The organism is Roseiarcus fermentans (assembly GCF_003315135.1).
Taxonomy (GTDB): Bacteria; Pseudomonadota; Alphaproteobacteria; order Rhizobiales; family Beijerinckiaceae; genus Roseiarcus; species Roseiarcus fermentans.
Map to the genome: position 1 here is coordinate 1 of NZ_QNRK01000050.1, position 46,448 is coordinate 46,448.

Here is a 46,448-nt window from a genome sequence, read left to right on the forward strand (position 1 = left end):
ATGCCCGCCTCCCGCGAATCATGGCCCTTCTATCTATCACGCTGTTTCCGCTTCAGGAATCCCCAACCATCGAGTCAATCACGCGGAAACCGTATGAGGCGCCAGAAGGCCGGCGAGCGGCGACGACCATGTCGCCGTCCTAGAGCTTGCGAAGCGCCACTTCCTCGATCCGGTGGCTCGCCCCTTTGGTGAGCTGAAGGTCGGCGCGGGGCCGGGTCGGCAGGATGTTCTCGTGCAGGTTGACGAGGTTGATCCGCATCCAGATCGAGCGCGCCGTCGCTTCCGCCTCCTCGTCGTCGAGATCGGCGTATTGGCGAAAGTAGCTGCGCGGGTCGCGGAAAGCCGTGTCGCGCAGCCTCATGAACCGATCGATGTACCATTGCTCGAGAAGCGCGTCGTCGGCATGGAGGAAGATGGAGAAATCGAAGAAGTCGGAAACGAACGGAATTTCCTTGCCGTCGCGCACGAGGCGGTTCGGCGCGAGCACGTTGATGCCCTCGACGACCAGAATGTCGGGCCGGTCGACGAGAATCGTTTCCCCCGGAACGATGTCGTAGGTGAGATGCGAGTAGACCGGCGCGGCGACGTTGTGCTGACCGGCCTTCACCCCGGACAGGAAGCGGATCAGCGCGCTGCCGTCGTAGCTTTCCGGGAAGCCCTTGCGGTCCATGATGCCCTGGCGAATCAACTCGGCGTTCGGCTGGAGGAAGCCGTCGGTGGTGACGAGGTCCACCTTGGGCGTATTCGGCCAGCGGGTCAGCAGCGCCTGCAGGACGCGGGCGGTGGTCGACTTGCCGGCGGCGACCGACCCGGCGATGCCGATGATGTAGGGCACCTTTCCGTCGGTCGCGCCGAGAAACCGCTGCGTCGCCTTGAACAGGCCCTGCGTCGCCGCGACGTAGAGCGCGAGCAGGCGCGAGAGCGGCAGGTAGATGGCCACGACCTCGTCGAGCGAGATCGGATCGTGGGTCGACTGGAGTTTTCGCAGGTCGTCGATGGTGAGGGTCAGCTGGGTGTCGGCGCGCAACTGCGCCCACTCCTCGCGGGTGAAGCGCCGGTAAGGGGATTCGACCTTCGCGCGACTGACGATCTGATCCATGCTTTCCACCCCTTGGTCGGCCTTCCGATTCCGGATCAGGCCTTGCGTGCCGCCTTTTCCTCGTGGCCGCTTTGCCGCGTCCGGCTCTCGAGCTCCCGGACGACGGAATCGAAGGCGACGCCGCGCGAGCGCAGCAGCACCAGGAGATGATAGAGTACGTCGGCCGCCTCCGCGCGGACGGAGTCTTCGCCGCCCGCCGCGCCGGCGATCGTCAATTCGATCGCCTCCTCGCCGAACTTCCGGGCGCAGTGGGTCGGTCCCTTCTCCAAGAGACTTCGCGTGTAGGATTTTTCGGCCGACGCGTCGGCGCGACGGTCGACAATCTCGGCGAGGTCGTCAAGGGTGAACATGACTTCGGCCTACCCCGAATTCGCGGCGGCGGATAGCAGGAACAAAGGAGGGAGGTCAAAACTCGGCACGGAACCGCGTCACTATGACACGCTTCGCCAACGCGGCGACGTCGCCGGATTGAACACGACACGGGGGGCCGGCGGCCAGCGGAGGCGTCCTCGCGTCGTCGACCCGCCCCGTGCGAGGCCTTCCCAGGGCGCGATCGCTGCGTCCTTCGCAACGAGCGGAACCGTCATTCCCCGCTCGCTGCGAAAACCGAGGATCGCCTGGGGCTTCACGCAGACCGCGCCACAGGGAAGGCGCCCGGCCGCGCCGGCGCCGGCGCTCACGAGCGGTAGCCGACGACGGCCTTCAGCTCGAGAAAGTCGTCGATGCCGAACTCGGCGTATTCGCGTCCGTTGCCCGACTGCTTGAAGCCGCCGAAGGGGGCATGGATATCCCAGGCCGGATAGTTGACGTTGACCGTGCCGGCGCGGAGCCGGGACGCGACGGCGCGGGCATGCTCCAGATTGCTCGACGACACATAGGCGGCGAGACCGTAGGGGGTGTCGTTGGCGATGCGAACCGCCTCGTCCTCGTCGCCGTAGCCGAGGATCGACAGCACGGGGCCGAATATCTCCTCGCGCGCGATCGTCATGTCCGGAGTGACGTCGCCGAACACCGTGGGCCTGACGTAGTAGCCGCGATTGAGGCCGGCCGGACGGCCGGGACCGCCGGCCCCGAGACGCGCGCCCTCGCGGACGCCGGCCTCGATCAGCCGCTGGATTTTTTCGAACTGGACCGCGCTCACCACAGGGCCGAGATCGACGTTGGCTCCGCGCGGATCGCCGACCACGAGGCCTTCCGCGACCGCGGCGGCGATTTCGAGCGCCTCGTCGCGCCGTCCGTCGGGCACGAGCATCCGGGTCGGCGCGTCGCAGGACTGGCCGCTGTTGGCGAAGCAGGCCTTCGTTCCCTCGGCGACGGCGGACGCGAAGTCTGCGTCGGGCAGGATGATGTTCGGCGACTTCCCTCCCAGCTCCTGCGCGACCCGCTTGACGGTATCCGCCGCCGCCTTGGCGACGAGGATTCCAGCGCGAGTCGAGCCGGTGAACGAGACCATGTCGACGCCCGGATGGGACGCCATGACCTGACCGACGTCCGGCCCCGTCCCGTTCAGGAGGTTGAAGACCCCGGGCGGCGCGCCGGCCGCCTCGACGATCTCGGCGAAGACGACGCCGCTGATCGGCGCGATCTCGCTCGGCTTGAGAACGACCGCGCAGCCTGCGGCGAGCGCCGGGGCGACCTTGCAGACGATCTGGTTCAAGGGCCAGTTCCACGGCGTGATCAACGCCGCGACCCCGATCGGCTCCTTGACGATCAGGCTCGTTCCCTTGACGCGGCTGAACTCGTAAGCCTCGAGCGCCGCGATGGTTGCCTCGAGATGGACCCGCCCCGCCCACACCTGCGCGTCGCGCGCGAACGACAGGGGCGCTCCCATCTCGCGCGACACCACCTCGGCGAGGTCGTCGGCGCGCCGGTTGTAGGCGTCGAGGATGCGCCGGAGCAGCGTGATCCGCTCCTCCCGAGACGATTTCGAGAAGGTCTCGAAGGCCGCGCGCGCGGCGGCGACCGCGCGGTCGACGTCGGCGGCGGCGCCGATGGCGATGCGGGTGTACGTCTGTTCGGTCGAGGGATCGACGACGTCGAGCGTCGCCGCCCTGACCGGCTCGACCCAATGGCCGCCGATATGGAAATATGCGTGATGGTCCATCGCGTGGGCGTCCTCTCCCGATCGACGATGAAACTCTATCCCCGAAGCCCGGGGGATGCGCAACCGGAGTCGCGGCAATGCGCCGCACCGTTTGCTAGCGAGAGGCTCGCAAACGCGCCCGACTTTTTGATACAAGGCAACGAGAACAAAAGGGTTCCGCATGACCGCAACGACTGACGCTCCGGTCGCCGCCGCTCTCGACGTCGAAAGACTCATCGCCCGCTATGACGGCCGTGTGCCGCGCTACACGAGCTATCCGACGGCGCCCCATTTCACGCCGGCCGTGGGTCCGAGCGTGTACGCGCGCTGGCTCAAGGACTTGCCGGAGGAGACACCGCTCTCGATCTACCTGCACGTGCCGTTCTGCGACCGGCTGTGCCTCTACTGCGGCTGCAACACCTCGGTCGTCCGGCTGGAATCCTCCCACCGGCACTACGCGGACATGCTGCTCAGCGAGATTGACGCGGTCGCGGACCTGATCGGACGGCGGGCCGCGGTCTCGCACGTCCACTGGGGCGGCGGCACGGCCACGTCCCTTCCCGGCGACTGCCTGGTCGCGGTCATGGACCGGCTGAAGCGCCGCTTCGCCTTCCGGGACGACGCGGAGATCGCGATCGAACTCGACCCGACCTCGCTTCCCGACGACCGCCGGGACGCGCTGGGCCCGATGGGGGTGACCCGCATCAGCCTCGGCGTGCAGGATCTCGAACCGGCAGTGCAGCGCGCCATCGGCCGCATGCAGTCCTATGAGGAGACGGAGGCCTGCGCCGAAACCGCACGCTCGCTCGGCGTCGGCTCGCTCAACCTCGATCTCATCTACGGCCTGCCGTTGCAGACCGAGGCGGGGGTCGCGGAGACCGCCCGCCGCGCGCTCGACCTCAAGGCGGACCGCGTCGCCGTGTTCGGCTACGCCCACGTCCCCTGGATGAAGAAGCACCAGGCGCTGATCCCCGACGAGCAATTGCCGGGGCCGGCGGAGCGCTACGCGCAGCTGAACGCGATCCACCGCGTCCTGGTCGAGGAAGGCGGTTATGTGGCGATCGGCCTCGACCATTACGCGCTGCCGAGCGACGAGATGGCGAAATCGGCCGCGGCGCGGCGGCTCAAGCGGTCCTTCCAGGGCTACACCACCGACGCGGCGCCGGCGCTGATCGGCTTCGGCGCGAGCTCCATCGGCTCCTTGCCGCAGGGCTACGTGCAGAACGCGCCGACCGCGGCGGCCTACATCAAGGAGATCGAGGCAGGGCGGCTCGCGACCGTGCGCGGCGTGGCGGTGAACCCGGACGACCGGCTGCGGCGCGACCTGATTGAGCGGGTGATGTGCGATCTGGAAGTCGACGTCGAGGCGGTCGCTGCCGAGCATGGCGCCGATCCGGCGCCCCTGACGCAGGTCGCGGCGGAGGGCCTAGAGAAATTCATCGAGGACGGCCTCGCGTCGTGGGACGGGCGGCGGATCGTGGTCAGCGAGAGTGGGCGCCCGTTCGTGCGCTCAGTCGCGGCCCTGTTCGACGTCTATCTCGCCCAGACGACTGACAAGCCGCGCCACTCGCGAGCGGTGTGACAAGACGACCCCCCGCCCTCCGATTGGCAGGGGCGGGCCTCAATCAATCGTCGGCGTCGGCCTTGGTCGGGCGCGCCACGGCGCGGATGATCGCCCATGGTCCGGCGACTGTGACGGCGAGCCCCACGATCATGACCCATAGCATCCACGGGTTGTCGCCGAAGACCTTCCACAGCACGTCCAAGCCGCCCGCTCCTGCATCCGCTGATCGCCGTGTCTACAACGTCACCTTCGCGCGCGCCGCCAGTTCCCCCACGATGCCCCGGCGAAAAGCCAGCACGCAGGCGACGAACACGACGCCCTGGATCACCGTGACCCACTCGCCGAACTGGGCGAGATAGTTCTGCATCGACACGACAATGACCGCCCCGACCACGGGTCCATAAAATGTGCCCATGCCGCCGACCAGCGTCATCAGCACCACCTCTCCCGACATGGCGAAGGCGACGTCGGTCAGCGAGGCGTTCTGCGCCACGATCGCCTTGGTCGCCCCAGCGAGGCCAGCGAAGGCGGCCGAGAGGGTGAAGGCTGCGAGCTTATAGAGCGTCGCGCGGTAACCGAGCGAGATCACCCGCGGCTCGTTTTCGCGAATGGCTTTCAGTATTTCGCCGAACGGCGAGTTGACGATGCGCTGGATCGCGAGAAAGCCGAACAGGAATACGATCGCCACGAAGACGTAGAGGATCCAGGGGTTCGACAGGCTGAAGAGGCCTAGCGCAAGACCCTGCGGCACCCCCTGGATGCCGTCCTCGCCGTGAGTGAACGGCGCTTCGACGCAGAAGAAATAGACCATCTGCGAGAAGGCCACCGTGATCATCGCGAAATAGATGCCGCTCGAGCGGATCGCGAGCGCGCCGACGATCAGCCCGAGCGCGGCTGAAGCGACCGTGCCGACGAGGATCGCCGACACCGGTTCGAGCCCCCACACCTTTGCGGCGTGGGCGCAGACGTAGCTCGCGAGTCCCAGAAACATCGCGTGGCCGAGCGACAGCAGGTTGACGTAGCCGATCAGGAGGTTGAACGCGCAGGCGAACAGAGCGAAGCACAGGGCCTGCATGACGAAGAACGGATAGGCGACGAACGGCGCGATCGCGACGAGCAGCGCCATGACAGCGAAGGCGATCAGATTCGCCTTGCGGTTGCGCCCGGTCGAGTCTGTGGCGGCGGAAGCGTCGACGGTCGCGGTCACTCACGCCCTCCCGAACAGGCCAGCCGGCCGGACCAGCAGGACGATCGCCATAATGACGAAGACGACGGTGTTCGAAGCCTCCGGATAAAACACTTTCGTCAGGCCCTCGACCACCCCGAGCACGAAGCCGGTGACGATCGAGCCGAGAATCGACCCCATGCCGCCGATCACCACCACGGCGAACACGACGGCGATGATGTCGGCGCCCATGCCCGGGCGGACCTGGGCGATCGGCGCCGCGAGCACGCCGGCGAAGGCCGCCAGCGCCACACCGAAGCCGTAGGTCAGCGTCACCATGCGCGGCACGTTGACGCCGAAGGCGCGCACCATGGTCGGGTTTTCGGTCGCGGCGCGCAGGTAGGCGCCGAGCTTCGTCTTTTCGATCACGAGCCACGTGCCCAAGCAGACCACGACAGAGGCGACGATCACCCAGCCGCGATAGACCGGCAGGAACATGAAGCCGAGATTCCAGGCGCCGGCGAGCTGTTTCGGGATGGAATAGGGCATGCCGGAAGCGCCGAAATAGTTCTGGAACAGGCCCTGGAAGACAAGCGCCAGGCCGAAGGTGAGCAGGAGGCTGTAGAGCGGATCGAAGCCGGCGAGCCGCTTAAGAAACAGCCGCTCGACCACGGCCCCGATCGCGCCGATGATCAGCGGCGACAGGATCAGCGCGAACCAGTAGTCGAGGCCAGTCAGCGTCAGCAGGAAATAGGCGGCGAACGCGCCCATCATGTAGAAGGCGCCGTGGGCGAAATTGACGATCTGCAGCATGCCGAAGATGACGGCAAGGCCCAGGCTGAGCAGCGCATAGAACGAGCCGTTGATCAGCCCGATCAGCAACTGTCCGTAGAGTGCGGGCATACTGATGGCGTGGCCGAAGAGCGTCATGGGCGCGCCCTTCCCCGGCCGCGTTTCACGGCCGGGAGACAGGCTCTTCCCGGCCCGGCCCATCGAAGAGCGGGCGTCTTTCGAAGCCCTTCGCGCGCGCGGGGCGGGACGAGGGCGAGCGGTTCTGCGATCCCGGTCATCACACCCCCAGCGTCTCGTGCAGAAAACCCATGCGTCCTTCGAGTTCGACGCTCGCGAAGGCGTCGACGATCCTGCCGTGCTCCATGACGAAGAAGCGGTCGGCGAGTGTCGAGGCGAAGCGAAAATTCTGCTCGACGAGCAGGATCGTGAAGCCCTCGCGCTTGAGTTCGGCGATCGTGCGGCCAATCTGCTGGATGATGACCGGGGCGAGCCCCTCGGTGGGCTCATCGAGCATCAGGAAGCGCGCGCCGGTGCGCAGGATGCGCGCGATCGCCAGCATCTGCTGCTCGCCGCCGCTGAGCTTGCCGCCGCCGCTCGATAACCGCTCGCGCAGGTTCGGAAACAGCGCGTAGATGCGATCGACGCTCATCGCCCCCGTCTTGGCCACGGCGGGCGGCAGGAAAAGGTTCTCCTTGACGGTGAGGCTCGCGAAAATTGCGCGCTCCTCCGGACAGAGGGCGACGCCGAGGCGGGCGATCCGCTCGATCGGCAGGTTGATGAGCTCGCGGCCGTTGAAGGCGACCGAACCGCTTCGCTTGCCGACGATGCCCATGATCGCCTTGAGCGTCGTCGTCTTGCCGGCGCCGTTGCGCCCGAGAAGCGTCACGACCTCGCCCTCGCGCACATCGAGATCCACGCCATGCAAAATGTGCGATTCGTTGTACCAGGCCTGAAGGCCCCTGATCTCGAGCGCCAGTCTCGCCGCGCCGTCCCCGGAGCGCTGGAGCGCCGCCTCAGCCATGTCCGGCTCCCATGTAAGCTTCCCGCACCGCATGGTTCTCGGACACCGTGCGATAGTCCCCCTCCGCCAGCACCCGACCGCGGGTGAGCACCGTGATCCGGTGCGACAGGTTGGCGACGACCTGGAGATTGTGCTCGACCATCAATATCGTACGGTTCGCCGACACCCGCAGGATCAGCGCGGCGATACGGTCGATGTCCTCGTGCCCCATGCCCGCCATGGGCTCGTCGAGCAGCATCAGCTCCGGTTCAATGGCGAGCGTCGTGGCGATTTCCAGCGCGCGCTTGCGTCCGTAGGAAATCTCGCCGGCCCTGGAATAAGCGAACGAGGTCAGCCCGACGCTGTCGAGCAGTTCGAGCGCACGCCCGTTCAGAGGATCGAGCGCCGTCTTCGACCGCCAGAAGTCGAACGAATCGCCGCGGGATCGCTGCAGCGCGATCCGGACGTTTTCGAGCGCGGTGAGATGGGGAAAGACCGCCGAAATCTGGAAGGAGCGCACGAGCCCGAGGCGGGCGACGTCGGCGGGCCTGAGGCGCGTAATGTCCCGGCCGTTGAACCGGATCGTCCCGGCGGTCGGGGCGATAAATTTTGTCAGCATGTTGAAGCAGGTCGTCTTGCCGGCCCCATTGGGGCCGATCAGAGCGTGGATTGCGCCGCGCTTGACGCGAATCGACACGTCGCTGACGGCCTGGAAATCGCCAAAGCTCTTGGTGAGACCCTCGGTGACGAGAATGTCGTCTTCGCTCATCCCCGTCGGCCGTTCCCGAGCATGCGATTTCCCCCGTCAGGGCCGCAATCAATCCGGTCGGCGGACTGTTGTAAAGCCCCAAGAAGGTACGGGAGCCGGAACTCGGATTCGATGCGGCGCGGCGGCGAAGGGCCGCGTTCGCAACGGGCCGTAACGCGGCTCGGCGGTCCCGAGAGAGCCCCGAAGGGCGAGCCGGCGCTCGAAGATCGACTCAATACTCCCGCACGCGATCCACCACGTTCTGAAGGCCGTCGCCGCGCTCGAACGCCTCGATCTGCCGCACGACGCCAGCCACGATCGCGCCGGGCTCGGAGATCGCGGCGTTGTGCGGGCTCACGTAGACGCAAGGGTGCGACCAGAGCGGCGATAGCGCCGGCAGCGGTTCGCGCTCGAACACATCGAGCGAGGCGCCCCTGAGGACACCTCGGTCGAGCGCCGCGACAATGTCCGCCTCGACCTGCAGCCCGCCCCGCCCGGCGTTGATGAGCACCGGGCCGCCGAGCGGGCCGCCCTGTTTCAGGCGCCTGATGAGCGCAGCGTTCAGCATCCCGCGCGTGGTCGCCGTCAGTGGCAGGAGCGCGACGAGGATATCCGCTTCGGACAGCATTGTCCTCAGTCCCTCCTCGCCATGGAAGGACCTGACGCCATCCAGCAATTTCGGGGTCGTGCTCCAGCCGGAGACGGAGAAGCCGACCGCGCGCAGCTTCTTAGCCGCGTCCGCTCCGAGCACGCCGAGCCCGAGCACGCCGACCTGAACGTCGCTGGCCTTCGGCTGGGTCTCGTCGTCGCTCCACTGCCGCTCGCGCTGCTGGCGCTCGTAGCGGCGCAGCTGGCGCAGATGGATCAGCGCATGCATGACGACCCATTCGCTCATGCGATCGCGAAGCTCGGGGCCGACCACGCGAACGACTGGGACGTCGGGCAGGCCCGGATCGGCGATCAGGTGATCGACGCCCGCGCCGAGCGAGAAGACGACCCGCAGATTCGGCAGCTCTTTCAGCGCGCCGTCAGGATGCCGCCAGGAGAGGACATAGCGGACGACGGACGGATCGAAGGGCTCGCCCAGCAGGGCGACGGCATGGTCGGGCGCCTGATCCGCGAGCCGCGCGCGCCAAGCCCCGGCGTCCATGTCCGGGGCGGCGAAGAGGATCGACATGGGACGCGTTGCAGATGAATGTCCGCCCCTACTTTCCCGCCTTCACCGAGGCGAGCGCCGCGGCGGTTTCCTCGCCCATCTTCTTGCGCAGGCGATTGTCGGAGAAGTCGACGTTCGCGCGGGCGAGGTCGTCCCTGAGCGCAGCGGCGACGTCGTCGTCGCTCTTGCCGATCTGCGCCCCGACGAAGTCTGCGGCGTATTTTTCCGCGGCCTCGCCGGCGAGACCTTTCATGTCGGCGATCCAGAGCGCGAGCGCCTTGTTGCGCCGGGCGATGGCCTTGAAGCGCAAGGTCTCGTCGTTGGCGAACATCTGCTCGAAGGTGTTCTCGCGGTCCTGGAATGCGTCGGACATTTCGATCTCCCTCGCGCGGGACGACCTCCGCCGTCTGCGCCCCTCCGGCCTCGGCCCGGATAGATACGGCTGTTATGACCGTTTCGCGCGGACGGCGCAATCGGCGGGCGACGCTCGGACCACGGCCCCGGCGGCAGGCCGGATCGGTCCCTCGCATGCAGCCGCCCCGGCCGGCCAGGTATGAACGGCGCAAACCGTTTGAGCCGCGCCGATTTAGCCGTTAGAAGCGGGCGGCCCGCACCCTTCCGGAGCCCCCATGACCGACGCCCTCAACGCGACGCCCCAGCAGAAGTCCGAGATTCTGATGCAGGCGCTGCCCCATATGCTGCGCTACGACGACGCGATGGTGGTGGTGAAATACGGCGGCCACGCCATGGGCGACGAGGACAAGGCGCGCGACTTCGCCAAGGACATGGTGCTGCTCGAGCAGGCCGGCATCAATCCGGTGGTCGTGCACGGCGGCGGTCCGCAGATCGGCTCGATGCTCAAGAAGCTCGGCATCGAATCCCAGTTTTCCGGCGGCCTCAGGGTGACGGACAAGCCGACCATCGAGATCGTGGAAATGGTGCTGGCGGGCTTGATCAACAAGTCGATCGTCGGCTCCATCAACGCCGAGGGCGGGCGGGCGATCGGCCTGTGCGGCAAGGACGGCAACATGGTGGTCGCGCGCAAGGTGCACCGAGCGCACGTCGCGGGCGAGGACGTCGTGGACCTCGGCTTCGTCGGAGAACCGGACAAGGTCGACATGACCGTGCTCGAGCAGATCCTCGGCCGCGAGCTGATCCCGGTCCTCGCGCCGGTCGCGGCGGGCGCCGACGGCCAGACCTACAACGTCAACGCCGACACCTTCGCCGGCGCCATCGCCGGCGCGCTCGGGGCCAAGCGGCTCCTGTTCCTGACCGACGTCCCGGGCGTGCTCGATAAGAACAAGAACCTGATCAAGGAACTCAAGGTGGACGACATCCGCGGCCTGATCGCCGACGGAACGATCACCGGCGGCATGATCCCGAAGGTCGAGACCTGTATTTACGCGCTCGAGCGCGGGGTTGAGGGCGTCGTCATTCTCGACGGCCAGATTCCGCACGCAGTGCTGATCGAGCTCCTGACCGACCAGGGCTCCGGCACTCTGATCACGCGGTGAAGATGGTCGCGGTGACCGCCGGAAGGTGTGAAATCCCCTCATCCGTCGCCCTCGGCGACACGTTCTCCCGCACGCTGGATAAGGGCGGGCATCCCCTCGCCCGCGAAGCGGGAGTGGGTGTCGGCCAGAGGCCGCCGGGTGACGGGAAGCCGGCGCAATCCGATCTCGTCCGGCTGCGAGGCTGAGCGCATGCGCATCCTCGCCATCGACACTTCGTGCGGGGCGGCATCGGCGGCCATCGTCGACTCCGGCCGCCCCGAGCCGCTCGCCGCCATCACGCGCCCGATGAAGCGCGGTCACGCCGAGGCGCTGGCGCCCATCGTCGCCGAGGCCGCGCTGAGTGTCGAAGGCGGCTTCGAAACCCTCGATCGGATTGCGGTCACGATCGGCCCCGGGTCGTTCACCGGCATCCGGGTCGGTCTCGCGCTCGCCCGGGCGATGGCGCTTGCGCTCGGCGTTCCCACGGTCGGCGTCTCGACGCTGGTGGCGTTCGCAGCGCCGTTGCTCAGCGCGCCGCGGCCGGGGGTCATCGCCGCCGCGATCGACGCGCGACACGGGTCGGTCTACTTCCAGTTGTTCGAGGCGTCAGGCAGGCCGCTCGGGCCGCCGCGTTGCGATTCCCTGCGGGAATGTGTGCGCGGCATCGGGGCGGGCCCGGCGCTGCTGGCCGGCGACGCCGTCAATCTGGTCGCCGCCGAGGCCCACCGCGCCGGCCTGCCGTACGACCTCGCGGCGGGGGGCGACGCGCCGGACATCGTCGGAGTCGCGCGGATCGGCCTCGCCCTCGATCCAGCCCAACATCCGCCGCGCCCACTCTACGTCAAGGCGCCCGACGCGCGCCCCAATCCTGCCGAGCCTATCGCCAGGACGTTCGTCTGATGAGCCGATGATCTTCGGCTTCTGGTGGAGACCGTTCCCGATCTTCGGCTTCTGGTGGGGTCCGTCCCCGCCGGTCATCCGGCGCTTGCGGAGCGACAAGGCCGAGGCCTGCGCGGCGCTGCACGCTGAGGGCTTCGCGCACCCGTGGTCGGAAGAGGAGGTCGCGCGACTGATCGCCGACCCCTCGACGATTTCCATGGCCGCGCTCGACCCGATTTACGGGACCGTTCGAGGCTTCGCCATCGTGCGTCTCGCCGCAGACGAATCCGAAGTCCTGACGATCGCCGTCGCCGCATCCTGGCGTGGGTGGGGAATCGGGCGCGCCATCCTCTCGGACGTCCTGAGGCAGGCCGCGGACGCCGGCGCGCGTGCGATGTTCCTCGAGGTCGCGGAGGATAACGCGGCGGCGCTGACGCTCTACCGTCGTCTCGGTTTCGTACAGGTCGGCGAACGTCCGGGCTACTATCGACGCAAGGACGGTTCGCGGGCGCTCGCGCTCGTCATGCGGAGGGGACTGCCGTGACTGCCGCGCCCGCCAGCTCCGCTTCCGGGCGGGTTGCGGTAACGACCTTTGCACGCCTCGCGGGCCTTGGGCTCGGGCTTGCGGTGTTCGTCGTCGCCCTCGGGCCGCCGCGTCGCCTCGCCCAGCGCCTCGGGTGGCGGCTCGGCGAGCGGACGCCGGTCCTCTTCCAGCGGCTCCTGTGCGCCGGCCTGGGGGTCGCCGTGCGTTCCCACGGCGAAGTCTGCGCCTCGGGCGCCCGGCTGATCGTGGCGAACCACGTCTCCTGGCTCGATATCCCCGTCCTGGGCTCCCTCGCGCCGATGAGCTTTCTCGCCAAGAAAGAGGTCGGCGAACATCCGGTTGGCCGGGAACTCGTCGCCATGCAGGGCGTTGTGTACGTCGACCGCGAGCGGCGCCGCTGCATTCCCGAGGTCAACGCACGGATGGTCGAGACGATGCGCGCAGGCTCGCCCGTGGTCCTGTTCGCGGAGGCGACGACCGGCGACGGCAACCGGCTCCTGCGCTTCCGCTCGTCGCATTTCGAGGCCGTCCGCGCCGCGGCCGCGAGCTCGGGCGGCGCGACGATCCAGCCGGTCTACCTCCACTATTCGCGGCTTGCCGGCCTGCCGCTGCCGAGGTTCTTGCGCGCGCGGGTCGCCTGGTACGGCGACACGACGTTCCTGCCGCATTTCGTCCGCTTCGTCCGCGGCGCGGGAGTGACCTGCGACGTCCATTGGGGCGAGTCGATCCGGGTGACGCCGGACATGGACCGCAAGACCGCGGCGCGGCGGACGGAGGCCGCGGTGCGGCGCCTCGCGAGGGAGGCGCGCGCCGGGCGGGCGTGACCGACGGGGCTCGCGCCCGTCAACGTTCGTCGTTCACACGCCAGCTGAAAAGACGCCGCTCGACGATCAGCAGCACGAGATTCACGGCGTATCCGATCACCCCGATGGTGAGCGCTCCGACGAACATGTCGGAGACCCGGAAGTAGGCTCGCGCGTAATTGATCATGTAGCCGAGTCCGACGTCCGCCGCGATGAATTCTGAGGCGACGATCACGACGAACCCCGCGGAGAGGCCGAGCCGAACGCCGACGAACAGATCCGGAGAGATGGCCGGAAAGACGATCTCCCGGTAGAACCGCCAGCCCTTGATCCCGAGGGTTCTGGCTGCGCGGATCAGCACTACGTCGATGTTGGCCGCGCTCAGCGCCACCGTCGTCATGATGACGTAGAACGCCGCGAACGCGATGAAGATCAGCTTCGACAGTTCGCCGATGCCGAACCAGAGAATGAACATGGGCAGCACCGCGAGCGGCGGGATCGGCCTGATCAGCTCGATCAGCGGCTCGAAGACGACCTCGACGATCCTCGACCGGGCGATGCCGACGCCCAGCACGATCGCGGGAACGAACGCGATCGCCACGCCGAGGAACACGCGCATCATCGAGGCGACGATGTGTTTTTGCAGCGCCCCGGTTGACCAGAGCGCCATCGCCTTCCGCACGATGTCGAGCGGCGACGGGATCAGCAGCGGATTATAGAAGTGCAGCACCGAATTGATCAGGTCGATGGCCTGCCACGCCGCGACAAAGGCGATGAGGGTGAAGGCCTTGTAGACCCTCATGGCGCGAGGATTCTGGAGGCTGAAGTCCAGGACGCGCTGCCGCTCGGGGAACGCGAGGTCCGCGTTAAGTTCGCTCGACACGGCGGATCGCCCTTTCGATGCCGATCAGTTCCTCGGAGGCGCGCTCGCGGGGCCATCGGGTCTCGTTCCTGATGACCGCCTTCAATTCGCCCGGATGCGCCTTGAGCAGGATCACGACGCCCGCGAGATAGGCGGCCTCCTCGACGCTGTGCGTGACGAACATGATCGTCTTGCGCGAGGCGCTCCAGATTTCGACAAGCTGATCCTGCAGGGCCTCGCGCGTATAGGGGTCGAGCGCACCGAAGGGCTCGTCCATCAAGATGATCTCGGGATCGTTGGCGAGGGTTCGCGCGATCGCCGCGCGCTGCTTCATCCCGCCGGAGAGCTCCTTGGGAAGCTTGTCCTTGTGGGCGTACATGCCCGTCGTCACTCCAAGGAAGTGGTCGAACCTGACGTGATCGACCTTTCCGGCGCCCGATTTGGCGCCGAGGACGACGTTCTCCCGCACCGTCAGCCAGGGGAAGAGCGCGTATTCCTGAAAGACCACGCCGCGGTCCCATCCTGGGCCGGTGACGAGGCGCGAGCCCGCCGTGACCGTTCCGGCGCTCGGCCGGATCAGGCCAGCGGCGATGTTGAGGATGGTCGACTTGCCGCAACCCGACGGGCCGAGAAGGCAGACGAACTCCCCTGCGCCGACATCGAAGCTGATGGACTTGAGAACCTGAACGGGCGGCTGGTTCGGTCGGAAGAAGACCATGTCGACCTTGTCGAAGCGAAGCTTTGGCGTCTGTTCCAAGATCGGCTCTGGGTTGGACCCGAGGAGTTTAGCAAGAATTCCGCCGGGCGGCGCGGCCGCCGCCCGGACATGAGGTCGCCCGCCCGCGCGCTCAGAAGCCGTTCGCCGTCACCAGGTTCGGGGCCACCTCCTTGAGCAGGTGGAGATCGTAGACATCGCTCGGGACGTAGACCTTGCTGGTCCAACCGATGTCCGGACGGCCGCCGTAGGCCAGGAGCTTCGTCAGCTTGGCGACGGTCGGACCGTCGACCGCATTGGCGTAGATATTGAACTTGATGATCTTCTCGAGGTCGTCGGCGGGGATGTCGAGCGGACCGGTGAGAATGGCCGCGACCTCCTTGGGCGAATGGCCGTTGATGTAGTCGGTTGCCTTGATCAGCGCGCGCATCACGGCTTTGACGGTTTCGGGGTTCTTCGCCATGAAGGCGCCGTTCACGATCAGGCCGCCGTCCAGATACATGTAGTCGACCGTCTTCTCTTGGCCGTCGATAAAAGACTTGTTCCCGGTGAAGTAAATCCGGCCGCCGGCTTTGACCCCGGCGAGGGCGTAAGGGTTCCAGATCGCCATCGCATCGATGTCGCCGCGCAGCAGCGCCGGGATCTGATCCGGCGGCTGGAGGTTGACGAGCTTGATCTTGGAGCAGTCGACCCCCTTGTCCTCGCACATGCTCGTGATCGCCATGCCGACGCCGGCGCCGGCGGCCATGCCAATCTTCTTGCCTTCGAGATCCTTGGGCGATTTCACGACGGTGTTCGGGCCCAACACGACCATCTGGGCGCCGCCGATGTTGGACAGAGGCATCAGGTAGCGCATGTCGACGCCCTTGTCCCGCAGGACGCCGGCGATATAGGCCGACTCCCCGGTCAGCACGATCTGGCCGCTCGCAGCGAGGCTCGGCGTATCGGTGCCGCTGACGATCCACTTGATTGTGACATCCAGTCCCTCGTCTTTGAAGAAGCCCTTCTCCGAGGCCAAGGCGATCGCCGCCGACTCCTGCGCGTCGCGCACCGCCCAGAAGTCCAGTTTGGTGACCTCGGGAGCGGCTTCGGCGACCGTCGCTGTCGCCACGCCGAGGGGCGGCGCGAGGCTCGCGACGCCGACCACGGCCAGGAGCGCCGCGGCGCCCGCGCGTGTCAGGACCGTTGTGAAGGCCGACTTCAGAACATGTTCCATACCGCTTCCTTTTCCGGTTGATCGCACTCAGGCGGCAAGACGGCGCTCCCGTCTTTGATCCCGGCGCACCTTCGACGAAACGCCGGGCGCGCCCCGGCGCTCGCGCCGACGGCCCTCGCGAGCAGGCGGCGCGCCGCTTCAAAGCTGACGTCTCGTCACGAACCCCGGCAGGATGGATGCGGCGCTCCCCCCGCCACAACGCCAAAGAATCGGCAGGCTCGCGGCGCTGGCGGCGGCGTCCGGGCTTGGATCGCGGATGTCCGGCGCCGCCGTCGCTAATGTCGCATTTATGCCGCGCGAGCGACCGCCCTCGCGACGCACGGTTTTTTTGGCGCAAAACTTGCTGGGTTAATAAGCGTGTCGCGCCTTGAGGGGACTTGCGATGAAGCGCGCCAGGGAAGCGCCGACGCCCTTTGCGGTGAAAGCCTCGCTCGAAAAGTTCGGCGGCGACATCCGCGTCGCGCGGCTGAGGCGGGGGCTGACGGCGGAGCAGATGGCGCAGAGCCTCGGCGTGCATCGCTCCACCTATGGCCGCCTCGAAGCCGGAGACGCGGCGGTGGCGATCGGGCTCTACGCCAACGCGCTGCACGCCCTGGGTCTGGGCGCCCGGCTCGGTGACGTGGCCGATCCGCTGAGCGACGAAGAGGGACGCTTGCTCGACCTGATCCGGCTGCCGAAGCGGGCGCGGCCGCGCCGCGACAGCCCGATCGCCTTCCGCGTCCCGCAGATTGGCGCCCCGCCGCGCCTGGTCGAGCCGGTGCTGCGGATCGGCGTGCTCGGCGCGATGAGCCGAGCGCAGCCGGGCGATGCTGTTTCCCTATTCGTTCACCCGCGCGCTCTACCGGCCGCCGCACGAGAACGCCGTGCTCTGCCAGATCGCCAACTATCAGGCCGCGCCCGTGATCTTTCGGCGCCTGATGGAGAGCGAGGGTGTGGAGACCCTCAGCATCGTCGCGCCGGCGACGCCGGAAGGGCTGCGGCAGCGCGCCGAGATCACCCTGATCGCGCGCAGGTTCGGCTTGCGGATTCTGTCGGACTCGGGCGTCTACCGTCCGGGGGCCGACAACATCGAGGCTTCGCTACGCCCTGCTCTCGCCACGACGCCCGATCTCCTGGCGCTGCCGAACCTAGCCCCGAGCGATTCCATCCGGCTGATCGGGCGCGCGCGAGAGATGGGCTTCCTCGGTCCAATCACCACCGAGGCCGCCCAGGACGCCGAACTCCTGATCAACGCGATTGGGCCCCGGGCCGACGGGCTCGTCATGCTCGGCGGCGCTAGCCCGGTCGGCGCCCGCAACGCGCGGATGCTGGATTTCATGGCGCGCTACGTCCGGCGCGCCGGGCGCTGGAGCGACGAGGCCGGCACCAAGGTCCACACGCTGGAGCTGATCCTGGCGACGCTTCAGATGGCGGGCGCGGCCGCGGTCGGCGACGTCGATCGCTTCAAGGCCGTGATTCCGCATTTCTCGATCGAGAATCCGCTCTCCAACCGTGGCTCGCGGCTCACCTATTGCGGCGCGCGCGATCTGAGGCACAAGAGGCAGATCGGCATTCCACTGGTCGTGAACGCGATCCACCGCGGGCGGCTCGAAAACGTCCTGGAGCAGGAACCCGGGGAGTTCATGCAATAAGGCGTCTGCCGCCTGATCCGCTCCTCCGTCCTCGCGAGGAGCCCAAGGGCGGCGGGGCGACTGAGAAGCCGCCGCCGCAGACCTCGAAGCTGAACGCCGCGGACCCGGCGCTGACTGCCGGAGACCGAACGCCGCGAACGGCCGATTCGGCCGCTCAGTGCTCGCGCGACATGTCGGAGATCATCCGGTCGATCCCCGTCGATAGGCCGATTCGCGGCCGCCACCCGAGTACGGCGCTTGCCGCGGAAATATCCAGCGGGCCGCACAGGACATCGTCGGGGTCGGGTCCGCCCGCCATCTCGATCCGCGCCTCCGGCAGCCGCGCGCAGATGAGCCCGGCCACATCGTCCAGGGGAAAGCGGCGCCCGTCGGAGACATTGAACGCCGACTGCGTCCCTTTCGGCGTCGTCAGCGCCGCGACGATCGCCTCGGCGACGTCCTCGACATGCACGAATTGACGCGGAAATCCAACGCCGTACGGCAGCCGCGTCGGCTGGCGGCGGAGCGCGTCGGCGATCATCGTCCTGATCACGCAGGCGGTCCGGCGGCGGGGACCATAAACCCAGGAGGGGCGCAGAACGACGCTGTCGACCCCGTGGCGCGCGTAGGCCCGTGCGATCAGCTCCGAGCTGATCTTGGAGACGCCGTACGCGTCGGCGGCGGCGAGCGGCGTCCGCTCGTCGACCGGCGCCTCGCCCGTGTCGCCGTAGGCCGCGGCGCTCGAGATGAGGACGATCCGTCGAACCGAGGCGAGCCGCGCCGCCTCGTAGAGGTCGAGCGCGCCGCCGACGTTCGTGGAGAGAACCGCGTGCGGCCTGTCCTTTGCGAGCATGGGACCGGAGATTCCGGCCGCGTGCACAATCGCCTGGATCCGATGCGCCTCGAGATAGGCTTGGAGCGGTTCGATTCCCGCTATGGCGAGCGGGGAGGCGTCGAACTCGGCGTCGGCCGGGCGCTCGCTCAGGATGTCCGTCGGCGCCGCATCGAAGCCGGCCGCGCGCAACGCGAGCACCGTCTGGTGACCGATCAGGCCGTAAGCCCCAGTGACGAGCACACGAACGCCGCTCGGGCGGGAAGCGGCGACGTCGCGGATGGCGTCGGTCATAGGAACACGTCTCCACCGTTGGGCGACAGGGTTTGGCCGACGTAGAAGTCTCCGTCCGACGACGCCAGCAGGACCGCTGTCGGCGCGATGTCCTTCGGGGCGCCGAACCGGCCGATCGGCAGCTCGCCGAGCTTGCGCGCCTTCCAGGCGTCGCTCAGACCCTCGCTGAGCCGGGTCTCGGTCATGCCCGGCGCGATCGCGTTGACGAGCACTCCCTCTGCGGCGAGTTCGGCGGCGAGCGCCCGGGTGAAGCCGATCACGCCTGCCTTGGCCGCGCAGTAGTGCGTGAGGCCCGGGGCGCCTTTGTAGGCGAGCTGGGAGGCGATGTTGACGATCCGGCCCCAGCGCCGCGCCCGCATGCTGGGCGCGGCGAGCTGGGCGAAGTGGAAGAGCGCCCGCAGATTGACGGCGATCATGCGATCGAACGTCGCCAGATCGATCGCCGCGAACGGCCGCTCGCCCCCGATGCCCGCGTTGTTGACCAGGATGTCGATCGGCCCGAGCGCACGTTCGGCCTCGGCCCAGAATCGACCGACGGCGTCGTCGTCCGCCACGTCGCATCGAACCGCGAGCGCCCGGCGGCCGTAATCCCGGACGGCGGCGGCGACCGCCGCCGCGCCTGCCGGGTCGCCGTCGTGGCAGAAGGCGACATCGGCGCCCTCGGCTGCGAAGGCCGTCGCAATCGCCGCGCCGATGCCGCGACTCCCGCCAGTGACGAGCGCCTTCCTGTTCTCGAGCCGTGCCGCCATGGCGACCGTCCACCTCCCTCGTTCAGGGCGAGCATGCGGCTCGAAAGCCTCTCGGCAGTCGAGCAACTCACGGCGACGGCGCCCGGCGCGTTCGCGGTCCGGCAACGCCTCGCCATGCGCTCCGTGGGCCTTGACGGGAAGGACCCCCATCTGACGACGACGTCACGATGGATGCGGGGGACCCCGGCGACAACGTCAAAAAGTAATCACCCCGCCTGCGCCGCGCGACCGCCGTCGCGCGGAGATCGCGGATGTCCGGCGCCGCAGCCGCAAATGTCGCATAAATCCGTCATTACCGATCGACGGCTTTCGCCTCGACCGAGTGGGCGCTGCAAACGCGGGCCGACCCGGTCGAGACCGCGGGCGCACGCCGGCGGAGCGTGCATGTTCCGGCGGCGCCCCGATTCCGCGCGGAGGCCGGCGCCTTACCCTCCCGGCCTATTTTCCCGGCGGCGGAAACAGCCTAGAGTGGGTGTCGGCCCCTGGAGACCCTCATTGTCCGAAACGCCATTGCTCGACGACCCGCGCCCCGCCGCGCAGAGGGCTCGGGCCCCGCGCGCGTTCGTTAAGTCGTTCGGGTGCCAGATGAACGTCTACGACTCGCAGCGCATGGCCGACCTCGCGGCGGTCGAGGGCTATGGAGAGGCGGCGACCGCCGAGGACGCGGACCTGATCGTCCTCAACACCTGTCACATCCGGGAAAGGGCGTCGGAGAAGATCTATTCCGAGCTCGGCAAATTGCGGGAACTCAAGGACAAGCGGGGAAAAGTCGGCCGCCGGACGACGATCGTCGTCGCCGGCTGCGTCGCTCAGGCGGAGGGCGCCGAGATCCTGCGCCGCCAGCCCGCGGTCGACATTGTCGTCGGTCCCCAGAGCTACCATCGCCTCCCGCAGCTGTTGCGCGCGGCGGAGGCGCGAAGCGGCGTCGTCGACACCGATTTTCCCGCCGAGGACAAGTTCGCACATCTGCCGCCGAGCGCCCCGGCAGCTGTCGCCCGGCGCGGCGTCGCCGCGTTCGTGACCGTTCAGGAGGGCTGCGACAAGTTCTGTTCGTTCTGCGTCGTACCCTATACCCGGGGCGCCGAAGCTTCGCGGCCCGTCGAATCGATCGTGGCCGAGATCGGGCGACTGACGAAGGCCGGCGTGCGGGAGGTCGTGCTGATCGGTCAGAACGTCAACGCCTACCATGGGCTGGACGCGGCCGAAGAGCGGGTCGGGCTCGCCGCCCTGATCGCCCGCGCGGCGGCCGTTCCCGGCGTCCGCCGGGTCCGCTATGCGACATCGCACCCCAACGACATGACGGACGACCTGATCGCGGCCCATGCGAGCGTCGAAGCGCTCGCGCCCTATCTCCATCTTCCGGTCCAGTCGGGCTCGGACCGCATTCTCCTGTCGATGAACCGCCGTCACCTGGCGTCCGACTATCTGGCCATCGTCGACCGGGTGCGCCAGGCGCGGCCGGACATCGCGCTCTCGTCGGACTTCATCGTCGGCTATCCGGGCGAAAGCGACGCGGACTTCGCGGCGACGCTCGCGCTTGTCCGCGCTGTCGGCTTCGCCTCCTCGTACGCGTTCAAGTTTTCTGCGCGCCCGGGAACGCCAGCCGCGGAGATGGCGGGACAGGTCGACGACACCGTCAAGGCCGAGCGCCTGGCCGAATTGCAGGCGCTGCTCGAGCACCAGAAGCAGACCTTCAACCGGGCCTGCGTCGGGCGCCGCCTCGAGGTGCTGTTCGAAAAGCCGGGCCGTCACGATGGCCAGGCGATCGGGCGCTCGCCGTACCAGCAGGCCGTGTTCGCGGAGGCCCCGCTTTCGCTAACCGGCGCCGTGGCGCAAGTCGAGATCGTCGACGTCCGCCCCAATTCGCTTCACGGGCGCGTTGTCTCGCCAGCGTCGCAAGAGCAGGATTTGATCTCACGTGCAGGATGATTCGGATCGAGAACACAGGGAGAGCGTCGATTTGAAGCCACAGGATCCGTCGCCGTCGCGCATCGCCGCCGCTCCGCTCACGCCGAATCCGACGCTTCGCGAGTCCAAGCCTGCGGAAATCTCGATCGCCTTTCCCGACAACGCCGCGGCTTTGGTCGTCTTCGGCCACTACGACCAGAACATCGCGCGCATCGAGCGCTCCCTCGGAGTCTCGGCCTACGCCAACGGAAATCAAGTCGTCATCAAGGGGCCGAAGAACGCGAGCGAGCAGGCGCGCCGCGTCCTCGAGATGCTGTACGAGCGTGTCAAGATGGGACAGCCGGCGGACGACGGCGATGTCGACGGCGCGATCGCGGAAAGCGCTTACCAGGGCCTGCTGTTCCCCGGTGACGAAGCCCAGCGTGACGGGTTCGGCGTGGTCAAGACCCGCAAGCGGGGCGTCGTGCGCGCCCGCAATGCGGCGCAGGACCGCTATCTTGCCGCGCTGCGCAAGTTCGAGCTGGTGTTTGCGGAAGGGCCGGCGGGAACCGGCAAGACATGGCTCGCCGTTGGGCACGCGGTGTCGCTGCTCGAGCAGGGCCTCGTTGAACGCCTGGTTCTGTCTCGTCCGGCCGTCGAGGCTGGCGAGCGCCTCGGCTTCCTGCCGGGCGACATGAAGGACAAGGTGGATCCGTATTTGAGGCCCATTTACGACGCCCTTTATGATTTCATGGACGGGCGGATGGTCGAGCGCGGAATCCAGACCGGCATGATCGAGATCGCCCCGCTGGCCTTCATGCGCGGTCGGACGCTGTCGAAGGCGGCGGTGCTGCTCGACGAGGCGCAGAACGCCACGGCGATGCAGATGAAGATGTTCCTGACCCGCCTCGGCGAAGGATCGCGGATGATGGTCAACGGCGATCCGACTCAGACTGACCTCGCGCCCGGACAGAAATCGGGACTGGGTGAGGCGGTCCGGCTGCTTTCCTCCAATCCGCGCATCGGCCATGTCCGATTTGCGCACGCGGACGTCGTCCGGCACGATCTCGTTCGCCAGATCGTCGAAGCTTACGAGCGCGCCGGACACGAAGGGCGAACCCCCGCCGCGACATGAAGCTCAAGCTCGACATCAGCGCGCCCTCGTCCCTGTGGCGCAACCTGCCGCGCGCCCGCGCCATGGCGCGGGAGACGGTCGCGGTCTGCGCGGCGGAGAGCGGGCTCGCGGCGCGAGACGGCGCCGAAGTGAGCCTTCTCCTGGCCGGAGACGCCGAAATCAAAGCGCTGAACGCGCGCTGGCGCGGACAGGACAAGCCGACCAACGTGCTTTCCTTCCCCGCGGCGCCGACAGACCGCCTGTCCGAAAGCCCGTCGCTCGGCGACATCGCGCTGGCCTTCGAGACGCTGGCGCGGGAGGCCGAAGCAGCCGGCGTTCCCCTGCCGGACCACTACCGCCACCTCGTGACGCATGGATTTTTGCATCTGATCGGCTACGATCACGAAACGGACGAAGAGGCCGAGCGCATGGAAGCGCTCGAGACGAGGATATTGGCTCGCCTCGGGGTCGCCGACCCGTACGCGGACGGAGCCGCAACGGAATGAGCGAAACAATCCACGACGAGCAGGGAGAGACGACTTCGCGGTCGTCCTCCTCGCGGGAGCAACATCAGGGGCTGTTCGAACGGCTGAGGGGCCTGTTCGGCCTAGCCCCGGGCTCCGTTCGCGACGACATCGAGGACGCGATCGACGAAAGCGCCGCGGCGGAGTTCACCCCGCAGGAGCGCGCGATCCTGAAGAACGTGCTCGCCCTTCACGACGTCAGGGTGGCGGATGTCATGGTGCCTCGCGCCGACGTGGTGGCGCTTTCGCTGGACACCACGCTCAGGGATGCGCTTAACCTGTTCCGGACCGCGGGCCACTCGCGACTGCCGGTCTACGGGGAAACGCTCGACGATCCGCGCGGGATGATCCACATCCGCGACTTCCTTGTGTTCCTCGCGTCCGATCCGCGCTTCGGACTGGCCGCCGGCGCAGGCTCGGATACGCGGGGGCCGGAAACGGCCGCCGGGCTCGACACGCCCGTGTCGGAAGCTCGCATCGTTCGGCCCGTGCTTTACGCGCCCCCGTCCATGCCGGCGCTCGATCTCCTGCTCCGCATGCAGATGTCGCGGACCCATATGGCGCTCGTGATCGACGAATACGGTGGGACTGACGGTCTCGTCTCGATCGAGGACGTGGTCGAATCCATCGTCGGCGACATCGAGGACGAGCACGATGAAACCGAAACGCCTGTGCACCCGGCGGGCGGCGGAGCGTTCGTCATCGAGGCGCGGGCGCCGCTCGACGAGGTGTCGGAAGCGGTCGGATTCGATTTCGCGTCGCTGGCCGACGCGGAGGAGGTCGACACGATCGGCGGGCTCGTGACGTCATCCGCCGGCCGCGTCCCGATCCGGGGCGAAATTCTCAAAGGGCCGGGGGCCTTCGAGTTCGAGATTCTCGACGCCGACCCGCGTCGGATCAAGCGTCTGAAACTGTGGCCCGTCGCCGCCCGGGCGTCGGTCGCGAGCGCCGACGCCCCGCCTGATCCTTCGCCATAGCCGTCCATGAGCAGCCGAGACAGTGAGAAAGGGCCGAAGGCCAGCGACGCCGAGCGGTCTACGGTGGCGACCCAGGCCGTCAGCGGGGCCACGTCCCGCGGCGGACTCCGGCCGCCCGCTCCGTTTGTCGGCGAGTTTGCCGCGGCCCGAGCGTTCGTGGTCCTCTCGCTTGGGTGGCGAAGACGCGGGATCGCGTTTCTGTCCGGCGCGATCGGCGCATTGGCGCTGCCGCCCTTCGGCCTGATCCTGGCGATGGCCGTCCCGATGACCGTTGCCGTCTGGCTGATCGACGGGTCCCAGGCCGTCGGAATGGGGCGTCTGGCGCGGCTTAAATCGGCGTTCGGCGCGGGCTGGTGGCTCGGTTTCGGCTACTTTCTGCTCGGACTGTGGTGGGTCGGCGCGGCTTGTCTCGTCGACGGGGACCGCTTCCTGTGGGCGCTGCCGCTCGGCGTGCTGGCTCTGCCGGCGGGGCTCGCGTTGTTTCCGGCCCTCGGATTCGTCATCGCTTGCCTGTTGTGGTCGTCCGGACCGCGGCGAGTCTTTGCGCTGGCGTTTGGCCTGGGCGCGAGCGAGTGGGCCAGAGGCCTCTTGTTCACGGGTTTCCCGTGGAACGACATCGGCATGGCGCTCGGCGCCAACCTCATGCTGGCGCAGACCGCGTCGTCGATCGGGTTGCACGGCCTCACCTTTGTCGCGATCGCCCTCTTCGCGACGCCGGCGACGCTCTGGCACCCGGGTCAGGGGCTGTCGCCGAACCCGACCATTGCGGCTCTCCTCGTGCTGACGGCGATGGCCGGGATGGGCTCTCTGCGCCTGTCCGCGCCGTCGAGCGACCCTGTGCCGGGCGTCAGGCTGCGCCTGATCCAGCCGAACATTTCGCAAGGGGCGTCATTCGCGCCGGAAAACAAGGACGCGATCGTCCGCCGATACCTGGAACTGTCAGACCGCGATGGAGGCCTCGACCGGCAAGGCGACCGCTTTACGCATCTCATCTGGCCCGAATCCGCGTTTCCCTTCATCCTGTCGCGCGATCCGCGGGCTTTGGGCGACATCGCCTCGCTGCTCGGCCGCGGCGCTGTCCTGATTACCGGCGCGGCGACGGCGGACATGACGCCGGAGCGAGAGGCGATCTACCACAATTCCATCGAGATGGTGGGTCGCGACGGGCTCTTGCCCGAGCGCTACGACAAGCATCACCTGGTCCCGTTCGGCGAATACCTTCCGTTTCAGTCATTTCTGAAAGCAATCGGGGCGACCCAGTTCGTTCAGGCGCCCGGCGGCTTTGCGGCAGGGGCTGGCCAGCGCGCGCTGGCGGCGCCCGGTCTGCCCCCGGCGACGCCGCTGATCTGCTACGAGGCCATTTTCCCGGTCGAGGTCGGAGACGCAATCTCGGGCGCAAAGCGTGCGGGCTGGCTGTTGAATGTCACGGACGACGCCTGGTTCGGAACGACGCCTGGCCCCTATCAGCACTACGCCCAGGCGCGACTGAGGGCGATCGAACTCGGTCTGCCGCTGGTGCGCGTCGCCAATTCCGGGATATCGGCGGTCGTCGACGGAATGGGGCGCGAGATCGCCGCCGCGCCCCTGGGCGTCGAGACCGTTCTTGACGCTCACCTTCCCGAGGCTTTGGCTCCGACCTGGCAGTCCCGATTCGGCTCCGCGACGGCGGCGACGATCGGCGTGGTCTTCCTGTTTCTCGCCGCCGTTCGATGGAAGCCGTTAGGGTGAACCGCGGATTGTATCCTGGCCGCTTGCGCGCAGGGCGTGCATACGGTAGTTCCCTAACGTAAGATCCACGCCGCCGATTCTGCGGCTGGACGACGACATTAGGGCCGACGTCGTGAAAAGTCCCTTGAACAGCGTCGACGTCTATGTGGGCGCGCGTCTGCGGATGCGTAGGGCCATGCTCAACATGAGCCAGAGCAAGCTCGGTTCCCTGCTCGGTGTGACGTTTCAGCAGGTCCAGAAATACGAGAAGGGCGTCAATCGCATCAGCGCCAGCCGCCTCAAGCAGGCGGCGAGCGTCTTCGATGTCGACGTGGACTGGTTTTACGAAGGCGGCCCCGCCGAGGACGCCGCCAAGGGATTTGCGGAGGGGCCGTCGCGCCTGCTCGACGTGCAATTTCTGTCCACCACCGACGGCCTCAAACTCAACCGCGCGTTCGCGCGGATCCGTGACCCGAAGGTTCGCCGGCGAATCATCGATCTGGTCGAGTCGCTCGCGCCGCCGGATGAGGCCGCTCAGGAGGCCGCCGATTTCGTTCGATAAAAAGAACGTTTCGAGGCAAACTGGCTTGACGTACCGAACAGTCGCTGCCACAAGCTCCGTCGGCTTGACCGTCGGCGCACGTCGATGGCGTTCAACGACGGCTTGAAGGAGATCGTCAATATGGCCCGTCTGAATTACGAGTTCACGAGTGAGTCCGTGTCCGAGGGGCATCCCGACAAGGTGTGCGACCGGATCTCGGACGAGGTCGTGGATCTCTTTTTCCGGGAAGGCGCCAAGGCGGGAATTGATCCCTATCAGATCCGTGTCGCGTGCGAGACCCTCGCGACGACCAACCGCGTCATCATCGCGGGCGAAGTCCGCGGGCCGAAGATCTCGAACGAGCAGATCATCGACACGGCTCGGCAGGCGATCAAGGACATCGGTTACGAGCAGGAGGGCTTCCACTGGCGCGACGCCCAGGTCGAAGTGCTGCTGCACTCGCAGTCCGCGGACATCGCGCAGGGCGTCGACGCGTCCGGCAACAAGGACGAGGGCGCGGGCGACCAGGGCATCATGTTCGGCTATGCCTGCCGCGAGACGCCTGAGCTGATGCCGGCGCCGCTCTACTACGCGCACAAGATTCTCCAGGAGATCTCGCTGGCGCGTCACGCCGGCGTCGAAAAGACGCTGGGCCCGGACGCAAAGAGCCAGGTGACCGTCCGCTACCAGAACGGCAAGCCGGTCGAAGCGACCCAGATTGTCGTTTCTCACCAGCACGTCGTCGAATCGCTGACCTCGGAGGACGTAGCCAGACTCGTGCGCCCCTATGTCGAGGCGGCGCTGCCCAAGGGCTGGATCACCGCGAACACCGTGTGGCACATCAATCCGACCGGCAAGTTCTACATCGGTGGCCCCGACGGCGACTGCGGCCTCACCGGGCGCAAGATCATCGTCGACACCTACGGCGGCGCGGCGCCGCATGGCGGCGGCGCGTTTTCCGGGAAGGATCCGACCAAGGTCGACCGCTCGGCCGCTTACGCCGCGCGCTACCTGGCCAAGAACGTGATCGCCGCCGACCTGGCCGACCGCTGCACCCTGCAACTGTCGTATGCGATCGGCGTGGCGCGGCCGCTGTCGATTTACGCCGACCTCCACGGCACGGGACGGATCGACGAGGGAAAGCTCGAGAAGGCGTTGGCGGAGATCGTCAATCTCAGCCCGCGAGGGATCCGCGAACACCTGAAGCTCAACAAGCCCATCTACGCCCGCACCTCGTCCTACGGCCATTTCGGCCGGGCTCCGGACGAGGACGGCGGCTTCTCGTGGGAGAAGACGGACCTCGTCGACACCCTGCGTCGACTCGCCTGAGGCGGGGACCCGCTCCGACGCATGGCGGCGCGCAGCGAAGACGGCTCCGGCCCGCGACGCCGCCCGCTCTACGGGCGCAGTCGTGGAAAGACCCTGCGTGCGGGTCAAAAGCGGCTCGTCACCGAAATCCTGCCGACACTGCAGATTGAGACGACGGCGCTCTCTGGGGCGCCGCTTTTTGCCGCAGAGCCGCAAGCCTACTGGCTCGAGATCGGTTTCGGCGCCGGCGAGCACCTGATCGAGCAGGCCAAGGCGAACCCAGAAGTCGGCCTGATCGGCTGCGAACCGTTCCTCAACGGGGTCGCCGCGGCGCTCTCGGGCATCGAGCGGGAGGGGTTGACGAACGTCCGGTTGCGTCGGGGAGACGCGCAGGCGCTGGTCGAAGCCGCGCCGGACGCCTTCTTTTCCCGGGTTTTTGTGCTCTACCCCGATCCATGGCCGAAACGGCGGCACAACAAGCGGCGAATCGTCACGGAAGCTATGGTCGCGGCGCTGGCGCGGATCGTCAAACCGGGCGGAGAGGTCCGTTTCGCGACCGATGTCGACGACTATGCCGGTTGGACGCTCCGACGCTTCCTCGCGTCGCCCTGCTTTCGCTGGGCCGCATCGGGCGCGGTCGATTGGCGCACCCCCTACCCGGAATGGCGTTCCACGCGCTATGAAGTCAAAGCTCACAAGGCGGGGCGGGATTCCGTTTACTTCACTTTCGTTCGAATATGAGCGAATCGGCGGACGCGCGATTCTGCGCGGAGGCTGAATCCGCTCGAGACGGCGCGTCGAAGGAATAGCCATGTCGGATAGCGTTGATCGTCGTACGGTTCTCAAGGGCGTCGCCGCGTCCGCGGCGGCGATCGGCCCGATCGCGCAGGCGCTGGGCGCCGAACCGGACGGCCTGCAGTTCGAGGCGCCGGTTCCGTTCTCCTACGATCTCTTCAAGGACCAGGCGCGCGAGCGCGCGCACAAGCCGTATGAACCGCCGCCGCGACCGTCGCCTGAAACCCTCCAGAAGATCAATTACGAGGAGTGGGGGAAGATCAAATATCGCGACGCCTTCGCGTTGTTCGCCAACGGCCCGGGTCCCTTCCCCATCACCTTCTTTCATTTGGGACTGTTCTTCGAGAAGGCGGTCGGCATGCACGTGGTCGAGAACGGCCAGTCGCGCGAGATCATTTATGAGCAGGCCTATTTCGACATGCCCGCCGATTCGCCGGCTCGAGACCTGCCGGCCGGGGCTGGCTTCGCCGGTTTGCGGATTCAGGAGCCGCGCACTGGATCCCTCGACTGGCGTCACAACGACTGGGTCGCCTTCCTCGGCGCCGCCTATTTCCGCTCCATCGGCGAACTGCGCCAGTACGGTCTTTCGGCGCGCGGGGTCGCGCTCGACGTCGCGGTGGCCGACAGGTCCGAGGAGTTCCCTGATTTCACCCAGTTTTACATCGAATCGGCCGCCGCCGAGGACACGCTGACGCTCTACGCCCTGATGGAGGGGCCTTCGATCGTCGGCGCCTACCGCTTCAAAATGACGCGGGGCAAGGGCGTCGTCATGGACATCCAGGCCTCCCTGTTCATCCGGGCGCAATCGTCCCGCTTCGGCATCGCGCCCTGCACCTCGATGTACTGGTACTCCGAGACCAAGAAGGACACCGCGATCGACTGGCGCCCCGAAGTGCACGATTCCGACGGCCTCGAGATGTGGGCCGGCAACGGCGAGCGGCTGTGGCGCGCCCTCAACAACCCGCCACGCATCATGGTGTCCTCTTTCCTCGACGAGAATCCGCGCGGTTTCGGCCTGATGCAGCGCGACCGAGTGTTCGATCACTACGAGGATGGCGTCTACTACGACCGGCGCCCGAGCCTGTGGGTCGAGCCGCTTCCCGGACCGGACGGGCGCGGCTGGGGCAAAGGGTCGATACAGCTGTGCGAAATTCCGACCGACGACGAGATTCACGACAACGTCGTCGCCATGTGGGTGCCGGCCCAGCCGGTTCCGGCGGGAGCGGAACTGCACCTCGCCTACAAGCTCCACTGGCTCGCCGATTCGCCTGTTCCCTCGGGTCTTGGCCGGGTGGCGGCGACCCGGCTCGGGCGCGGCGGCCAGCCGGGCCTGCCACGACCGAAGGGCGTGCGCAAGTTCATGGTCGAATTCCTGGGCGGTCCGCTGGAGACGCTGCCTTATGGCGTCAAGCCGGAATTGGCGGTTTCGGCTTCACGTGGGATATTCGGCCCCTATCAGCTGATCGAGGCGGTGCCGGACGGCGTTCCGGGCCACTGGCGCGCCCAGTTCGATTTGGTCGTCGACGGCGCAGACCCAGTCGAGATGCGCGCCTTCCTCAAGTCGGGGGACAAGCCGCTGACCGAAACCTGGCTTTTCCAGTACCACCCGTTCTAAACGCCTGCCCTCTCTTCTGCGGGAGGCTGCTCAATCGGGCGCGTTGGAATAGGCGAGAAAGCGGATGATCCTCCACCGGCCGTCGGGGCCGCGGCGGAACACGTCGAGGCCGGGCTCCTTCTGCAGCGCCGGCACAGGCCCGCGAGCGACCGTCAACGACCACGCCAGCCGGACGACGGCGAGATCGCCGCTGACCAGGATCTCCCGGATGTCCGGGACATAGCGCAGGGTGCGGGTGCGGTCGGCGAGCGCCGAGGCGATCCCGGCGCAGACGGCGTCGCGGCCGCGCTCCGGCGCGCCGCGCACGGTCGCGACGAGATCGGGGGCGAAGATGTCGCAGGCGGCGGCCGCGTCGTGGGCATTGAACGCGGCGGCCCACGTCTCGAGCCGGGCGGCGATCGCGGCCTTGTCGGCTTCCGGATCGGCGAACGCGAGCATGGGCGCGAGCGTCGCCGCGAACAGGGCGACAAGGGCGTATCGGGCGATCGAGGCGGGACGACGCATGCACTTTCGACCATCGGCGACAGAGACGGGAAGGGGGCGCAAGGCGCGCTTTACGACGATGCGCGCGGCTGGAAAAGCGGGGAGAGCCCTCATTCCCACCGGATTCGCAGTGGGAGGCCACTTCGCGCTTGATCATGTCGCGCGGCGAGGATTGCATGGCGGAGGGTCGAACGATTCGGGGGGCCATCATGGTCGTGGACGAGAAAACTGATTTCCGCGAACTCGCACGGGCCGGCGGCCTCACGCTGAGCTACCGCGCCGGGGACATGATCTTTCGCGAGGGCGACACCGCCACGTGCATGTACGTCGTGCTGAAAGGTTCGGTCGAGATGTCGACGCGCGACAAGGCGCTTGCGATCATCCCCGATGGCAAGCCGTTCGGCATGCTCTCGATCATCGACGGGAGGCCGCGGGCGAACAGCGCGCGGGCGAGAGAGGACTGCGAGCTCGCCCTTCTGGACGAACGCAGGTTTCGCGTCATGGTCGAGGAGAGCCCCGACTTCGTCTGGTACGTGATCAACGAGTTCGCCGCCCGCCTGCGCGCGACCAGCGCGCTCATCTGACATGGGGTTCGCGCGCCGCCGCGTTCGAGGCAGGGGAATGCGCGCCGCTGTCATCGCCGTCGCGCTCGCGACGCGGCCGGCGCCCGCCGCCGACCTGACCGACAACCAGCGGCAGGCGGAGTGCGGCGTCGTTGAGGGAAAGGTCTCCTGTCCCGCGCCCGGGCTCGGCCGGTGTTGGTCGCAAGGCCACGATCCCAACCTCGATCAGTCGCCGGCGAGCCTCGACGTCGGCGACAATCCGGGCTCGCCGGACCACGGACATGCCGAGCGCTGCAGCGGCTACACCGCGCCCGCGCCGCTCGGCGCGTCGCTCGGCGCGGACGCGCTCGCGTCCGGCAAGCCGGCGCTGCCGCCCCTGCCGACCTCCAACCGCGTGGGCCGGCGCCTGATCGAGACGGTGGAGACGACCGACGTCGCGGTCGCTCACGCGAAGGGCGTCCTCATCCGCGCCTACAACCAGAACTGGACCTTCGATGAGGCGAAGCCCGCGGCCAAGACGCGCGAGCCCGATACGGTGACCTGGGTGTTCTGCTCGCGGTCCCACCCGGCGGTGATCGAGCCGATCCGCTCTGGCGATGACGCCGGCAAGTTCACGCTCGCCTTCCTCGCCCCGGAGGCGCAAAGCTTCTACAACCACGCCAACGAGCTCGAGATCGCCGAGTTTTTTCTCGTCTGCCACGGACGAAAGTTCGACGCCCTCTCGGCCGAGGGCCCGGCGTTCGCGAAGGCCGTGGGCTACACCAGCGCGCACGGCGACGCGGAGCGGATCATCGACAAGCCAGAGGACGTTCTCACGTTCGTCTATTAGGCGCGGAAGACGAGGTTCGACAGGGCCGCGGCCGCCGCGTCCCCTTGGACCGGGGATCGCCGGCCATGAAGGGGCGGGCTCCGGGCGCTCGACCTAGCTAGGCGTTTGCGCGTCCTCAACGCGACAGGATCGAACCGCCTTACGCGGCCGTTCCGCCCACCGTTTCCAGCAGTCGCCCGTTGAGTTGCGCCTCGATCACGTCAGCCTTGGCGTCCTCGAATTCGGCGAGCGCGAGATAGTCCTCCGCCCAGGGACCTGTCGCTTCCTCACGAAGCTGAGCGGCGAACTCACGCTTTCGATGAAGTTCAGTCATGAGGAGGCCGACTTTCGCTTCATCGGCGGATGTTGGCTTCGTAAAGATAAACATGCGACACCTGACTTCGAACTTCAGACAAGCGGCAGCAGCCGCCGATTCCCTCCCCGCTCGTTGTCTAGCGTCGCGCCGCCGAACTTTTGTTGACATGGATCAAGCGCGCGTTGGCGCGGGACCGTGGATTCGTCTGTTACGACGCGCTGATCGTGGCTGCGGCGCTGGAAGCCGACTCCGATGCGCTCATGACCCGAGACATGCAGGCGGGCCAAAAATTGGAACATTGACGACCGTCAATCCATTCGCTCCACGTCCTGCGCCATGACACCGAGCGCTTCAACGGACTGGCCCGACCGGAGCTATCCCTCCGCCTCCTCTCGCGCATGCTCGGCGTCGAGCTTCTGCATCGCGTCGTGAGCGGCGCACTTCGACGCCTCCCGGTAAAGCTCCTCGGCTTCGGCGAGCTTGGTCTTGCCGAACAGGAGCACCAGGCCGTTGGCCTCCTCGATGCGGGCGATGGCCGAATCAGGCAGGAGCTTTCGCGCCCGCTCGAAGTGCTTCACGGCCTCGTCCCGGGTCGCGCCGTAGGTCAGGCGGGCGAGCGTGCCGCCGACCTTGTTGACGATCTCCGCGTGATAGGCGCCGAGCGCGATCAGGGCTTCGGCGTGCCGGGGCGCGAGCGCGAGCGCCTTCTCGAGGCTCGCCTTGACCTTGGCGCCGACGCCTTCGGCGAGCGCCTTGACGATCGAAATTTCCTGAGCGTAACGGCCGAGCGCCTGGGCGTGGAAATACCAGGCGTTGGGAAAATCAGGCGCCGCGGCCTGCAGGACCTCGGCGCGCCTGGCCGAGGCGAGGTAGAGGTCGCGCTTCGTCTCGCTCTCGTGCTCGAGATAAGTGGCGTAGATGTTGGCCGCCTTGTTGGCTGCGTTGGCGCCGATCGGCCCGAGCGCCGCGCCCTGCTCGACCGCCGCGCCGAAGTCTCCCCGGTGGTAGGCGCGCCACGCCGATTGCAGCGCCGTGGCGGTCGCCTCGGCGTCGAGGGCGCCCTCGAGGCCCGGGTGGCGCCGGAACGCGTCCTTTACGAAGGCTGCGTCGGGGAACGCCTCGCAGTCGCCCCGGTGCAAGTCTGGCCACGCCGCCTCGAGCGCTGCGCCGTCGTAAGCGTAGCGCGCCGACTCCCACGGGAATTTCTTCCATGCGGCGGTGACCATGGTCGTGCTCCTTCTCGTCGCCGCGCTCCCTACCACGCCGGACGACGGACGTCCCGTGGCGCTTGGGCGGGCGCGGTCCAAATCCTGCGCAGCGTTCGCTCCAGTCGACGGGGACGCCCGTTCTACGCGATGTACCGTTTGGCGAGCTGGTCGAACAGCTCCCGCTCCCGCGGCTCGAGATAGGGGGCCGCGAGCGCGATCACGTGAAAAGCTCCGCGGGCGAACGTGTGGCCGTCCTGGACGGCGCGCGGATCGCGGGCGTTCTCGAACGACATCCAGTAGCTCGCCACCAGAACGATATTCTCGGCCAGGGTCGCGATCTCCGACGGCTCGGCCCGCATCTGCCCGCCTTTCACCAGTCCTCCCAGGATCTGCTGCGCGACCCGGATCTTGTGGGCGAGGATGCGGCGGAACTGCACCTCGATGACGCGATAACGGGCCACGAGGTCGTTGATGTCCCGGTAGATGAAGCGATATTTCCAGATCGCCTCGAACACGAGGTGCAGGAAGAGCCAACAGTCCTCGGCGTTGGGCAGACGGGACTCGGGCGCCGCGAGCGTCGCCTCGATCTCGCGCCGGAACTGGGCAAAGAGATCTTGTACGATCGCCTCCTTGGACCGGTAGTGGTAGTAGAGATTGCCCGGGCTGATGCCCATTTCGATGGCGATCGAGGTCGTGGCGACTGTCGGCTCGCCGAGTTCGTTGAACATCGCGAGCGCCGTCTCGAGGATGCGCTCACGCGTGCGGCGCGGCGGTTTTGGCGGCATCGCGTTTTCCCCCCTTGGATCGTCCGGGTTGATCCCGGGTCAGCGCCTTCTCGAGCGCGTCGAGCGTCGAGTCGAGCGGACGCACGCTATTCCACAGCCGGCGGCCCTTTCCAGCAGGCGGCTCAGGGGGCAATCGGCCGCCGAGCGCTTCGCGGCGCAACGCAATTCCATGACGGGCGAAGACGGGGGCGAGTTCGTCGGCGCGGGCGGCGAGTTCGCTCAGCGTGTGACGACAGGCGTGCTCGGCGAGCCTCTTCCGGTCGGCATAGCTGAAGACGTTGGCGAAGAAGATCACCTCGTCGTCGCGCGCCGGCTCGAACACGACGATGTCGGCGTCGGGAAACTCGGTCTTGTAGCGTTCCATGCCGACCCGCATGCGCGAATAGATCAGCGAGCGGAAGGTCTGCGACAGGACGGCGGCCAGACCCTGCTCTGCCAGCGGCCGCGGTCTTCGGCCGGACCGCGCGGCGAGTTCCGCGTCGAACGGCACGAGTGGATTGATGCAGATCAGGAGCTTCGCGCCCTCCTTCAGGGCGACCGAAGCGTGCAGCGTCTTCTTCAGCGCGCCGTCGACGTAGTCGCGTCCGTCGATGCGGGCGGGCGGGTAGAGCCCGGGCAGCGCGGCGCTCGCTTTGACCGCCTCGGAGATCGGAATGTGGTCGAAACCCGGCGCGCCGAACGGCGTCGCCTTGCCGTTGTCGAGGTCGGTCGCGACGATGAACAGCTTGCGCTCGAGCTTACGGAAGTCGTCAGTCCTGCCCGGCTTGCCGAACAGGCGGGCGAGGTAGGCGGCGATCGCGCCGTTGTCGAACAGCCCGTTCGGCAGCCCTCGAGTGAGGCGCGCGAAGGATTCCACGAAGCCGCGCGCCGGAGCGCCGAGGTAGCCGAGGAAAGCGCCCTGCACGAGTTCGGGAATCATCGACAGCCGGCGCGCAAACTCGCCGAACGCCGGCCGCAGCAGGAGATCCGGCTCGAACGGGTCGTGATGCGACCGGTCGAGAATGAACATGTCGTTCATCTCGGAGGGCGCGATCCCGTTGGCGAGGCCCGCAGCGACGAAGGCGCCGGAACTCACCCCGACATAGAGATCGAGATCGGTCAGCGACAGGCCTTCGAGCGCAGTCTCCAGCGCGTTCAGGGCGCCGATCTCATAGATGCCGCCGAGGGGACCGCCTCCGGCGAGGGCGATCCCCACTTTTCCGTTCATCCGTCGCCCGCGCATGGACCGCTCCCATGAGGCTCGGCGCCCGAGGCGCTGACCCCGCTCGTCAGCCCTTCGAACGTTGCGCGTCTTACTCGGCTTTCGGTCTGTGGGCCCGCGGACGTCCGGGCTCTTCCTCGGCCGACAGCTTCTTGGCGATGTCGGTCAACTCCGCGACCCGTTGCGTGAGTGTGTCGATGTCCTGACGGCTTGGTACGCTGAGGCTGTGCAGAGCCCGCGCCACCCGGTCCTCGAACACCTTCTCGAGCTTGTCCCAAGTTCCGGTCGCCTTCGACCGCATCTCAGCGAGCCGCTCGTCGGCGACGGACTTCGTCTTCTCCTGGATTTTCTCGCCTTCCTGGACCAGGGACTCGAACACCTTCACGCCTTCCTGCTGGGCCATCGAGAACGCGCCGAGCCCGGCGAGCCAGATCTGGTTCGCGGATTCGCGGATTCGCGCCGCCAACTGATTTTCCGTCGACTCTTCGGCGAGTTCCTTGAGTTTCTTTGGCATGACCATCCTCGTTTTGATCTGGGCGGCCAATCCGCCTTTCTGCGCCGATCATATGAGCATAGGATTTTAGAATTCGCCGCCCAAAGTTCTAGGCGGTCCATTCTAGTTTTATCCGCTACAGAATCGGACTGAGGGGAGAGGAAAGGCTCATGAGCGCGTTCATCACCGGCGGAACCGGCTTCATCGGCAAGCGTCTGGTCAGGAAGCTTCTGGAGCGAAGCCACGAAACGATCCACGTGCTCGTCCGCAAGCCGAGCCCGGAGCTGATCGACGGGCTCGTCGCCTTCTGGGGCGACGCGGCGAAGCGGGTCCAGTTCGTGGAGGGCGACATCTCGCGGCCCGATCTGGGCGTGGCCCAAGAGGACGCCAGGAAACTCCGGGGCAGGATCGACCACTTCTTTCATCTCGCCGCCGTCTACGATCTGAAGGCCGAGCCGGCTCAGGTCATCGCGGCCAACGTCGCAGGCGTCGCTAACGCGCTCTCTTTCGCAAAGAGCGTCAAGGCTGGCTGCTTCCACCATGTCAGCTCGATCGCCGCGGCCGGCCTCTACGCCGGCGTGTTCCGCGAGGACATGTTCGAGGAGGCGCGTGGCCTCGACCACCCGTACTATGCGTCGAAGCACAAGGGCGAGGCCCTGGTTCGCAAGGAGACGGAGATCCCCTGGCGGATCTATCGGCCGGGCGCCGTGGTCGGCGACTCCAAGACCGGCGAGATCGACAAGATCGACGGCCCCTACTACTTCTTCAAGCTGATCCAGAAGCTTCGCGACGCGCTGCCGTCCTGGGTTCCGATGGTCGGCCTCGAAGGCGGGCGGATCAACGTCGTGCCGGTCGACTTCGTGGTCGCGGCCATGGATTATCTGGCGCACCTCGACGGACTCGACGGGCGCGCATTCCACCTCACCGACCCGAGCCCGATGCGGGTCGGCGACATGCTGAACACGATTGCGAAGGCCGCGCACGCGCCGGCCTTCACCATGCGGATCAACGCGGGTCTCTTCGGCCTCGCTCCGAAGGCGCTGACGCACGGCCTGATGGGTCTGACCCCGTTCCGCCGTATGCGCAAGCAGCTGATGAAGGAGCTCGGGTTGCCCGACGACATCTTCATGTTCGTCAACTATCCGACCCGTTTCGACTGCCGCGAGACGCAGAAGCTGCTTCAGCCCGCCGGCATCGAAGTTCCCGCTTTTTCGGACTATGCGTGGCGGCTGTGGGACTATTGGGAGCGCCATCTCGATCCGGCGCTGTTCGTCGACCGGTCGCTGCGCGGCGCGGTCGGGGGTAAGCGCGCGCTCGTGACCGGCGGCTCGGCCGGCATCGGTAGGGCCATCGCGCATCGGCTCGCGGAGGCCGGGGCCAAGACGCTGATTGTGGCGCGCGACGTCGAGAAGCTCGAGCTGACGCGCCAGGAGTTCGCGGCTCAGGGACTCGAGGTCCACACCTACAGCGCCGACATTTCCGACCCTGCGCAATGCGCCGCGCTGATCGAGACGATCAGGACGGAGCACGGTGGAATCGACATTCTCATCAACAACGCCGGACGCTCGATTCGCAGGTCGGTCGAGAATTCCTACGACCGCCTGCACGACGTCGAGCGGCTGATCCGGCTGAACTATCTCGCGGCGGTTCAGCTGACGATGGGCTTCCTGCCCGGCATGGCGGAGCGGCGCGCGGGCCATGTCGTCAACATTTCCTCGATCGGCGTGCTGACCACCGCGCCGCGGTTCTCAGCCTATGTCGGCTCGAAGGCGGCGCTCGAGGGCTGGTCGGACTGCGCCGCGAGCGAGTTCCTCGACCGCGGCGTCGCCTTCACCAACGTCAATATGCCGCTGGTGCGAACGGAGATGATCGCGCCGACCAAGCTCTATCAGCACGTCCCGACCCTCGACACAGACGAAGCGGCCGCGCTCGTCGTCGACGCGATCGTCGACCGTCCGGCGAGGGTCGCGACGCGCCTCGGGCTGTTCGGCAAGGCCCTCCACGCCATCGCGCCCAGCATGGGCCGAATCGTTCTCAACACCGCCTTCCGCATGTTCCCCGAAAGCGCCGCGGCGCGCGGCGAGCAGGGCGGCGAGGCCGCCCCGAGCGCCGATCAGATCGCGTTCACGCAACTCTTGAAGGGGCTCCACCTCTGACCCCAGTGAGGACGCAATGGAACGGATTTGGCTGAAGTCCTATCCCGAAGGCGTTCCGGCCGACATCAATCCGACGGCCTACCCGTCGCTCGGGGATTTCTTCGCGGCGAGCGTCGAACGCTTTCGCGACCGGGTCGCCTACGTCAGCCTGAAGCGGACCATGACCTATGGCGAGCTCGACCTCCGGTCGCGCGCCTTCGCGAGCTACCTTCTGGAGGTCGTCGGACTGCCTCGCGGCGCTCGAGTCGCGCTGATGATGCCGAACCTGCTGCAATATCCGGTCGCCTTGTTCGGCGCGCTGCGCGCGGGTTACGTTGTCGTCAACTGCAATCCGCTCTACTCGCCGCGCGAACTGCACCACCAGCTCGCCGATTCCGGCGCGGAAGCGGTCGTGGCGCTCGAGAATTTCGCCCAGACGCTCGAGAAGGCGATCGCTGGAACCTCGGTGCGGGTCGTCGTCGTGACCGGCGTCGGCGACCTCATCGGCGGAGCGCGCGGGTTCCTCGCCAATTTCTTCGTGCGCCGGATCCAGCGCGCGGTGCCGCCGTTCCGTCTGCCCCAGGCGGTGCGATTCAATCGCGCGCTGGCCGAGGGGCGGGCGCGCAAAGCCGAGCTGCCGAGGATCGAACCGACCGACCTCGCGTTCCTGCAGTACACCGGTGGAACGACGGGCGTGCCGAAAGGCGCGATGCTGACCCACCGCAACATGATCGCGAACCTGCAGCAAGTGGCCGCCTGGATTGGGCCGGTGGTGGGCGAGCAGGGCGAAACCTTCGTCACGGCGCTGCCGCTCTATCACGTCTTCGCGCTGACGGTGAACGCCTTCGTGCCCACGATGATCGGCGCGAACAACCTCTTGATCCCCGATCCGCGCGATCTCAAGAGCTTCGTCAAGGCGCTCGGCGATACGCCGTTCACCGTGATCACCGGCGTCAACACGCTGTTCAACGCGCTCCTGCACAATCCCCAGTTCCTGCGCCTCGACTTTTCGCGGCTGCATGTCGCGGTCGGCGGCGGGATGGCGCTGCAGCGGGCCGTGGCCGAGCGCTGGAAGCAGGTGACCGGGAAGCCGCTGATCGAAGGCTACGGCCTGACCGAGACCGCGCCGATCGCCGCAGTCAACCCGCTGACGGTCGAGGACTATTCGGGCGCGATTGGCCTGCCGGCGCCCTCGACCGACATCGCGATCCGGGACACCGAAGGGCGCGACGTTCCCCTCGGCCTGCCGGGCGAACTCTGCATCAAGGGGCCGCAGGTGATGGCCGGCTACTGGATGAGGCCGGACGAGACGGCCAACGTCATGACTGCCGACGGCTTCCTCAAGACGGGCGACATCGCCCGGATGGACGAGCGCGGCTACCTCTACATCGTCGACCGGAAGAAGGACATGATCCTCGTCTCTGGCTTCAACGTCTATCCCAACGAGATCGAAGACGTGGTGATGTCGCATCCCGGGGTGCGCGAGGTCGGCGCGGTCGGCGTGCCGGACGACCGGTCGGGCGAAGCCGTCAAAATCGTGGTCGTGCGCAAGCACGAGGGCGTGACCGACGCGGACATCATCGCCCACTGCCGCCAGCATCTCACCGGCTACAAGACGCCGCGCCACGTCGAATTCCGCGACACGCTGCCGCGGTCGCCGATCGGCAAGATTCTGCGCCGCGAACTCAAGGACCCATCCGAACCGAAGAAACAACGGCAGAAGCAGGCGGCCGACGAGAAGAGCGATTGAGCCGCGCTCACAGCGTCGCTCTCCTGGACGGCGCGCCGGTTGCTGACAGGGACGAGGACAGAAATGGCCAACAGGACATCCGACCCGACCGATCGGCCCGAGGTCGACTATATCGTCGTGGGCGCCGGACCCGCGGGTTGCGCGGTCGCTGCGCGTCTAGCGCAGTTCTCGCCCGACTCGAGCGTGGCCCTGATCGAGGCGGGGCCGGCGAAGGCCTCGCTCCTGTCCGACGTTCCGCTCGGCATCGCGGTGCTGGTGCCGTTCCGATCGGCGCGGAACTACGCCTACGAGACCGTTCCCCAGGCGGCTTTCGGCGGCCGCAAGGGGTTCCAGCCGCGCGGCCGCGGCCTCGGCGGATCGAGCCTGATCAACGCGATGATCTACATGCGCGGCCAGCCGCAGGACTACGAATCGTGGGCTTCGCTCGGCTGCAAGGGATGGAGCTGGAGGGATGTCCTCCCCTACTTCAAGCGCGCCGAGGACAACGCGCGCGGGCCTGACGAATGGCACGGTAGCGGCGGCCCGCTGCATGTCAGCGACCTCGCGCACCGCAATCGGGCGGTCGACGCTTTCGTCGAGGCGGCTGTCCAGGCCGGCTTCCCGCGCAACACCGACTTCAACGGCGCGGTCCAGGAAGGCGTCGGCGCCTATCAGTTGTTCCAGAAGAACGGACGCCGCTTCAACGCCGCGCGCGCCTACCTCGGATCCTCGCCGCCGCCGAACCTCGCCCTCTATACCGAGGCCCAGGCGCGGCGCGTCCTGTTCGCGGACAAGCGGGCGGCCGGCGTGGCGTTCGGGCGCGTCGGCCGGGAGGAGCGGCTCTACGCCCGGCGCGAGGTGATCCTGTCCGCCGGCGCTTTCGGCTCGCCGCAGCTTCTCATGGTGTCGGGCGTCGGCCCGGCCGACGCGCTCAAGCGTTTCGGGATCGAGGTGGTGAACGACGCGCCGGACGTGGGCCAGAACCTTCAGGACCATTGCGACTATTGCGCCAACCTGATCGCCAGCGGGCCCGGCCTGTTCGGCCTGTCGTGGCCGATGCTCACCACCGGTCCCGGCGAGATCGCGAGTTTCCTCCGCCGCGGCAGCGGCCTCCTAACCTCGAACGCGGCGGAGGCGGGCGGCTTCGTCAGAAGCCGCCCGAACATCGACCGGCCCGACCTGCAGCTTCACTTCTGCATCGGCATCGTCGACGATCACAACCGAAAACTCCACTTTGCCACCGGCATGTCGCTGCATGTGTGCGACCTGAGGCCGAAGAGCCGGGGCGCGGTGACGCTCGCGGGGCCCGACGTCGCGACCGCGCCGCTGATCGACCCCAACTACCTCGCCGACCCGGAGGATCTCGAGACGCTGGTGCGCGGCGCGGAGATCGTCCAGACGATTCTCGACAAGCCTCCGTTCGCGCCCTACCGCGGGCGCCACCTGTACGGAACCGGCCGCGACGGCCCGGAGGCGCTGCGCAAGCTGATCCGCGAGCGCGCCGACTCGATCTATCACCCGGTCGGGACATGCCGCATGGGGATCGACGCGCGCGCCGTCGTCGACCCGACGCTGCGGGTGCGCGGGGTCGACGGGCTGAGAGTGGTCGACGCCTCGATCATGCCGCTCCTCGTCAGCGGCAACACCCAGGCGCCCTCGGCGATGATCGGCGAGAAGGCGGCCGACATGATCCTTGGCAGGACGACGGTGTGAAGCCACAGAGAAACGGCGGCCGTGAGCGACCCCTGTCCGCGCGCCTCCTCCAGGGGCCCCGGCGCTGACGAGACATTCTCGGTGGCCCCGGGCGCGGCCGCCTTTGCGTCGTCCTGCCGCGTCAAGAGGCGCATGGCGTCGAGCCGGGCGACACAATGCCGCAGTCTCGCTTGCTTGATGTTTTTGCCCGTCCGGGTCCACCCAGCGTGTGCGCCTGCCTCGCAAGTCCCTCATGCATCTCGGGGGCCGGGGTGGAGGGGTAGTGTTTTGCTGTGAGCGGGGCCGCCCCCTACGAGACCGACTCCCGCGAAGTATTGCGGGAACTGACACATGGCGACTCATTTCGATCCGTTCGCGACGGAAAGCGCGGCGGTCTTGCTTAAAGTTGGCGGGCGCTATTCTGCCGACGAAGTCGATGCCGCGCTGGCGGCCGCGCGCCGGGCGATTCAATGGTGCTGCGAGGAAATCAATGCGGAGCGCGCCGGTCGCACCCTGATCGAAGCGATCGACGCCGCTCGCTCGATCGCGCGCAATAGATCCTGACAGCGAGACCGACGGTTCGGGGAGTCTCGACCGCGCGCTGTCGACTCCGCGGCCGGTGGGCCTCGCCCCGCTGGCGGCGGGGCCTCGCGGTCGAGAGCCTTTGTCTGCCGGTGCAGGCGGACGGCGGTCTCTCCCTTGGCGGCCAACGTCGCGGAGACATCGACTTGCGTGGACATGCTGAGCCTCCGAGTCGCTTCGCATGCCCTCGGACGCCAGACGCGTTCCAGACTGGCCGGCGCGCCGCTTCGTTCAGTACGCGCTCGCCGCGTTGAGCGCCGCCATGTCAGTGGGCGAGAGCGTCAACTCGGCGGCCCGGGCGAGGCTGTCGACCTGCGCGAGCGACGTGGCGCTCGCGATCGGCGCCGTGACCCCGGGCCTGGCCATGACCCAGGCGAGCGCGACCTCGGCAGGCTTGGCCCTATGGCTCGCCGCGACGCTCTCGAGCGCATCGAGGATGCGGAAGCCGCGCGGATTGAGGTAGGCCTTTACACCGCCGCCGCGCGCGCTTTTCGCCAGATCCGCTTCGCTCCGGTACTTGCCGGACAAGAAGCCCTTCGCCAGGCTGAAGTAGGTAATGACGCCGATTTCCTCGCGCCGGCAAAGGTCGGCGAGGCCGTCTTCGAAACCCTTGCGGTCGGCGAGGTTGTACTCCGGCTGCAGGACCTCGTAGCGGACGCCGCCACGCGCCTTGGCCGCCGCGAGCGCCTGCTCGAGCAGCGTCGCGGTCAGGTTGGAGGCGCCGCACCAGCGGATCTTGCCCTTCTCGATCAGGCGCTGGTAGGCGCCGAGCGTGTCGGCGATGGGCGTCGCCATGTCGGGCCAGTGCGACAGGTAGAGGTCGATGACGTCGGTCTGAAGCCGCCCGAGCGACGCTTCGACCGCCTCCTCGATATAGGCGGGCTTGAGCCCTTCCTTGCCCTTGCCCATCGGGGAGCCGACCTTGGTGATGATCGTCACCCGGTTCCGGTTCCCTCGCGCGCGCATCCATTCGCCGATGATCGTCTCCGACTCGCCGCCGCGATTGCCTGGAACCCAGGCCGAATAGACGTCGGCGGTGTCGATCGCGGCCGCGCCGCCGGCGACGAAGCGGTCGAGCACGGCGAAGGACGTCGGCTTGTCGGCCGTCCAGCCGAAAACGTTGCCACCTAGCACGATCGGGGCGACGATGAGGTCGGTTCGGCCGAGGCGACGAGATTGCATCCGGTTGCTTCCTTTTCGACGAGGATAGCCCAAAGCGGGAGGGCGCGGAAAGCGCAACCGCCGATCGCCGCAATTCTTTTGGGACGACTTTGCAAAGATTGAACGCGAAAGGCGGCTGGACGTGGGCGACGACGAGATTCAAAAGACGCGTCGGTGGTTTGCCGAAGAGTTGCGACTCGTCGCCAGGGTGCGCGACGACAGACTCGTTCAGGCGTTCGCAACCGTGCCGCGCGAGCGGTTCGTCGGTCCGCCGCCTTTGCGAATTCTAAGCCCCTGGGACATGAGCGCCTACTGGACGCCGCCCGATTCCGGCCCGGCCGCCGTCTATCACAATGTGCTGATCGCCTATGACGAGACGCGCTGGCTCAACAACGGCCTGCCGAGCCTATGGGCCTTTCTCCTCGACAAGGTCGAAGTCGCCCGCGGCGAGCGCGTCCTCCATCTCGGGACCGGGATGGGATATTACACGGCGATCCTCGCCGAACTGGTCGGATCCGAAGGCGACGTTGTGGCTGTCGAGATCGATGAACTCTTGGCGAAAGCGGCCCACGCCGCGCTCGCGCCTTGGCCTCGGGTGAAAGTGGAGCACGGCGACGGGTCGCGCGGCGCCTACGCGAACTTCGACGTCATCGTCGCGAGCGCCGGGGCGACGCATCCGCTCCCGTCGTGGCTCGACGGCCTGAACCCCGGCGGACGCCTCGTGTTCCCGATGACCTCCGCCGGGCGCGGCGGCGGCATGCTGCTGGCGCGGCGCATCGCGCCGGACCGCTTCGACGCCCGCTTTCTCTGCCCGGCGTCCTTTTACGAATTCTCCGGCGCCCGCGACGCCGGGGTCGGCGACCGGCTCGGGCAGGCGTTCGCCCGCGACCGGGGCGCTGGCGTCCGCTCCATTCGCACCGACGCGCACGCCGAAGACGAGCGCTGCTGGCTCCACGGCCAGGGCTGGTGCTTGTCGGGCTGCGCCAGCGAGGAAACGTAAGGCGCGACGAAACGAGGTCGATCCGGCTTGGCCTCACCCTGCCGCCGCAGTCCGTCGAGATGGGCGCCTCCTGCCGGACGCCTGCAAGGGGGCGTCCCTTTCCGCCTCGGGGAAACCGGGGCGGCCGAGCGCCGTTCTCGCCTTCGCGGCCCCGGCGGCCGAAAAGCCGGGCCCCGGCGACCGTATGCGCGGAAATTTCGACTGTTTCCATTGTGCCTGCGCGAAGGCGGCGGGCGCGCCGATCCTGACCCTCGATCGTCTGCTGCGCGCGACCGACGTCGAATCCCGACCCTGAAAGGGCTCGGGCAGTGCCCCAATCGTGACTGGCATGTCAGGGCTCGCTCGCCTATGTAGCCGGGATGCCCGCCCTCACGACGCATCGCACCCTCGTTCTCGCCGCGGTCATCGCCTCGAATTTCATGATCGCCATCGAGGCGACCATCGTGTCGACGGCGATGCCGCAGATCGCCGCCCAGCTCGGCGGCCTCCCGCTCTACAGCTGGGTGTTCGCCGCCTTCCTGCTGACCCAGACCGCGACCACTGTCGTGTTCGGCAAGCTGAGCGACCTCAAGGGCCGCAAGGTCGTCATGCTGTCGGGGATCGCGATCTTTCTCCTGGGCTCGCTGCTGTGCGGCTTCGCCTGGTCGATGCCGGCGCTGATCGCCTTCCGCCTCGTGCAGGGCGTCGGCGCCGGCGCGGTGCAACCGGTCGCGATGACCATCGTCGGCGATCTCTACTCGGTGCACGAACGCGGCAAGATCCAGGGCTGGCTCGCCAGCGTCTGGGCGCTGTCGGCCGTTCTCGGCCCGCTCGTCGGCTCGCTCATCGTCCAGCGCTGGTCGTGGGCCTGGATCTTCTGGATGAACCTGCCGATCGGCCTCGCCGCCTCGGCCGGCTTCTGGTTCTATCTGCACGAGAACAAGTCCGAGGCGCGCGGGACGATCGACCACCTGAGCGCCGGCGTGTTCACCATCGCCATCGCCGCGGTCATGGCGCTCATGACCGCGTTTTCGAGCGCGGACTGGACCGAGATCGCGATCATCGGCGCGATTGCGGTCGTGGCGGTCGCGGGTTTCATCGTGCAGGAGCGCCGCTCTCCGGAGCCGATGATTTCGCTCGCCCTCTGGGGCCGCCGGCCGATCGCCGCTGTCAACGCGTCTTCGCTCTTCTCCGGCATGGTGATGATCGGCCTGACGACGTTCCTGCCGGTGTTCGTGCAGGGCGTGATGGGTCGTCCGCCGCTGGTGGCGGGCTTCGCCCTGTCGGCGATGGTGCTGGGCTGGCCGATCGGCGCGACGCTGTCGCCGCGGCTGTGGAAGCGGTTCGGCGTGCGCAACGTGCTCAGGGCCGGCGCGGCGCTCGTCCCGATCGGCGCGCTGGTCTTCGTCTTCCTCCGGGCCGACACGCCGCCGGGGGCGGCCGGGATCGGCTCGGCGATCGTCGGCTTGGGCATGGGGCTTTCCAGCAGCGCCTCGATCGTGCTGATCCAGGAGATCGTCGACTGGTCGGAGCGCGGCAGCGTCACCTCCGCTTATCTGTTCGCGCGCACGCTCGGCAGCACCTTTGGCGCGACGGCGTTCGGGGCGGTGCTGAACTTCGGCCTCCTGCACGCCGGACTCGGCGCCGTGACGTCGGACCAGTTGCGCAAGCTGCTCGACGGAGGGGCGGCGGCCAACAGCGTGCTGAAGGCGGCGCTCGACCATTCGCTGCAGGTGACCTTCGTCTCGATGTTCCTCGTCGCGCTCCTTGTCGCGGCGACCGCGGCGCTCGTGCCGAAGGTCAAGTTCGCGGCGCGGCGGGCGCCTGCGGAGTGAGGGCCAGGCCGCACGTCCTCGCCCGTGCTTCCGCCGTCTCATGGCAAGGAAGTGACTCTGGACAATCGTCGGCGGGAGTCCGGCGACGACCTTCAACGCCGCGTTCTCGCCGTCGGGCGCGGCGGTTCCCGAGCCCGCGACGATGACGCTGCTGGCGGCCAGGCTCGGCGGGGCCTTCCTCCGCCGGCGGCGCCGCTGAGTTCGGTCTCACCACCAAGGACCGAAGGACCACGGAGTCTTTGCGTCTCCTTCTGTCTTTTCGTGTAACTCCCAAGGTGGCTGTCCGCGAGGAGCCGGACAGGGCGCGCCCTGGATAGGGGTAGGGAAGGCTTTCGCCTCCCCTCCCTCCGAACCGTGCGAGCGGTTCTCCCGCACACGGCTCTCCGGTTGCGGATTTCCTCATCGG

The 46,448-nt window shown here is 67.6% G+C and carries 47 protein-coding genes and 1 pseudogene; 26 read left to right on the plus strand and 22 right to left on the minus strand.

The genetic code is table 11. The annotated features are described in order from the left end of the window. Positions 1 to 139: 139 nt before the first annotated feature. The 3 genes from coaA to DFR50_RS28590 all read right to left on the minus strand — a co-directional run bounded on the left by coaA (position 140) and on the right by DFR50_RS28590 (position 3,203). On the minus strand, positions 140 to 1,099 hold the full coding sequence (gene coaA / locus DFR50_RS28580) for a type I pantothenate kinase (RefSeq protein ID WP_113893267.1): 960 nt from the start codon (positions 1,097 to 1,099) through the stop codon (positions 140 to 142). 35 nt (positions 1,100 to 1,134) lie between these two features. Continuing rightward, complete coding sequence (locus DFR50_RS28585; RefSeq protein ID WP_113893269.1) at positions 1,135 to 1,449, minus strand: phosphoribosyl-ATP diphosphatase; 315 nt, start codon at positions 1,447 to 1,449, stop codon at positions 1,135 to 1,137. A 326-nt stretch (positions 1,450 to 1,775) separates the two neighbouring features. After that, a complete protein-coding gene (locus DFR50_RS28590) occupies positions 1,776 to 3,203 on the minus strand; it encodes an aldehyde dehydrogenase family protein (RefSeq protein WP_113893271.1) in 1,428 nt (475 codons plus the stop codon). Between the two features lie 160 nt (positions 3,204 to 3,363). On the opposite strand from DFR50_RS28590, the gene hemN reads away from it, so the two are divergent. Next, positions 3,364 to 4,764: an oxygen-independent coproporphyrinogen III oxidase gene (gene hemN / locus DFR50_RS28595; protein ID WP_113893273.1), complete on the plus strand. Its 1,401-nt coding sequence runs from the start codon at positions 3,364 to 3,366 to the stop codon at positions 4,762 to 4,764. A 43-nt stretch (positions 4,765 to 4,807) separates the two neighbouring features. On the opposite strand, the gene DFR50_RS32385 is transcribed toward hemN, so the two are convergent. The 7 genes from DFR50_RS32385 to DFR50_RS28625 form a co-directional block, all read right to left on the minus strand. Continuing rightward, positions 4,808 to 4,948, minus strand: coding sequence for a hypothetical protein (locus tag DFR50_RS32385; protein WP_170153430.1), 141 nt, complete (start codon positions 4,946 to 4,948; stop codon positions 4,808 to 4,810). A gap of 33 nt (positions 4,949 to 4,981) precedes the next feature. Then, positions 4,982 to 5,953 carry a branched-chain amino acid ABC transporter permease gene (locus DFR50_RS28600; protein ID WP_425376098.1) on the minus strand — a complete coding sequence of 324 codons (972 nt, stop codon included), beginning with the start codon at positions 5,951 to 5,953 and terminating at the stop codon, positions 4,982 to 4,984. Further along, on the minus strand, positions 5,954 to 6,814 hold the full coding sequence (locus DFR50_RS28605; RefSeq protein WP_113893356.1) for a branched-chain amino acid ABC transporter permease: 861 nt from the start codon (positions 6,812 to 6,814) through the stop codon (positions 5,954 to 5,956). Between the two features lie 166 nt (positions 6,815 to 6,980). Then, a complete protein-coding gene (locus DFR50_RS28610; RefSeq protein WP_113893276.1) occupies positions 6,981 to 7,724 on the minus strand; it encodes an ABC transporter ATP-binding protein in 744 nt (247 codons plus the stop codon). Next, the gene (locus tag DFR50_RS28615; RefSeq protein ID WP_113893278.1) at positions 7,717 to 8,472 is read right to left on the minus strand and encodes an ABC transporter ATP-binding protein; all 756 of its coding nucleotides are present in this window, start codon (positions 8,470 to 8,472) and stop codon (positions 7,717 to 7,719) included. Before DFR50_RS28615 ends, DFR50_RS28610 begins: the two co-directional genes overlap by 8 nt. Before the next feature lie 211 nt (positions 8,473 to 8,683). Next, a complete protein-coding gene (locus DFR50_RS28620; protein WP_113893280.1) occupies positions 8,684 to 9,628 on the minus strand; it encodes a 2-hydroxyacid dehydrogenase in 945 nt (314 codons plus the stop codon). 28 nt (positions 9,629 to 9,656) lie between these two features. Further along, positions 9,657 to 9,980, minus strand: a complete 324-nt coding sequence (locus DFR50_RS28625; protein WP_113893281.1) for a DUF1476 domain-containing protein — start codon at positions 9,978 to 9,980, stop codon at positions 9,657 to 9,659. 256 nt (positions 9,981 to 10,236) lie between these two features. Here DFR50_RS28625 and argB point away from each other — a divergent pair, with 256 nt between their 5' ends. The 4 genes from argB (at position 10,237) to DFR50_RS28645 (ending at position 13,347) form a co-directional block, all read left to right on the plus strand. Further along, positions 10,237 to 11,121 carry an acetylglutamate kinase gene (gene argB, locus DFR50_RS28630; protein ID WP_113893284.1) on the plus strand — a complete coding sequence of 295 codons (885 nt, stop codon included), beginning with the start codon at positions 10,237 to 10,239 and terminating at the stop codon, positions 11,119 to 11,121. 189 nt (positions 11,122 to 11,310) lie between these two features. After that, positions 11,311 to 12,000 (plus strand): tRNA (adenosine(37)-N6)-threonylcarbamoyltransferase complex dimerization subunit type 1 TsaB, encoded by a 690-nt coding sequence (gene tsaB, locus DFR50_RS28635; protein ID WP_113893286.1) that lies wholly within the window; start codon positions 11,311 to 11,313, stop codon positions 11,998 to 12,000. A gap of 7 nt (positions 12,001 to 12,007) precedes the next feature. Further along, positions 12,008 to 12,523 carry a ribosomal protein S18-alanine N-acetyltransferase gene (rimI, locus tag DFR50_RS28640; RefSeq protein ID WP_113893288.1) on the plus strand — a complete coding sequence of 172 codons (516 nt, stop codon included), beginning with the start codon at positions 12,008 to 12,010 and terminating at the stop codon, positions 12,521 to 12,523. After that, positions 12,520 to 13,347 carry a lysophospholipid acyltransferase family protein gene (locus DFR50_RS28645; protein WP_113893290.1) on the plus strand — a complete coding sequence of 276 codons (828 nt, stop codon included), beginning with the start codon at positions 12,520 to 12,522 and terminating at the stop codon, positions 13,345 to 13,347. The genes rimI and DFR50_RS28645 overlap by 4 nt, the downstream gene beginning before the upstream one ends. A gap of 19 nt (positions 13,348 to 13,366) precedes the next feature. Here DFR50_RS28645 and DFR50_RS28650 read toward each other — a convergent pair whose 3' ends face one another. The 3 genes from DFR50_RS28650 to DFR50_RS28660 all read right to left on the minus strand — a co-directional run bounded on the left by DFR50_RS28650 (position 13,367) and on the right by DFR50_RS28660 (position 16,119). Next, positions 13,367 to 14,209, minus strand: coding sequence for an ABC transporter permease (locus DFR50_RS28650; protein WP_113893292.1), 843 nt, complete (start codon positions 14,207 to 14,209; stop codon positions 13,367 to 13,369). Further along, on the minus strand, positions 14,193 to 14,945 hold the full coding sequence (locus DFR50_RS28655) for an ABC transporter ATP-binding protein (RefSeq protein WP_113893294.1): 753 nt from the start codon (positions 14,943 to 14,945) through the stop codon (positions 14,193 to 14,195). The genes DFR50_RS28650 and DFR50_RS28655 overlap by 17 nt, the downstream gene beginning before the upstream one ends. Before the next feature lie 91 nt (positions 14,946 to 15,036). Then, entirely contained in the window at positions 15,037 to 16,119 is a 1,083-nt protein-coding gene (locus tag DFR50_RS28660; protein WP_113893296.1) for an ABC transporter substrate-binding protein, read from the minus strand. 382 nt (positions 16,120 to 16,501) lie between these two features. Between DFR50_RS28660 and DFR50_RS33695 the strand changes: the two are divergent. Together DFR50_RS33695 and DFR50_RS28670 are read left to right on the plus strand one after the other, a co-directional pair. Continuing rightward, a pseudogene (locus DFR50_RS33695) lies at positions 16,502 to 16,711 on the plus strand (helix-turn-helix transcriptional regulator); the annotation flags it as partial. A gap of 214 nt (positions 16,712 to 16,925) precedes the next feature. Beyond that, positions 16,926 to 17,750 (plus strand): ABC transporter substrate-binding protein, encoded by an 825-nt coding sequence (locus DFR50_RS28670; protein WP_113893298.1) that lies wholly within the window; start codon positions 16,926 to 16,928, stop codon positions 17,748 to 17,750. A 154-nt stretch (positions 17,751 to 17,904) separates the two neighbouring features. Here DFR50_RS28670 and DFR50_RS28675 read toward each other — a convergent pair whose 3' ends face one another. Both DFR50_RS28675 and DFR50_RS28680 read right to left on the minus strand, forming a co-directional pair. Beyond that, positions 17,905 to 18,855 carry an NAD-dependent epimerase/dehydratase family protein gene (locus DFR50_RS28675; protein WP_113893300.1) on the minus strand — a complete coding sequence of 317 codons (951 nt, stop codon included), beginning with the start codon at positions 18,853 to 18,855 and terminating at the stop codon, positions 17,905 to 17,907. Beyond that, positions 18,852 to 19,604 (minus strand): SDR family NAD(P)-dependent oxidoreductase, encoded by a 753-nt coding sequence (locus DFR50_RS28680; RefSeq protein ID WP_113893302.1) that lies wholly within the window; start codon positions 19,602 to 19,604, stop codon positions 18,852 to 18,854. The genes DFR50_RS28675 and DFR50_RS28680 overlap by 4 nt, the downstream gene beginning before the upstream one ends. A gap of 510 nt (positions 19,605 to 20,114) precedes the next feature. On the opposite strand from DFR50_RS28680, the gene miaB reads away from it, so the two are divergent. The 9 genes from miaB to DFR50_RS28725 all read left to right on the plus strand — a co-directional run bounded on the left by miaB (position 20,115) and on the right by DFR50_RS28725 (position 30,072). Next, the gene (miaB, locus tag DFR50_RS28685) at positions 20,115 to 21,533 is read left to right on the plus strand and encodes a tRNA (N6-isopentenyl adenosine(37)-C2)-methylthiotransferase MiaB (protein WP_281017854.1); all 1,419 of its coding nucleotides are present in this window, start codon (positions 20,115 to 20,117) and stop codon (positions 21,531 to 21,533) included. 31 nt (positions 21,534 to 21,564) lie between these two features. Beyond that, on the plus strand, positions 21,565 to 22,626 hold the full coding sequence (locus DFR50_RS28690) for a PhoH family protein (RefSeq protein WP_113893308.1): 1,062 nt from the start codon (positions 21,565 to 21,567) through the stop codon (positions 22,624 to 22,626). Continuing rightward, complete coding sequence (ybeY, locus tag DFR50_RS28695; RefSeq protein ID WP_113893310.1) at positions 22,623 to 23,111, plus strand: rRNA maturation RNase YbeY; 489 nt, start codon at positions 22,623 to 22,625, stop codon at positions 23,109 to 23,111. The genes DFR50_RS28690 and ybeY overlap by 4 nt, the downstream gene beginning before the upstream one ends. Continuing rightward, the gene (locus tag DFR50_RS28700; protein ID WP_113893312.1) at positions 23,108 to 24,106 is read left to right on the plus strand and encodes a hemolysin family protein; all 999 of its coding nucleotides are present in this window, start codon (positions 23,108 to 23,110) and stop codon (positions 24,104 to 24,106) included. The genes ybeY and DFR50_RS28700 overlap by 4 nt, the downstream gene beginning before the upstream one ends. Before the next feature lie 156 nt (positions 24,107 to 24,262). Then, complete coding sequence (lnt, locus tag DFR50_RS28705) at positions 24,263 to 25,834, plus strand: apolipoprotein N-acyltransferase (RefSeq protein WP_170153431.1); 1,572 nt, start codon at positions 24,263 to 24,265, stop codon at positions 25,832 to 25,834. Positions 25,835 to 25,958: 124 nt separating this feature from the next. Then, positions 25,959 to 26,375 (plus strand): helix-turn-helix domain-containing protein, encoded by a 417-nt coding sequence (locus DFR50_RS28710; protein WP_281017839.1) that lies wholly within the window; start codon positions 25,959 to 25,961, stop codon positions 26,373 to 26,375. Positions 26,376 to 26,495: 120 nt separating this feature from the next. Next, positions 26,496 to 27,683 (plus strand): methionine adenosyltransferase, encoded by a 1,188-nt coding sequence (gene metK, locus DFR50_RS28715; RefSeq protein WP_113893360.1) that lies wholly within the window; start codon positions 26,496 to 26,498, stop codon positions 27,681 to 27,683. 21 nt (positions 27,684 to 27,704) lie between these two features. Further along, a complete protein-coding gene (gene trmB / locus DFR50_RS28720; RefSeq protein ID WP_113893316.1) occupies positions 27,705 to 28,403 on the plus strand; it encodes a tRNA (guanosine(46)-N7)-methyltransferase TrmB in 699 nt (232 codons plus the stop codon). 70 nt (positions 28,404 to 28,473) lie between these two features. Further along, positions 28,474 to 30,072, plus strand: a complete 1,599-nt coding sequence (locus DFR50_RS28725; protein ID WP_113893318.1) for an OpgD/OpgG family glucan biosynthesis protein — start codon at positions 28,474 to 28,476, stop codon at positions 30,070 to 30,072. Between the two features lie 30 nt (positions 30,073 to 30,102). On the opposite strand, the gene DFR50_RS28730 is transcribed toward DFR50_RS28725, so the two are convergent. Continuing rightward, positions 30,103 to 30,576, minus strand: coding sequence for a YybH family protein (locus tag DFR50_RS28730; protein ID WP_170153432.1), 474 nt, complete (start codon positions 30,574 to 30,576; stop codon positions 30,103 to 30,105). Positions 30,577 to 30,731: 155 nt separating this feature from the next. Between DFR50_RS28730 and DFR50_RS28735 the strand changes: the two genes are divergently transcribed. Next, the gene (locus DFR50_RS28735) at positions 30,732 to 31,139 is read left to right on the plus strand and encodes a Crp/Fnr family transcriptional regulator (protein WP_170153433.1); all 408 of its coding nucleotides are present in this window, start codon (positions 30,732 to 30,734) and stop codon (positions 31,137 to 31,139) included. Between the two features lie 37 nt (positions 31,140 to 31,176). Further along, on the plus strand, positions 31,177 to 31,947 hold the full coding sequence (locus DFR50_RS28740; RefSeq protein WP_113893324.1) for a hypothetical protein: 771 nt from the start codon (positions 31,177 to 31,179) through the stop codon (positions 31,945 to 31,947). A 139-nt stretch (positions 31,948 to 32,086) separates the two neighbouring features. Here the strand turns inward: DFR50_RS28740 and DFR50_RS31755 are convergent, their stop codons facing one another. Next, on the minus strand, positions 32,087 to 32,314 hold the full coding sequence (locus tag DFR50_RS31755) for a hypothetical protein (protein ID WP_147262961.1): 228 nt from the start codon (positions 32,312 to 32,314) through the stop codon (positions 32,087 to 32,089). An 89-nt stretch (positions 32,315 to 32,403) separates the two neighbouring features. On the opposite strand from DFR50_RS31755, the gene DFR50_RS31760 reads away from it, so the two are divergent. Continuing rightward, the gene (locus DFR50_RS31760) at positions 32,404 to 32,544 is read left to right on the plus strand and encodes a PIN domain-containing protein (RefSeq protein WP_147262962.1); all 141 of its coding nucleotides are present in this window, start codon (positions 32,404 to 32,406) and stop codon (positions 32,542 to 32,544) included. Positions 32,545 to 32,616: 72 nt separating this feature from the next. Here DFR50_RS31760 and DFR50_RS28745 read toward each other — a convergent pair whose 3' ends face one another. The 4 genes from DFR50_RS28745 to DFR50_RS28760 form a co-directional block, all read right to left on the minus strand. After that, positions 32,617 to 33,468, minus strand: a complete 852-nt coding sequence (locus tag DFR50_RS28745; RefSeq protein ID WP_113893326.1) for a tetratricopeptide repeat protein — start codon at positions 33,466 to 33,468, stop codon at positions 32,617 to 32,619. A gap of 122 nt (positions 33,469 to 33,590) precedes the next feature. Next, the gene (locus DFR50_RS28750; RefSeq protein WP_113893333.1) at positions 33,591 to 34,235 is read right to left on the minus strand and encodes a TetR/AcrR family transcriptional regulator; all 645 of its coding nucleotides are present in this window, start codon (positions 34,233 to 34,235) and stop codon (positions 33,591 to 33,593) included. After that, positions 34,204 to 35,457 carry a patatin-like phospholipase family protein gene (locus DFR50_RS28755; protein ID WP_210209069.1) on the minus strand — a complete coding sequence of 418 codons (1,254 nt, stop codon included), beginning with the start codon at positions 35,455 to 35,457 and terminating at the stop codon, positions 34,204 to 34,206. Before DFR50_RS28755 ends, DFR50_RS28750 begins: the two co-directional genes overlap by 32 nt. A 70-nt stretch (positions 35,458 to 35,527) precedes the next feature. Further along, positions 35,528 to 35,950, minus strand: coding sequence for a phasin family protein (locus tag DFR50_RS28760; protein WP_113893337.1), 423 nt, complete (start codon positions 35,948 to 35,950; stop codon positions 35,528 to 35,530). Between the two features lie 149 nt (positions 35,951 to 36,099). Here DFR50_RS28760 and DFR50_RS28765 point away from each other — a divergent pair, with 149 nt between their 5' ends. The 4 genes from DFR50_RS28765 to DFR50_RS28780 all read left to right on the plus strand — a co-directional run bounded on the left by DFR50_RS28765 (position 36,100) and on the right by DFR50_RS28780 (position 42,049). Further along, complete coding sequence (locus DFR50_RS28765; RefSeq protein ID WP_113893339.1) at positions 36,100 to 38,085, plus strand: SDR family oxidoreductase; 1,986 nt, start codon at positions 36,100 to 36,102, stop codon at positions 38,083 to 38,085. 16 nt (positions 38,086 to 38,101) lie between these two features. Continuing rightward, positions 38,102 to 39,814, plus strand: coding sequence for an AMP-binding protein (locus DFR50_RS28770; protein WP_113893341.1), 1,713 nt, complete (start codon positions 38,102 to 38,104; stop codon positions 39,812 to 39,814). Between the two features lie 63 nt (positions 39,815 to 39,877). Continuing rightward, positions 39,878 to 41,506 carry a GMC family oxidoreductase gene (locus DFR50_RS28775; RefSeq protein ID WP_113893343.1) on the plus strand — a complete coding sequence of 543 codons (1,629 nt, stop codon included), beginning with the start codon at positions 39,878 to 39,880 and terminating at the stop codon, positions 41,504 to 41,506. 330 nt (positions 41,507 to 41,836) lie between these two features. Continuing rightward, a complete protein-coding gene (locus tag DFR50_RS28780) occupies positions 41,837 to 42,049 on the plus strand; it encodes a hypothetical protein (RefSeq protein ID WP_113893346.1) in 213 nt (70 codons plus the stop codon). A gap of 249 nt (positions 42,050 to 42,298) precedes the next feature. On the opposite strand, the gene DFR50_RS28785 is transcribed toward DFR50_RS28780, so the two are convergent. Continuing rightward, positions 42,299 to 43,249, minus strand: a complete 951-nt coding sequence (locus tag DFR50_RS28785) for an aldo/keto reductase (protein ID WP_113893348.1) — start codon at positions 43,247 to 43,249, stop codon at positions 42,299 to 42,301. Positions 43,250 to 43,370: 121 nt separating this feature from the next. On the opposite strand from DFR50_RS28785, the gene DFR50_RS28790 reads away from it, so the two are divergent. From DFR50_RS28790 to DFR50_RS33700, 3 genes are all read left to right on the plus strand, one after another. After that, positions 43,371 to 44,228 (plus strand): protein-L-isoaspartate O-methyltransferase family protein, encoded by an 858-nt coding sequence (locus DFR50_RS28790; protein WP_170153434.1) that lies wholly within the window; start codon positions 43,371 to 43,373, stop codon positions 44,226 to 44,228. 359 nt (positions 44,229 to 44,587) lie between these two features. After that, positions 44,588 to 46,042, plus strand: a complete 1,455-nt coding sequence (locus DFR50_RS28795; RefSeq protein ID WP_113893352.1) for an MDR family MFS transporter — start codon at positions 44,588 to 44,590, stop codon at positions 46,040 to 46,042. A 64-nt stretch (positions 46,043 to 46,106) separates the two neighbouring features. Next, positions 46,107 to 46,241, plus strand: coding sequence for a PEP-CTERM sorting domain-containing protein (locus DFR50_RS33700; protein WP_113893362.1), 135 nt, complete (start codon positions 46,107 to 46,109; stop codon positions 46,239 to 46,241). Positions 46,242 to 46,448: the final 207 nt, after the last annotated feature.

Excerpts from the sequence above, each read along its gene's own strand:
- coaA (WP_113893267.1), bottom strand. The coding sequence starts at position 1,099 with ATGGATCAGATCGTCAGTCGCGCGAAGGTCGAATCCCCTTACCGGCGC.
- DFR50_RS28585 (WP_113893269.1), bottom strand. The coding sequence starts at position 1,449 with ATGTTCACCCTTGACGACCTCGCCGAGATTGTCGACCGTCGCGCCGAC.
- DFR50_RS28590 (WP_113893271.1), bottom strand. The coding sequence starts at position 3,203 with ATGGACCATCACGCATATTTCCATATCGGCGGCCATTGGGTCGAGCCG.
- hemN (WP_113893273.1), top strand. The coding sequence starts at position 3,364 with ATGACCGCAACGACTGACGCTCCGGTCGCCGCCGCTCTCGACGTCGAA.
- DFR50_RS28605 (WP_113893356.1), bottom strand. The coding sequence starts at position 6,814 with ATGCCCGCACTCTACGGACAGTTGCTGATCGGGCTGATCAACGGCTCG.
- DFR50_RS28610 (WP_113893276.1), bottom strand. The coding sequence starts at position 7,724 with ATGGCTGAGGCGGCGCTCCAGCGCTCCGGGGACGGCGCGGCGAGACTG.
- DFR50_RS28615 (WP_113893278.1), bottom strand. The coding sequence starts at position 8,472 with ATGAGCGAAGACGACATTCTCGTCACCGAGGGTCTCACCAAGAGCTTT.
- DFR50_RS28620 (WP_113893280.1), bottom strand. The coding sequence starts at position 9,628 with ATGTCGATCCTCTTCGCCGCCCCGGACATGGACGCCGGGGCTTGGCGC.
- DFR50_RS28625 (WP_113893281.1), bottom strand. The coding sequence starts at position 9,980 with ATGTCCGACGCATTCCAGGACCGCGAGAACACCTTCGAGCAGATGTTC.
- argB (WP_113893284.1), top strand. The coding sequence starts at position 10,237 with ATGACCGACGCCCTCAACGCGACGCCCCAGCAGAAGTCCGAGATTCTG.
- tsaB (WP_113893286.1), top strand. The coding sequence starts at position 11,311 with ATGCGCATCCTCGCCATCGACACTTCGTGCGGGGCGGCATCGGCGGCC.
- rimI (WP_113893288.1), top strand. The coding sequence starts at position 12,008 with ATGATCTTCGGCTTCTGGTGGAGACCGTTCCCGATCTTCGGCTTCTGG.
- DFR50_RS28660 (WP_113893296.1), bottom strand. The coding sequence starts at position 16,119 with ATGGAACATGTTCTGAAGTCGGCCTTCACAACGGTCCTGACACGCGCG.
- DFR50_RS28670 (WP_113893298.1), top strand. The coding sequence starts at position 16,926 with ATGCTGTTTCCCTATTCGTTCACCCGCGCGCTCTACCGGCCGCCGCAC.
- DFR50_RS28675 (WP_113893300.1), bottom strand. The coding sequence starts at position 18,855 with ATGACCGACGCCATCCGCGACGTCGCCGCTTCCCGCCCGAGCGGCGTT.
- DFR50_RS28680 (WP_113893302.1), bottom strand. The coding sequence starts at position 19,604 with ATGGCGGCACGGCTCGAGAACAGGAAGGCGCTCGTCACTGGCGGGAGT.
- ybeY (WP_113893310.1), top strand. The coding sequence starts at position 22,623 with ATGAAGCTCAAGCTCGACATCAGCGCGCCCTCGTCCCTGTGGCGCAAC.
- DFR50_RS28700 (WP_113893312.1), top strand. The coding sequence starts at position 23,108 with ATGAGCGAAACAATCCACGACGAGCAGGGAGAGACGACTTCGCGGTCG.
- metK (WP_113893360.1), top strand. The coding sequence starts at position 26,496 with ATGGCCCGTCTGAATTACGAGTTCACGAGTGAGTCCGTGTCCGAGGGG.
- trmB (WP_113893316.1), top strand. The coding sequence starts at position 27,705 with ATGGCGGCGCGCAGCGAAGACGGCTCCGGCCCGCGACGCCGCCCGCTC.
- DFR50_RS28725 (WP_113893318.1), top strand. The coding sequence starts at position 28,474 with ATGTCGGATAGCGTTGATCGTCGTACGGTTCTCAAGGGCGTCGCCGCG.
- DFR50_RS28730 (WP_170153432.1), bottom strand. The coding sequence starts at position 30,576 with ATGCGTCGTCCCGCCTCGATCGCCCGATACGCCCTTGTCGCCCTGTTC.
- DFR50_RS28735 (WP_170153433.1), top strand. The coding sequence starts at position 30,732 with ATGGCGGAGGGTCGAACGATTCGGGGGGCCATCATGGTCGTGGACGAG.
- DFR50_RS28740 (WP_113893324.1), top strand. The coding sequence starts at position 31,177 with ATGCGCGCCGCTGTCATCGCCGTCGCGCTCGCGACGCGGCCGGCGCCC.
- DFR50_RS31755 (WP_147262961.1), bottom strand. The coding sequence starts at position 32,314 with ATGTTTATCTTTACGAAGCCAACATCCGCCGATGAAGCGAAAGTCGGC.
- DFR50_RS28745 (WP_113893326.1), bottom strand. The coding sequence starts at position 33,468 with ATGGTCACCGCCGCATGGAAGAAATTCCCGTGGGAGTCGGCGCGCTAC.
- DFR50_RS28750 (WP_113893333.1), bottom strand. The coding sequence starts at position 34,235 with ATGCCGCCAAAACCGCCGCGCCGCACGCGTGAGCGCATCCTCGAGACG.
- DFR50_RS28755 (WP_210209069.1), bottom strand. The coding sequence starts at position 35,457 with ATGCGCGGGCGACGGATGAACGGAAAAGTGGGGATCGCCCTCGCCGGA.
- DFR50_RS28760 (WP_113893337.1), bottom strand. The coding sequence starts at position 35,950 with ATGCCAAAGAAACTCAAGGAACTCGCCGAAGAGTCGACGGAAAATCAG.
- DFR50_RS28765 (WP_113893339.1), top strand. The coding sequence starts at position 36,100 with ATGAGCGCGTTCATCACCGGCGGAACCGGCTTCATCGGCAAGCGTCTG.
- DFR50_RS28770 (WP_113893341.1), top strand. The coding sequence starts at position 38,102 with ATGGAACGGATTTGGCTGAAGTCCTATCCCGAAGGCGTTCCGGCCGAC.
- DFR50_RS28775 (WP_113893343.1), top strand. The coding sequence starts at position 39,878 with ATGGCCAACAGGACATCCGACCCGACCGATCGGCCCGAGGTCGACTAT.
- DFR50_RS28780 (WP_113893346.1), top strand. The coding sequence starts at position 41,837 with ATGGCGACTCATTTCGATCCGTTCGCGACGGAAAGCGCGGCGGTCTTG.
- DFR50_RS28785 (WP_113893348.1), bottom strand. The coding sequence starts at position 43,249 with ATGCAATCTCGTCGCCTCGGCCGAACCGACCTCATCGTCGCCCCGATC.
- DFR50_RS28795 (WP_113893352.1), top strand. The coding sequence starts at position 44,588 with ATGCCCGCCCTCACGACGCATCGCACCCTCGTTCTCGCCGCGGTCATC.